Annotated in this window: 66 protein-coding genes, 3 tRNA genes, 2 rRNA genes and 1 pseudogene (2 of these 72 running past the window's edge); 56 read left to right on the top strand and 16 right to left on the bottom strand. The window is 33.7% G+C overall.

The window, feature by feature from the left end; all coding sequences use genetic code 11:
• The 3 genes from OOT12_RS05875 to OOT12_RS05865 all read right to left on the bottom strand — a co-directional run.
• A protein-coding gene (locus tag OOT12_RS05875) for a uroporphyrinogen-III synthase (RefSeq protein ID WP_064085243.1) crosses the window boundary here: on the bottom strand, positions 1-207 show its 5' end (the start). 501 nt of this gene lie to the left of the window's left edge; the window shows 207 of its 708 coding nt (coding positions 1-207); its start codon is at positions 205-207; the stop codon falls past the left edge of the window.
• Between the two features lie 233 nt (positions 208-440).
• Positions 441-1970, bottom strand: a complete 1530-nt coding sequence (locus tag OOT12_RS05870; protein ID WP_264374599.1) for an actin-bundling T4SS effector WalE1 family protein — start codon at positions 1968-1970, stop codon at positions 441-443.
• 198 nt (positions 1971-2168) lie between these two features.
• A complete protein-coding gene (locus OOT12_RS05865; RefSeq protein WP_264374600.1) occupies positions 2169-4136 on the bottom strand; it encodes a hypothetical protein in 1968 nt (655 codons plus the stop codon).
• 129 nt (positions 4137-4265) lie between these two features.
• On the opposite strand from OOT12_RS05865, the gene OOT12_RS05860 reads away from it, so the two are divergent.
• Positions 4266-5591, top strand: a complete 1326-nt coding sequence (locus tag OOT12_RS05860; RefSeq protein WP_264374601.1) for a phosphomannomutase/phosphoglucomutase — start codon at positions 4266-4268, stop codon at positions 5589-5591.
• 130 nt (positions 5592-5721) lie between these two features.
• On the opposite strand, the gene OOT12_RS05855 is transcribed toward OOT12_RS05860, so the two are convergent.
• Genes OOT12_RS05855 through OOT12_RS05845 form a run of 3 tightly spaced genes read right to left on the bottom strand, consistent with a single transcriptional unit; the run spans position 5722 to position 8365 of the window.
• A complete protein-coding gene (locus tag OOT12_RS05855; protein WP_264374602.1) occupies positions 5722-6309 on the bottom strand; it encodes a CvpA family protein in 588 nt (195 codons plus the stop codon).
• A gap of 57 nt (positions 6310-6366) precedes the next feature.
• Positions 6367-6963 (bottom strand): riboflavin synthase, encoded by a 597-nt coding sequence (locus tag OOT12_RS05850; protein ID WP_264374603.1) that lies wholly within the window; start codon positions 6961-6963, stop codon positions 6367-6369.
• Positions 6964-7003: 40 nt separating this feature from the next.
• Positions 7004-8365 (bottom strand): hypothetical protein, encoded by a 1362-nt coding sequence (locus OOT12_RS05845; RefSeq protein ID WP_264374604.1) that lies wholly within the window; start codon positions 8363-8365, stop codon positions 7004-7006.
• Between the two features lie 669 nt (positions 8366-9034).
• On the opposite strand from OOT12_RS05845, the gene pheS reads away from it, so the two are divergent.
• From pheS to ruvC, 13 genes are all read left to right on the top strand, one after another.
• The gene (gene pheS, locus OOT12_RS05840) at positions 9035-10078 is read left to right on the top strand and encodes a phenylalanine--tRNA ligase subunit alpha (RefSeq protein ID WP_264374605.1); all 1044 of its coding nucleotides are present in this window, start codon (positions 9035-9037) and stop codon (positions 10076-10078) included.
• On the top strand, positions 10079-11314 hold the full coding sequence (locus tag OOT12_RS05835) for an NTP transferase domain-containing protein (protein WP_264374606.1): 1236 nt from the start codon (positions 10079-10081) through the stop codon (positions 11312-11314). It begins immediately after the preceding gene.
• Positions 11315-11392: 78 nt separating this feature from the next.
• Positions 11393-11953: an outer membrane protein gene (locus OOT12_RS05830; RefSeq protein WP_264376502.1), complete on the top strand. Its 561-nt coding sequence runs from the start codon at positions 11393-11395 to the stop codon at positions 11951-11953.
• 235 nt (positions 11954-12188) lie between these two features.
• Positions 12189-12659, top strand: coding sequence for a P44/Msp2 family outer membrane protein (locus tag OOT12_RS05825; protein WP_264376501.1), 471 nt, complete (start codon positions 12189-12191; stop codon positions 12657-12659).
• 234 nt (positions 12660-12893) lie between these two features.
• Positions 12894-13367 carry a P44/Msp2 family outer membrane protein gene (locus tag OOT12_RS05820; protein ID WP_264376500.1) on the top strand — a complete coding sequence of 158 codons (474 nt, stop codon included), beginning with the start codon at positions 12894-12896 and terminating at the stop codon, positions 13365-13367.
• Positions 13368-13585: 218 nt separating this feature from the next.
• A complete protein-coding gene (gene rplU / locus OOT12_RS05815) occupies positions 13586-13888 on the top strand; it encodes a 50S ribosomal protein L21 (protein WP_015588327.1) in 303 nt (100 codons plus the stop codon).
• Positions 13889-13898: 10 nt separating this feature from the next.
• Complete coding sequence (gene rpmA / locus OOT12_RS05810; RefSeq protein WP_264374607.1) at positions 13899-14168, top strand: 50S ribosomal protein L27; 270 nt, start codon at positions 13899-13901, stop codon at positions 14166-14168.
• Between the two features lie 8 nt (positions 14169-14176).
• Positions 14177-14253 (top strand) — tRNA-Ile (locus OOT12_RS05805).
• Positions 14254-14292: 39 nt separating this feature from the next.
• Complete coding sequence (metK, locus tag OOT12_RS05800; RefSeq protein ID WP_264374608.1) at positions 14293-15459, top strand: methionine adenosyltransferase; 1167 nt, start codon at positions 14293-14295, stop codon at positions 15457-15459.
• Between the two features lie 109 nt (positions 15460-15568).
• A complete protein-coding gene (locus tag OOT12_RS05795; protein ID WP_264374609.1) occupies positions 15569-16234 on the top strand; it encodes a TenA family protein in 666 nt (221 codons plus the stop codon).
• A gap of 39 nt (positions 16235-16273) precedes the next feature.
• Complete coding sequence (locus tag OOT12_RS05790) at positions 16274-16933, top strand: TenA family protein (protein ID WP_264374610.1); 660 nt, start codon at positions 16274-16276, stop codon at positions 16931-16933.
• 47 nt (positions 16934-16980) lie between these two features.
• Entirely contained in the window at positions 16981-17808 is an 828-nt protein-coding gene (locus OOT12_RS05785) for a cytochrome c oxidase subunit 3 (RefSeq protein ID WP_264374611.1), read from the top strand.
• Positions 17809-18306 carry a crossover junction endodeoxyribonuclease RuvC gene (gene ruvC, locus OOT12_RS05780; protein WP_012481999.1) on the top strand — a complete coding sequence of 166 codons (498 nt, stop codon included), beginning with the start codon at positions 17809-17811 and terminating at the stop codon, positions 18304-18306.
• A 185-nt stretch (positions 18307-18491) separates the two neighbouring features.
• Here the strand turns inward: ruvC and OOT12_RS05775 are convergent, their stop codons facing one another.
• The 4 genes from OOT12_RS05775 to OOT12_RS05760 all read right to left on the bottom strand — a co-directional run bounded on the left by OOT12_RS05775 (position 18492) and on the right by OOT12_RS05760 (position 23295).
• On the bottom strand, positions 18492-19700 hold the full coding sequence (locus tag OOT12_RS05775) for an ankyrin repeat domain-containing protein (RefSeq protein ID WP_264685251.1): 1209 nt from the start codon (positions 19698-19700) through the stop codon (positions 18492-18494).
• Between the two features lie 166 nt (positions 19701-19866).
• Positions 19867-20334, bottom strand: a complete 468-nt coding sequence (gene ruvX, locus OOT12_RS05770; RefSeq protein ID WP_012482000.1) for a Holliday junction resolvase RuvX — start codon at positions 20332-20334, stop codon at positions 19867-19869.
• Between the two features lie 57 nt (positions 20335-20391).
• Entirely contained in the window at positions 20392-22176 is a 1785-nt protein-coding gene (locus tag OOT12_RS05765; RefSeq protein WP_264374613.1) for a ribonucleoside-diphosphate reductase subunit alpha, read from the bottom strand.
• A 48-nt stretch (positions 22177-22224) separates the two neighbouring features.
• The gene (locus OOT12_RS05760; RefSeq protein ID WP_264374614.1) at positions 22225-23295 is read right to left on the bottom strand and encodes a methyltransferase domain-containing protein; all 1071 of its coding nucleotides are present in this window, start codon (positions 23293-23295) and stop codon (positions 22225-22227) included.
• 331 nt (positions 23296-23626) lie between these two features.
• Here OOT12_RS05760 and OOT12_RS05755 point away from each other — a divergent pair.
• The 3 genes and pseudogenes from OOT12_RS05755 to OOT12_RS07395 all read left to right on the top strand — a co-directional run.
• Positions 23627-26391 (top strand): 23S ribosomal RNA (locus tag OOT12_RS05755).
• A gap of 67 nt (positions 26392-26458) precedes the next feature.
• Positions 26459-26565 (top strand): 5S ribosomal RNA (gene rrf, locus OOT12_RS05750).
• A 191-nt stretch (positions 26566-26756) separates the two neighbouring features.
• Positions 26757-27568: pseudogene (locus OOT12_RS07395) on the top strand (IS66 family transposase); the annotation flags it as partial.
• A gap of 32 nt (positions 27569-27600) precedes the next feature.
• Here OOT12_RS07395 and OOT12_RS05745 read toward each other — a convergent pair.
• From OOT12_RS05745 to rpmH, 3 genes are all read right to left on the bottom strand, one after another.
• Positions 27601-27810, bottom strand: coding sequence for a hypothetical protein (locus OOT12_RS05745; RefSeq protein WP_264374615.1), 210 nt, complete (start codon positions 27808-27810; stop codon positions 27601-27603).
• A 73-nt stretch (positions 27811-27883) separates the two neighbouring features.
• Positions 27884-28261: a ribonuclease P protein component gene (gene rnpA, locus OOT12_RS05740; protein WP_080589533.1), complete on the bottom strand. Its 378-nt coding sequence runs from the start codon at positions 28259-28261 to the stop codon at positions 27884-27886.
• Positions 28245-28379, bottom strand: coding sequence for a 50S ribosomal protein L34 (rpmH, locus tag OOT12_RS05735; RefSeq protein ID WP_010404613.1), 135 nt, complete (start codon positions 28377-28379; stop codon positions 28245-28247). Before rpmH ends, rnpA begins: the two co-directional genes overlap by 17 nt.
• Before the next feature lie 107 nt (positions 28380-28486).
• On the opposite strand from rpmH, the gene pstC reads away from it, so the two are divergent.
• The 3 genes from pstC to OOT12_RS05720 all read left to right on the top strand — a co-directional run bounded on the left by pstC (position 28487) and on the right by OOT12_RS05720 (position 31454).
• Positions 28487-29575, top strand: a complete 1089-nt coding sequence (pstC, locus tag OOT12_RS05730; RefSeq protein ID WP_264374616.1) for a phosphate ABC transporter permease subunit PstC — start codon at positions 28487-28489, stop codon at positions 29573-29575.
• A 95-nt stretch (positions 29576-29670) separates the two neighbouring features.
• Entirely contained in the window at positions 29671-31107 is a 1437-nt protein-coding gene (atpD, locus tag OOT12_RS05725; protein WP_264374808.1) for a F0F1 ATP synthase subunit beta, read from the top strand.
• 5 nt (positions 31108-31112) lie between these two features.
• Positions 31113-31454, top strand: a complete 342-nt coding sequence (locus OOT12_RS05720; RefSeq protein ID WP_012482002.1) for a F0F1 ATP synthase subunit epsilon — start codon at positions 31113-31115, stop codon at positions 31452-31454.
• Between the two features lie 41 nt (positions 31455-31495).
• Here OOT12_RS05720 and OOT12_RS05715 read toward each other — a convergent pair whose 3' ends face one another.
• The gene (locus tag OOT12_RS05715) at positions 31496-33985 is read right to left on the bottom strand and encodes a hypothetical protein (RefSeq protein ID WP_264374617.1); all 2490 of its coding nucleotides are present in this window, start codon (positions 33983-33985) and stop codon (positions 31496-31498) included.
• A gap of 404 nt (positions 33986-34389) precedes the next feature.
• On the opposite strand from OOT12_RS05715, the gene fsa reads away from it, so the two are divergent.
• A complete protein-coding gene (gene fsa / locus OOT12_RS05710) occupies positions 34390-35034 on the top strand; it encodes a fructose-6-phosphate aldolase (RefSeq protein WP_007302527.1) in 645 nt (214 codons plus the stop codon).
• A gap of 553 nt (positions 35035-35587) precedes the next feature.
• On the opposite strand, the gene OOT12_RS05705 is transcribed toward fsa, so the two are convergent.
• Positions 35588-36055 carry a hypothetical protein gene (locus tag OOT12_RS05705; RefSeq protein WP_010407187.1) on the bottom strand — a complete coding sequence of 156 codons (468 nt, stop codon included), beginning with the start codon at positions 36053-36055 and terminating at the stop codon, positions 35588-35590.
• A gap of 132 nt (positions 36056-36187) precedes the next feature.
• Complete coding sequence (locus OOT12_RS05700; protein ID WP_264374618.1) at positions 36188-36904, bottom strand: SDR family NAD(P)-dependent oxidoreductase; 717 nt, start codon at positions 36902-36904, stop codon at positions 36188-36190.
• 202 nt (positions 36905-37106) lie between these two features.
• On the opposite strand from OOT12_RS05700, the gene carA reads away from it, so the two are divergent.
• The 35 genes from carA to ribB form a co-directional block, all read left to right on the top strand.
• Positions 37107-38195 carry a glutamine-hydrolyzing carbamoyl-phosphate synthase small subunit gene (gene carA, locus OOT12_RS05695; RefSeq protein WP_010407192.1) on the top strand — a complete coding sequence of 363 codons (1089 nt, stop codon included), beginning with the start codon at positions 37107-37109 and terminating at the stop codon, positions 38193-38195.
• Positions 38196-38304: 109 nt separating this feature from the next.
• Positions 38305-38386: transfer RNA gene (locus OOT12_RS05690), tRNA-Tyr, on the top strand.
• A gap of 4 nt (positions 38387-38390) precedes the next feature.
• Positions 38391-38461 (top strand) — tRNA-Gly (locus OOT12_RS05685).
• Positions 38462-38538: 77 nt separating this feature from the next.
• Complete coding sequence (tuf, locus tag OOT12_RS05680; RefSeq protein WP_264374619.1) at positions 38539-39711, top strand: elongation factor Tu; 1173 nt, start codon at positions 38539-38541, stop codon at positions 39709-39711.
• A gap of 14 nt (positions 39712-39725) precedes the next feature.
• On the top strand, positions 39726-40046 hold the full coding sequence (rpsJ, locus tag OOT12_RS05675) for a 30S ribosomal protein S10 (protein WP_264374809.1): 321 nt from the start codon (positions 39726-39728) through the stop codon (positions 40044-40046).
• 9 nt (positions 40047-40055) lie between these two features.
• Positions 40056-40778: a 50S ribosomal protein L3 gene (gene rplC, locus OOT12_RS05670; protein ID WP_264376497.1), complete on the top strand. Its 723-nt coding sequence runs from the start codon at positions 40056-40058 to the stop codon at positions 40776-40778.
• Between the two features lie 2 nt (positions 40779-40780).
• Positions 40781-41395, top strand: coding sequence for a 50S ribosomal protein L4 (rplD, locus tag OOT12_RS05665; protein WP_264685250.1), 615 nt, complete (start codon positions 40781-40783; stop codon positions 41393-41395).
• Positions 41392-41679, top strand: a complete 288-nt coding sequence (locus OOT12_RS05660) for a 50S ribosomal protein L23 (RefSeq protein WP_264374622.1) — start codon at positions 41392-41394, stop codon at positions 41677-41679. Before rplD ends, OOT12_RS05660 begins: the two co-directional genes overlap by 4 nt.
• Before the next feature lies 1 nt (position 41680).
• Entirely contained in the window at positions 41681-42505 is an 825-nt protein-coding gene (rplB, locus tag OOT12_RS05655) for a 50S ribosomal protein L2 (RefSeq protein ID WP_264374623.1), read from the top strand.
• A gap of 3 nt (positions 42506-42508) precedes the next feature.
• A complete protein-coding gene (gene rpsS / locus OOT12_RS05650) occupies positions 42509-42793 on the top strand; it encodes a 30S ribosomal protein S19 (protein ID WP_264374624.1) in 285 nt (94 codons plus the stop codon).
• A 9-nt stretch (positions 42794-42802) separates the two neighbouring features.
• Positions 42803-43153 carry a 50S ribosomal protein L22 gene (gene rplV, locus OOT12_RS05645; RefSeq protein ID WP_264374625.1) on the top strand — a complete coding sequence of 117 codons (351 nt, stop codon included), beginning with the start codon at positions 42803-42805 and terminating at the stop codon, positions 43151-43153.
• Positions 43154-43192: 39 nt separating this feature from the next.
• Positions 43193-43813 (top strand): 30S ribosomal protein S3, encoded by a 621-nt coding sequence (gene rpsC / locus OOT12_RS05640; protein WP_264374626.1) that lies wholly within the window; start codon positions 43193-43195, stop codon positions 43811-43813.
• An 11-nt stretch (positions 43814-43824) separates the two neighbouring features.
• Positions 43825-44238 carry a 50S ribosomal protein L16 gene (rplP, locus tag OOT12_RS05635; RefSeq protein WP_006012233.1) on the top strand — a complete coding sequence of 138 codons (414 nt, stop codon included), beginning with the start codon at positions 43825-43827 and terminating at the stop codon, positions 44236-44238.
• An 11-nt stretch (positions 44239-44249) separates the two neighbouring features.
• A complete protein-coding gene (gene rpmC, locus OOT12_RS05630; RefSeq protein ID WP_264374627.1) occupies positions 44250-44453 on the top strand; it encodes a 50S ribosomal protein L29 in 204 nt (67 codons plus the stop codon).
• Positions 44446-44676, top strand: a complete 231-nt coding sequence (gene rpsQ, locus OOT12_RS05625; protein WP_264374628.1) for a 30S ribosomal protein S17 — start codon at positions 44446-44448, stop codon at positions 44674-44676. The genes rpmC and rpsQ overlap by 8 nt, the downstream gene beginning before the upstream one ends.
• Positions 44677-44694: 18 nt before the next feature.
• Positions 44695-45054: a 50S ribosomal protein L14 gene (gene rplN / locus OOT12_RS05620; RefSeq protein ID WP_007302542.1), complete on the top strand. Its 360-nt coding sequence runs from the start codon at positions 44695-44697 to the stop codon at positions 45052-45054.
• Complete coding sequence (rplX, locus tag OOT12_RS05615) at positions 45054-45371, top strand: 50S ribosomal protein L24 (RefSeq protein WP_010404700.1); 318 nt, start codon at positions 45054-45056, stop codon at positions 45369-45371. Before rplN ends, rplX begins: the two co-directional genes overlap by 1 nt.
• A gap of 6 nt (positions 45372-45377) precedes the next feature.
• Complete coding sequence (gene rplE, locus OOT12_RS05610; protein ID WP_264374629.1) at positions 45378-45914, top strand: 50S ribosomal protein L5; 537 nt, start codon at positions 45378-45380, stop codon at positions 45912-45914.
• A gap of 12 nt (positions 45915-45926) precedes the next feature.
• Positions 45927-46235 (top strand): 30S ribosomal protein S14, encoded by a 309-nt coding sequence (gene rpsN, locus OOT12_RS05605; protein WP_264374630.1) that lies wholly within the window; start codon positions 45927-45929, stop codon positions 46233-46235.
• A gap of 22 nt (positions 46236-46257) precedes the next feature.
• Entirely contained in the window at positions 46258-46653 is a 396-nt protein-coding gene (gene rpsH / locus OOT12_RS05600; RefSeq protein WP_264374631.1) for a 30S ribosomal protein S8, read from the top strand.
• A gap of 16 nt (positions 46654-46669) precedes the next feature.
• Complete coding sequence (gene rplF, locus OOT12_RS05595; protein ID WP_264374632.1) at positions 46670-47215, top strand: 50S ribosomal protein L6; 546 nt, start codon at positions 46670-46672, stop codon at positions 47213-47215.
• Between the two features lie 5 nt (positions 47216-47220).
• On the top strand, positions 47221-47592 hold the full coding sequence (rplR, locus tag OOT12_RS05590; RefSeq protein WP_264374633.1) for a 50S ribosomal protein L18: 372 nt from the start codon (positions 47221-47223) through the stop codon (positions 47590-47592).
• Between the two features lie 12 nt (positions 47593-47604).
• Positions 47605-48117 carry a 30S ribosomal protein S5 gene (rpsE, locus tag OOT12_RS05585; RefSeq protein ID WP_010404712.1) on the top strand — a complete coding sequence of 171 codons (513 nt, stop codon included), beginning with the start codon at positions 47605-47607 and terminating at the stop codon, positions 48115-48117.
• Between the two features lie 3 nt (positions 48118-48120).
• Positions 48121-48591 (top strand): 50S ribosomal protein L15, encoded by a 471-nt coding sequence (rplO, locus tag OOT12_RS05580; protein ID WP_006012263.1) that lies wholly within the window; start codon positions 48121-48123, stop codon positions 48589-48591.
• A gap of 3 nt (positions 48592-48594) precedes the next feature.
• Complete coding sequence (gene secY / locus OOT12_RS05575; RefSeq protein WP_010404717.1) at positions 48595-49923, top strand: preprotein translocase subunit SecY; 1329 nt, start codon at positions 48595-48597, stop codon at positions 49921-49923.
• Positions 49920-50561 carry an adenylate kinase family protein gene (locus tag OOT12_RS05570; protein ID WP_264374634.1) on the top strand — a complete coding sequence of 214 codons (642 nt, stop codon included), beginning with the start codon at positions 49920-49922 and terminating at the stop codon, positions 50559-50561. The genes secY and OOT12_RS05570 overlap by 4 nt, the downstream gene beginning before the upstream one ends.
• A gap of 59 nt (positions 50562-50620) precedes the next feature.
• Positions 50621-50989, top strand: coding sequence for a 30S ribosomal protein S13 (rpsM, locus tag OOT12_RS05565; RefSeq protein WP_010404723.1), 369 nt, complete (start codon positions 50621-50623; stop codon positions 50987-50989).
• A gap of 24 nt (positions 50990-51013) precedes the next feature.
• The gene (gene rpsK / locus OOT12_RS05560) at positions 51014-51400 is read left to right on the top strand and encodes a 30S ribosomal protein S11 (protein ID WP_264374635.1); all 387 of its coding nucleotides are present in this window, start codon (positions 51014-51016) and stop codon (positions 51398-51400) included.
• Positions 51401-51420: 20 nt separating this feature from the next.
• Positions 51421-52488 carry a DNA-directed RNA polymerase subunit alpha gene (locus OOT12_RS05555; protein ID WP_264375913.1) on the top strand — a complete coding sequence of 356 codons (1068 nt, stop codon included), beginning with the start codon at positions 51421-51423 and terminating at the stop codon, positions 52486-52488.
• 7 nt (positions 52489-52495) lie between these two features.
• Positions 52496-52924, top strand: coding sequence for a 50S ribosomal protein L17 (gene rplQ, locus OOT12_RS05550; protein ID WP_264374637.1), 429 nt, complete (start codon positions 52496-52498; stop codon positions 52922-52924).
• 11 nt (positions 52925-52935) lie between these two features.
• A complete protein-coding gene (locus OOT12_RS05545) occupies positions 52936-53289 on the top strand; it encodes a YraN family protein (protein ID WP_010404733.1) in 354 nt (117 codons plus the stop codon).
• Positions 53290-53327: 38 nt separating this feature from the next.
• Positions 53328-53876 (top strand): ATP synthase F1 subunit delta, encoded by a 549-nt coding sequence (gene atpH / locus OOT12_RS05540; RefSeq protein ID WP_064085599.1) that lies wholly within the window; start codon positions 53328-53330, stop codon positions 53874-53876.
• Complete coding sequence (atpA, locus tag OOT12_RS05535; RefSeq protein ID WP_007302558.1) at positions 53873-55414, top strand: F0F1 ATP synthase subunit alpha; 1542 nt, start codon at positions 53873-53875, stop codon at positions 55412-55414. Before atpH ends, atpA begins: the two co-directional genes overlap by 4 nt.
• Before the next feature lie 9 nt (positions 55415-55423).
• On the top strand, positions 55424-55918 hold the full coding sequence (greA, locus tag OOT12_RS05530) for a transcription elongation factor GreA (RefSeq protein WP_007302559.1): 495 nt from the start codon (positions 55424-55426) through the stop codon (positions 55916-55918).
• A 3-nt stretch (positions 55919-55921) separates the two neighbouring features.
• Positions 55922-56556, top strand: partial view of a 3,4-dihydroxy-2-butanone-4-phosphate synthase gene (gene ribB, locus OOT12_RS05525; RefSeq protein WP_007302560.1) — the 5' portion only. 10 nt of this gene lie beyond the right edge of the window; only the first 635 of its 645 coding nucleotides appear in the window; the start codon lies at positions 55922-55924; the stop codon falls past the right edge of the window.

Here is a 56556-nt window from a genome sequence, read left to right as displayed (position 1 = left end):
GTTATCCTCTTTGCATATTTGACTGAAAGCCTTTACACTGTTTTTACTTGTAGATATCACAACATCAAATTCGTGCGCGGATATATCAGGATTTAAGTACTTTATTGTGAATACTGGCTCTATAAAAACTTTGTATCCATATTTTTTTAGCGTGCTTCTTGTGCTCAACGAATCTAATAAAGGCCTTGTCAATAAAATAGACTTCATTCTGGTTTATTTCGCTAGCAGTAAAATGATATCCCTTATACACAAATTATTGAATAAAAATTTTATTTTTCAAGTTTCTTGCATAACCTAGAAAAAAGGCAAAAGAAACTCCATAATTGGCCCAGTGCTAGAAAACTGATCTTAAATAAGCGAATGTTTTTGATCAAATGAAAAAAAGATGTTACTCACTGAGTAACATCTTTTTTAAGAAGATAGATAGTTTTGTTTACTCTCTATATCTTCATTTTTGGAGCTTGATGCTCTACATCGACTTCAGCAGTTACTGTTGAAGAAGGTCCCACCAATTTGTCCAAAGAACCTGTCTTTCTTAAGTCAGCTTGGGTTTTTAACTTGCCATTTTTCTCAGTGAACATACCATGTTGCGGAGAAGAACTTGGTGAATTGAACCCACTATCAGAATTACGACGGTAACTGGCAAAGCTAGAAGTTGTAGCAGTACTGTCAGTGCTTAAAGAACCCGTTGAATTGCTTCTTGGCGGTTTCTCCGGAGCAACATAAAAACGGCTATTTCCTATCTCCGCAGATTGTATCTGATCCAACTCAGAATCTTGATATCTTATATAAGTAGCTTCCTTTGGCTTTTTGCCACCTTTTAGTGATGATGAAAACTTGCTCCAAAGTGAAGTAGGTGCTTTTACTTCCTTATGCTCATTAGGATTTAATAATTCTGCTTTGCTGCTAACAGTACTTATAGAACTCGTTGAACTACTACCTGATAAGCTATTTTCCAGTGAATTCATAGAACTTGCTTTATGCCTTTTTGCTGACTTATTAAGCCTTTCTAAAGTATTAAAACGAGTATGCTCTTCCTTGCATTCTTTAATAACTTCCTTAATCTCATCATGATGTTCAGAAAAAATTTCATATAGGCTGCTATTATCTTTAGCTAACAAATGTTGCAACTTCTTAGCATCTAATTTATTGATAAAATCTATTTGCTGCTTCAATCGGTTGATCAACTGGTCCTTTTTGGCACTGTGTTGACCATCAACAGAATAAGCTTTCTCTAATATTTTTTCCCCCAGCTTAGAAAATATTTTCCTAGTTAAAGCAGAGCTATTCACACCTTTGTCTTCAAAAACTTCCTTGACAAACATTTCCTTTACACTATTAAAACTTCTCGTTTTTTCTTTTGTTTTCAAAATAACAGTTTGATCTTCATTACCTATTGAATATGCGATGCCATCTAAACTAGACATGCTTGCACCACTATCACTCATCTTCCTTCCAAGGTTTTGAATGTTATCCCCCATTTTTCTTAATGTAGAGCTAGCTCTCTCTTGTGTTGCCTGTTTTACAGAACTTGCAGTTTCTTTTACCGAATTCTTGGCATATACAGCACCATCTTTGATTTTTCCGCCAATATGCTTCGCTCCTTCAACTGTTTTTTCTGCTGACCATTTGAGCCCTTTATATCCAGATTGAACTGCTTTTACAGCAACTTTCGCAGCGAAAAATAGAGTAAGACCAACTATAGCACTTGGTATAGCAAGTGTTGCACCAACTGCCAAAAATGGTAACACTGCTGCAAATAATCCACTTGCTGTACCTACTACAAGGGCCTTATCTCCTTGCTTCATCTTGGAGAATTCTGTATCTCCTTTTAACAGATCCATAATTCTGTCTTTCAGCTTCTTGGGATCGTGAATGATATCTGAATTTAATGAAGAATCTTGAATCATTTTAAGATCATCTTGCTTAGTTTCAACAAAATTTGAAGAGTTTTTTTCACTAGGTGACATTTTAAACCTCACTATTAATTAAACATACTAATATTGTATATATCTGATTCTTAAGTTAGGGTTAATTCATCTAACAATGTTCATTTGCACTCAAATGATTTTACTTGATGTGTTTTGTTGAAAGGACAGAAAATTAGTGATTGTTGCGGTATGACGTCTCGTTTAGATCAGCTATAGTTGAAGCAAAACTTATCCTTTTCAAGAAGTAGATTTTTCTGAAGCCTGAGCAGAGACTGCGCTTGGATCTGATAATTCTGTTCTGACATATTTGCGTTCTTTATCATATAAATCATGAAAATCATTCATTTGCACGTCAGTTTGAATTTCTATTTCTTTAGTCTTTTTTTGATCTGTTGAAGATGATGCATCAACTCCTGCATTTGTACCTTGGTCTTGTGTTTTAGGAACTGTAGTTTCGTGATCACTTGCCTCGATTCCTCTACTTTCATATTCAGCTTCAGTTGAAGTAGCTACTTTCGCATTTACTTCACTGAACTCATCCGCAAGTGATCTTCCAGATTTAAGTTGCCAAATTTCCCTTTCTAAATTTCCCTTTTCTTTTTGCAGTTGATTTAATTCTCTAGCTAATTGATTTACTTTATCAGTCAATTTTTCGTTTTCATTTTTTGCTTCCATCCATTGTTCTACAAACTGCTTTTCATGATTATCTTGTGAACCTTCTACCAATATTTTCTTTAGATTATTTTCCAAATTTGCATTCTTTTTTTCTAGTGCACTTAACTTAGCTTCACTTTGCTTAAATTTTTCCTGTAGTTCCTCATTTATTCTATTTGTTGACTGAATCTCACTTTCTTTATCTTTCAATTGATTAATTAAATCTGTTATTCTAGCATTTTTATCTTTTTGACTTTGTTCTAGTGTGCTTACCTTTCGTTCTAATTGCTTAATGTCTTGATCTTTTTCTTGCATTATTTTTTTCAATTCAGCTTCAAGTCTTTTAACTTTTCCTTCCAAAATTTGCTTTTCTTCACTTAGTGTTCTTATTCCTGTATCACCTTCCTTTTCTATATTTTGATTAAGTTCTTCTGATTTTTTGAGTTTCTCTGTAAGCTTCTTAATAGAAGCATCTTGTTCCTTGATTTTTTGATCTCTTTCAAGCATTGCTTCCTGTTGTTCGTTAATTTCATTTTTCAGGTAATCACGTTCCGAGATTAGATCATCACGCTGCTTTGCAAGTTTGTTAATTTCATTTATAGTCTCATCTACACCTTTTAATCCCTCTTGCTCATACTTTCTGTCATAATCTTTGTGCATTTTTTGTTGATCGTAACTGTCGTCAATGTATTCATCAGTGATTTCAGACTCTTCATCACCAATTTCGCTCTCAGTGAAAAAAGAACTTCTACGCGAATCAGGAGAAGAATATCCACTACTACTTGGTATAGGTGACTGTGGTGGATCTTTTGTAAATATTTCCTCTGCCAGCGTTTGCTGCTCGTTCACACTTTTGCCCATGTCAGTAAAAGCTTGATGCAGAGTTTTTCCGTTGATAAAAACTTCTTTATTCTGCTCAACTAATTTTAATACCTCTTCTGGGTCAGTTATTTCTCCAAATTTTGGTTCATCAATCACTCTTTTTATGCCCTTAGAATTTACTTCTACAGTCATGCTACAATCTATGCTATTGCCTTTAGAATCCTTAGCTTGCCAGTTAATGGTCATCTCACATGAGCTTGAACCAGTAAAATCATAGTGCCTTTCGCTGCCTTTTTTGGTTGCAGTTATTTGACTATCTTTCCCTAAAGATAGGTTATAAACCTTGCCTTCGTCGCTGGCTCTTAAAAGGGTGCTAATCTCTATTGGTTTTTCTTTATTTTCAAATCTAATTTTAAATTCATTATCTTGTGTTGTATATACTAAGAAATTTTCACTTGGTAGAGATTCTGCGAATTTTTTATGTGTTGCATTTATTGATTGCTCAAACTTTTGAAACTCCTCTTTCCACTTTGAACTTACCTGTTCTTTAATGTTCTCATCTTTGCGTAAAGGGCCAATAAAATACCAAATTAAGTTTTCTTCCTCTAATTTTTTTATAAAATCCTGAAAATTGTTGCAAGGTTCAATGAAACTTAAAATATCATTTTTCTTTTGCTCATCTACATCTAAACCTTGATTTTCAGCTATAAATAAGTTTTCTTTTAGCATAATTTCTATTTTTAGAGAACTATATTATAATATTAGCATATTTTCTTAAAAAATCAACTAATCTTATAGTTAAATAAACTTGAGTATTTGGCGGGAATGTTATATATTAACCACTCCAAGAAGTGCAGTATGGACAATACTATTATAAGAAAATACGATATTAGAGGTGTGGTAGGCAGAGACCTGCAGATCAGTGATGGGTATGAAATAGGTAGAAAATTTGGTCAAACTGCAGCTAACGTTTGTGTAGGCTATGACAGCAGGATAGATTCACCAAGCATAGAAAAAGAATTAATCAGAGGCTTGATTTTATCCGGTGCGAATGTTATACGCGTTGGGCTCTGTTCTTCACCTATGCTCTACGCTGCAACAATGCAGGCAGATCTTGGGATTATGATCACTGCTTCTCATAACCCCAGAGAATATAACGGCTTTAAATTTTTCAGTAGTAAAAAAGTTTACTCAGATCAAGAAATGAAGGAAATTATAGGCAGTACAATTAAAAACAGCACGAAAATTGGAAGCTTAATTAACACGAATACATATAGTGAATACATTCACATATTAAAAAATGCACTAAAAAATAATACTACACGCAAGCTAAAGATAGCCTGGGATTTTGGCAATAGTCCAACAATTGTAAGGTATATTGAAAAAGTTTTACCAAGTCATATACACATCATAACCAATAACTCTATAGATGGGACGTTTCCACTGCATGACCCAGATCCCATAGAAGAAAAAAATCTTGCTCAGTTAATCAGTATTGTCAAGAAAGATAAATGTGATCTTGGTATTGCACTTGATGGTGATGGTGATAGGGTACGCTTGATTGATAATAAAGGTAATGTTGTTTCCAATGATCACTTGTTTATGATTTTTTCACGTGAAGTATTGGCGGAATACCCAAAAAGCAAAGTTATTGCCAACGTAAAAATGAGTATGAAAGTGCATGATTTCGTTAGCAAATTAGGAGGACAAATAATTACCTGTGCCACTGGACACTCACTAGTTAAGAAAAAGATGGTAGAAGAAGGGGCCAAGTTTGCCGGTGAACTCAGTGGGCATTTTTTCTTTTCTGAGTTAGGTTTTGATGATGGACTATATTCTGCTATTAAAGCCATTGACATTTTACTTAAGAAAAACCAAAGCCTATCTGAGGCGATTGAAGATTTACCAAAGTTATATATCACTCATGAAGTGAAAATTGTGGTGAAGGATGAGAAAAAATTTCAAATAATTGAATCAATCAAGGAGACACTAAAGCAGCAAAACATTGTATTTTCAGAGCTTGATGGAATTAAGGTAACTGATGATAAAGGTTGGTGGCTTCTTAGAGTATCAAATACGCAAAACTGCATAACAGCAAGATGTGAAGGAAATACCTTAGAAAATTTTGAACTCACTAAAAAAGTTTTGTTTTATTACATTGATGCACTAAAATTATACATTTAAATTTTTTTGATGATTTACTTATTCGTCAATGTTTGCAGTTTTGTTTGATTAGTAATAGGAATTGGTAACCTATGTCGCACTGCTGTGGATAACAGCTGTCTAATCTAGTTTAGCTATAGAAAATGCACACTCACTTTTCTTTATTGTTTTGAGGTTTTTCTTGATCAACCATTTCCTCACCAATCTCTTTTATTTTTAGTATCAATGACTCTGGTACATACATGTTAATTACTTCTTCTGTTGTCACAAATAAAGCCTGATAAGAGTGTGAATTTATTATCCAATTGGGCAATATGTCTTCTGCGTCTATTTTAGACTCTCCCTCTTTTTTATCATATACTGTGTGGCAATATAAGTGCACAGCAAAAAATAGTACATAAGAAAGCAATATTCCTCTGAGTGCTCCGACAAAGATTCCAGTAACTCTATCCATTAATCCCAACCTTATAGGTGATAATATGTACATTAGCCAGTTATTCATTGTCATGAATGTAAGATTAAGTATGATAAATACAGAGATTGTAGAAAGTATGTTTTTTGTAACTTTAGAGTCAAAATACTTACTATAATTTATAATAAAAAAATCATAGTAACTAGCTGTCAAAAAGACTGATAAGAGCAAGAACATTAATGCACATAGCTCTTTTATAAAACCTCTAGTTATCGATATTATTACACACAAGACAATAATAAAGATAATTAGGCTATCGAAAAACATATTTTGTATCTATATGATTTTCAAGATATAATAGTTGTAAATAACAAAGTTGTAAAATTAATTGTGTTGATATTTTATCAGCTGGTCTAAGTACCGAGCAATCATATCAACTTCTAAATTTAGGTAATTACCTGTTTTGTTATATTGAAAAGTTGTATTTTTCCATGTGTAGGGAATAATGTTCACAGTGAATTCTTGGTTGATAACTAAATTGACCGTAAGGGAAACTCCATCTAGCGTTACAGAACCTTTTTTTGCAATAAATTTAATTAATTCTTGTGGGCATGATAGTCTGATTTCATGAGATTCTAAATTTTGATTGATTGTTAAAATTTCTGTTGTGTCATCCACATGACCCTGAACCAAGTGGCCGTCAATTCTGTCACTCAGTTTCATTGCTTGTTCTAGGTTTATTTTTTTCCCTGTTTTCCACGTATTTAAGTTAGAAACCTTCATGGTTTCTTGAGATACTTGAACTGTGAATACATTGCTCATTATGTTGACAACAGTTAAACACACTCCGGAGCAGGATATTGAATCTCCTTTGTTTATAGAGGATAAATTTTGTGTCTCAATATGGAAGATTTGATCAGAGTTAGGGTGGATAGTGATATCAGTTATAGTGCCAATATCTTTGATAATTCCTTTAAACATGCAATAAAATAAATAATTATATCACAAAAGATCTTATTTGTTAGGTGCGCAAAGGAAGATCTTTTTTACTTATCTGCTCAATAGATTCTACAGAATATTCAGAATATAGAAAGTAAGCCAGGTTCAAAACGCACAGTGTAATTAATATTGGTAACCCTATGTTTAATGTTAGACCGATACTTTCCCTTTTTTCTGTTGGCACCAATTCCTTTAAAATTGACACTTTTCCCAGCGGCAAGTGCCATAGGCAGAGTGCTGACATAGAAGCTGCTACCAAAAATAGACAAAAATAAGTCTCTTTCGAGGAAAATACAGTCTTTAATGGTGATTTTAGAGTAATATCGGTGAGTTTATTCATTTTCAGTAAAGGATCTACAACTTTGCTTGGTAAAATTTCATGAGAAACATTTTTAAGCTGTGGAGAAGGTTGGCCTGAAACTAATTTAATCAACTGCTCTTTTTTTCTATATACTTGCTTTTGTAAATATTCTTTACCTAAAAGTGAATTATTAGGGGGTTGTGGCCTTTTGAGTACCTCTAGCACTTCTGATATCTCATTCGGCTCTAATATTTCATGTAGTTGTTTATCTTGGAAATAAATAATATTAAACACTGAGTTGAAAATATTGTAAAATGCATCTGAATCTTGATTTTTATATTCACTTATTACTTCTACGAATATTTCATCAAGTTTTTTTCCCTTGTGCTCAGCCAAATTATCTATCATAGCTACTCTAGCATCAAGTTGAACTTGTTTTATGATTGATTGTTTTTCCTCTTCTGATAGTTCTTGAGCTTGCTTTTTTGACTTCTTTTTTCTGTTAGCCTTAAAATAATCTGTGTGCGAAGTAGTTTGACCTATATCCCGCTCTATTTCTTGAGGGACTAAATTTCTTGTGGCATCCTCATTTTTAGCTTTTTCTGCATGCTTTAGCTGTTCATTCAAAAATGCCTCGATTTGTTGCAAGCTATTGAGGTTGATGTTTTTAACTTCTGTTTGTAGCGTTATTGTTATGCCCTGCAGGAGGATTTGAATTGGAGCATTACTTATGAATTCTTCTACAGTTTTATTAGCTTTATGGTAGTTATTGTGTAATTCTTCACTTTCTTTTGGTACTTTTATATTGGCTGTGAAGTTTTTCTCCTGAGAAAGGCAGGCTTTAAAAAAGTAAATTAAATGTTTTATTTGAGGTCCTATTGTATTAGGGTTTACCTCTGTTAGCAGCTTGAGCTTAAATGAAAACTCTTGTGTATCACTTGTAATATTTTGTGAGCGAATGGTTCTAATCTCCAGTACTTCATTAGAAAATGCCTTACTTATTTTTTTAGATCTATCCTTAAAAAACTTAGGTAAATCCTCAATTTTGTATTTTTTCTTAGTTTCTATGTTACTACTATGCATGAGTAAATTTTTTAATGTAGAGTGAAATAAAAAACATAATTAGTCAATAAATTAATAATTATAGCGCCCTTGCATAACAGCGGCGCGTTGGATTCAATAAGAGCAGAAGAAGTTACTTTACAAACCTCATCAGTTTCCTTATCATGACAATAAGAGTATTTATCCTTGTTTTTAATCTCTGCAGATTTAATAACAAAATTCAGTAAAAAACTCAGGTATATATTGGCAGATTACATAAAATTATAGCGGCTGCATGTCTTTTTTATTTTTTCTACATTCAGCCAAAACGCGCTTTAAATAAGCGTTAGCACATTATTACAATGCCAATTTACATTATAAAACTCACTACTGGGGGATTCTTTTGCCTTTTTTTCGCCTGGTAAATTTTTTAATATTTTGGATTAGTTAGGAGTCCTATAGAGATGTCATTCCAGCACTTGATGCTGGAATCCATACTTTCTGCAATCTCATCGAAAACGTTGTACCACTTTCTATGCTAGTTTGCTTGTGAGTAACTTGGATCCCAGTGTCTGGGCACTGGGATGACACCACAGAGAGCACTGGAATGACAAGAAGGAGAGTGCTTGGATGACAACTTTTTATGCGAATAGTTTTATTGATGATATTAAAGATTTCACTATAATGAAAGTTTAAGCTAGCGTTTTTAAGGTGAACAAAGAGCTAATAAGTGAAATACCTTTACTTGAAGATAAGGCAGTTTCTGAGATTGAAAATGCTGCTTCTTTGCAGGATTTAGAAAAAGTTAGGTTGTCATACTTGGGGAGAAAGGGTGTAGTAAAAGCTTATTTCGATGACTTAAAGAATATAGATGATGCAGGAGAAAAACGCGACCTAGGTGCAGTGATTAATGTTTTACGCAATAAGATAGACCAGCTTATAACAAGCAAAGAAAATGAACTAAAAGATAAAGAAGTTAAGTTAAAACTGCAAAATGAAGCAGTTGATATCACACTGCCTGTCAGACCAGAAAGAATTGGCAAGATTCATCCACTGAGCAAAGTTATAAGTGAAGTAAAGCTCATTTTTGCACATATGGGCTTCAAAGCAGTTGATGGTCCTGATATTGAAGATGAATTTCACGTGTTTGATGCGCTAAATACTCCAAGTCATCATCCTGCGCGAGAGGAGCAAGATACCTTCTACTTAAAGAATAAAATAAACGATAAAAGAATGGTGCTGCGCACTCATACCTCATCTGTGCAGATTAGAACTATGGAAAAGACAAAAGCTTTTCCAATTAAAATAGTAGCTGCAGGCAGGGTATACAGAAATGACTTTGATGCAACTCACACTCCTATGTTTCATCAGATAGAAGGGCTTTATGTTAATGAAAATGTCAATATGGGCCAATTAAAATTTACTATTCATCGCTTCCTTAGTAAATTTTTCGGAGATAAAGGTCTAAAAATACGCTTTCGTAATAGTTTTTTTCCTTTTACTGAGCCTTCTGCAGAAGTGGACATAAGTTATAAAGGTAGTAAATGGATTGAAGTACTTGGATGTGGTATGGTGCATCCAAATGTCTTTAAAAATGTTGGAATAGACCATACTAAATACAGTGGCTTTGCATTTGGGATTGGTATAGAAAGGCTAGCAATGCTGAAATATCAAATTAGTGATCTAAGGAGCTTTTACGACAATAGAGTTAGTTGGCTCAACCATTATGGTTTTCATTTTTTGTCTTTAAGATAAGTGACAAATAAATCTTATACATTTGTTGTACTTGCTGCTGGGCATGGTAAACGAATGAATTCAAGCTTGCCTAAGGTTCTGCACAAAATAGGTAATTTCTCCATGCTTGAGCATGTCATTTACAATGCAAAGCAGCTGAATCCTGAAAAAATAGTTATTGTAGTCGATTTGCCTTTAACTCAAAGGCTGGAATGCTTTAAGGATATAAAATTAATTACACAAGAGTCAACGCTCGGTACAGGGGATGCAGTCAAAATTGCAATGAGAAACCTGAAAGAATTGTCAGATATAGTTGTTGTGCAGTATGGGGATACTCCACTAATAAAAAGCAGCACAATAACTAAAATGATAAGCTGCTTAGGAGAGAGCAATGCTTTAGTTTGTCTTGGGTTTAAAACTAATAATAAAGGATACGGTAGACTAATTATTGAGAACGGCTCCCTAAGAGAAATCGTAGAAGCACAAAATGGTAGAAATAATGATGAGGAATTTCTTGCTAATGCCGGAATAATGGTTGCACGTGAAAAGAATCTACGTGAATTGGTGGAGAAAATAGAGTGTAATAACCAAGCTCATGAATATTACTTGACCGATATCGTTGCCATTGCAGTAAAGAGTAATTTAAATGTCGGCTATATTACTGCTGACGAAGAGGAGGCAACTGGTATAAATAATAGGAATGACCTTGTAAAAGCTGAGTTTTACTTTCAAGAAGAAAAAAGAAAGTTTTTCACTAACTCTGGAGTAACGCTTGTTGCTCCAGAAACTGTTTTCTTCTCTCTTGATACGCAAATTGGTATGGATTCGATTGTTTACCCATACGTTTTTTTTGGTCCTGGAGTAAAAATAGGATCTGGTGTTAGGGTTGGTCCATTTGCCAAATGTGAAAATACAACAATAGGTGATGGTGCAATCATAGGTAATTTTGTTGAAACAAAAGCAAGTGATATAGGTATAAATACTAAGATAAAGCATTTAAGTTATATAGGAAATACTCAGGTAGGGCAGGGGAGTAACATAGGTGCAGGTACCGTTATTTGTAATTATGATGGGAAAAAGAAACATAAAACAAATATTGGAAGCAATTGTTTTATTGGTGCCAATAGTTCATTAATTGCACCGCTTAATGTTCATGATGACTCTCTAGTTGCAGCAGGTAGCGTTATAGTAGAGGATGTGCCAGAGAAAAGTCTTGCAATTGCAAGAGAAAGGCAAATAACTAAGAAAATAAAATAACTCTAATTTTTATTACGCGAATTATGTTATTTTTAACATATGCATTAGTATACATGTATATCAATATACATGTTAAAAATGAAAAAGTTGCTTATTTTGGTGGTCTGTTGTTTCCTGTCAGTACCGTCTTCTGGAGTTGATTGGATTAAAGATAGAATCTATACTTCTTTGTCATATAGCCGGCTTGGTGTTAATTATGATGTTGGTTTTCACTATACAAATAGCACTAAAATTTCAGTTGGCTATGTAATCAAACCTATTATTAATTCTGTAATCAAACCTACTCTTGATGAAGAATTTGGAGGAGTTATGGGGCTTATGGCAAAGCTTCATTATCATCATAAATTTGAAGGTACGGATATTACTCCTTATATTACTGCTGGTGTTGGTACTGTTATAGTTCGTACAATGAAGGCTAAACCTAAAATAAGTAGAGCTGATAATGTAGGTGGAAACATAAGTACCCTATTGGCAGAGGTTTTCAAAACTATAGTCAATGATAAATTTTTTTCTTATCAAATAGGTGCTGGTATTAATCTTCCACTTTCTGAAAGAACAAGTGTTTTTGCTGGCTACAAATTGCAAAGGTTTCATAAAATTTTCCATGGAATTGAGCTAGGAATGAGCTTTAATTTGTAAACTCTGATTGAATATTTTTAGTAAAGGCTAGTGGGAAATTATATTGAAGCGAAAGTAAGTGATGTAGACTCAAATGATGATTGCAGCAGATAGTGAAAGATATGCCAATTTGCAATTGCAAGAGAAAGACAAATAACAAAAAAAATAAAATAATTCCAATTTTTTACTTGCAATTTATACTATTTTTAATATTTATATGCTTGTATATGCATATATTAATCTTTGGAGGATAAAAATGAAAAAGTTACTTACTTTGTTGGCTTGCTGTTCTTTGTCAGCACCGTCTTTTGGAGTTGATTGGGTTAAAGATAGAACCTACACCTCTTCGTCGTATGGCATGCTTGGTATTAATTATGATCTTGGCTATCACTGTACAGATAGCATTAAAATTTCATTTGGTCCTGCAGTTAAACTTGTTATGAGTGAAGGGATTTTAGACGCGGGACTTATGGCAAAGCTTCATTATCATCATAAATTTGAAAATACAGATATTACTCCTTATGTTACTTTTGGTGTAGGAGGAGTTGCTAAAATTCCTCTTTCAGAAAATCAAGGGCCAGACGTAGAAGAATTTTTTTCTTATCAAATAGGTTCTGGTATTAATCTTCCACTTTCTGAGAGAACAAGTGTTTTTGCTGGCTACAAGCTGCAGAAGTTTCATGAACTTTCGCATGGGGTTGAATTTGGAATGAGTTTTAATTTGTAAGCTCCGATTGAATGTTTTTAGTGAAGTCTGGTTTGAATTTTTGTTGAAAAAAAGCAAGTGATATAGGCTAAAATGATGATTGCGGTAGGTAACAAAATGTGACAAAGAGAAGTTTGGCAATTGCAAAAGAAAGGCAAGTAGCTAAGAAAGTGATTCCGATTTTATTATGTAAGTTATGTAATTTTTAACTTTTCTGTGAGTATATATGCGTATATTCATGGTTAGAGGGTAAAAATGAAAAAATTACTTACTTTAGTAGTCTGCTGTTCTCTGTCAGCACCGTCTTTTGGAGTTGATTGGATTAGAGATAGAATCTATACTTCGTCGTCATATGGCAATCTTGGTGTTAATTATGATCTTGGTTATCACTATACAGATAGTGTTAAAATTTCGGTTGGTTCTGTAGTTAAACCTATTCTCACTATTCTCAATAGTCAGTATAACCTTGCTGGACTAGAGTTGGGACTTATGGCAAAGCTTCATTATCATCATCAATTTGAAAGTACGGATATTACTCCTTATATTACTTTTGGCACAGGAGGCATTATTGCAATGTCTCAAAAACAAGAAGGATTTTTTTCCTACCAGATAGGTTCTGGTATTAATCTTCCACTTTCTGAGAGAACGAATGTTTTTGCTGGCTACAAACTTCACAAGTTCAGTGAGTTTTCTCATGGGTTTGAACTTGGAATGAGTTTTAATTTGTAAGCTCCGATTGAATGTTTTTAGTGAAAGCTTGAGTTTTTGTTAACGTCGTAAAGTTTTCATGAGACTAAGAGAATTTGAGAGTAGTCAAGTTTTAAAACTTGACTACTCTCCACGAGGAAAAGCAGATAAAGGTAGAAGTATTTCATGTTTTTATTTATATTGACAGTATGTGTAACATCATTTACGATTAGTGTTAATAACAATAATTGATATTTGTCATGTTTGCAGTAATCGAAACTGGTGGAAAGCAGTATTTAGTAAAAAAAGGCAGCATAATTAAAGTAGAAAGATTACAAGCTGAAGAAAAAGAGGAAGTGGAAATCAATAAAGTGATTTGTGTTTCAAGTAATGGCTTATCTTGTTCATCTAATGCTGTTGTTAAAGCTGAAGTACTGGAGCAGTGTAGAGATAAAAAAATTATAATCTTTAAGAAAAAGAGAAGAAAAAATTACCGTAGGAAAAATGGTCATAGGCAGTATATTACTGTTCTTCGTATCAATGAAATTAGTCTTCAAAAGTAAGAGGTAAGATATGGCAACTAAAAAATCAGGTGGTAGTTCCTGTAATGGTAGAGATTCGGCAGGGCGTCGGCTCGGGATAAAGAAGAATGGTGGGGTTATTCCAGGTAACATAATTGTACGTCAAAGAGGTACAAAATTTCATCCTGGAAAGAATGTTGGTATGGGTAAAGATCATACGATTTTTGCTAAAACGAAAGGCTGGGTGAGTTTTAGAAAATCAGCAAATAAAAAGACGTTTATTGATGTTGTGCCTACAGATGATATGCAAGCCTTGGCTTGAATAGATACGGGTCTGTAGCTCAGGTGGTTAGAGCGCACGCCTGATAAGCGTGAGGTCGGAGGTTCAACTCTTCCCAGACCCACCATTTAAATTTGCAATAGTTTTGATATTGTGTAACTAAACGATGGTTTTACATAAGAATTCAGTAACCAGTGAATCAGTAGCAGCCGGTCATCCAGATAAAGTAGCAGACCAGATTTCAGATGCAATACTTGACGAATACCTTTTTAATGACTCTTCCTCTCGTACTGCAATAGAGACTTTAGTTACTAAAGATAATGTTATTATAGCTGGGGAAGTATTTGGGCCGAACATTGAAAATAGCAAGATTGAAAGTATTGTACGGAATACAATAAAAGATATTGGTTATGAGCATGATGGTTTCCACTGGGAAACAGTGAAAGTAAATATATTACTACATGAACAATCAAATGACATTGCAATAGGTGTGGATCAAGGTGCTGGGGATCAGGGCATAATGTATGGCTATGCAACAATAGAGACAGAAAGCCTCATGCCAGCACCCATTTTTTATGCACACTCGATTCTGAGAAATATCATGAGTATGGTCAAAGAGGTAAAGCTTGGTCCGGATGCAAAATCGCAAATCACTTTGGCGTATGAGAATAACCTTCCAGTGCGTGCTGAAAGTATTGTTGTTTCAATACAGCATCTTGAGGATCTGAGTCAATCGAAAGTGAAGGAAATAATTTATCCTTACATAGCTTCATCTTTACCTGAAGGGTGGATGTGCCCTAAAGAAAATCTCTTAGTCAATCCAACAGGTAGATTTGTTATTGGTGGACCAGTTGGTGATTGTGGATTAACCGGACGAAAAGTTATGGTTGATACTTATGGAGGCTATATTCCACACGGTGGAGGAGCGTTTTCTGGAAAAGATGCAACAAAAGTTGATAGATCCGCAGCTTATATGGCGAGATACCTTGCTAAAAATATTGTCTTTGCAGGTTTAGCTGAACGTTGTCTTGTGCAGCTTTCTTATGCAATTGGTGTCTCAAAACCTACTTCATTTTACATTGATACATTTGGCACGAATACAATAGATGAAGAGAGGATTAAAGGGTTTATTGAAGGTAACATAGATTTATCAACTAAAGGCATAATCAGACATTTATCACTTAATCGTCCTATATATAAACGTACAGCCTGCTATGGGCATTTTGGTAAAAAGTTAGAAAGTGATGGTGGATTTTCTTGGGAAGGTGTGGACTTATCTACTGATTTTTGTAAAGAATTTAATATAGAAGAAGAAAAGAGAGAATTTCTTTAAACTATTAAACTCTTTTATTTCTAGCTTGATACTTATATAATAACTTATTATAAATTGTAAGTAACTCTTTAGTAACTATACTAGTTTTAATATTTATGAGGCTTGCAAGATGTCCGACAAACCAAAAGAAGAATTTTATGATATTGCTATAAAAGAATCATCTGGTCTTATTGAAAAAATAAAAGGACATCCTTTCAATGTTGAGTTGATGAATAATACGCTAGATTATGAAAAGTTCAAATTTTATCTTCAGCAGGATTTTTTATATTTAGTGGACTGTACTCGTGCTTTATTGATTATTGCAGCTAAAGTTCATGACATTGAAATAATGAGCAGCTTAATAAATGTGGCAAGAGGAACATTTGATGTTCGGAGGCAATATAAAGAACATTTTGGAGATTGTGATTTATCTGATAATCACAAAAAATCAAGATCCTGTTCTGCCTTTACTGACTTTTTCATGCGCGCTGCATATCACAGTTCTGTTGCTGAAGCTTTATCAGCATCTTACCCTTGCTTTAACATATACCAAATCATTCTACATAATATGATGAGTGAGCTAACACTCGATGAGGTTAAAAATAGCAAGTACGAAGGATGGGTCAATATTTACAATAGCAAAGCAATGAATGCTGCAATTGATGAGTTTACTAATGTTACGAATAAATTTTATAAGAAAGCTGGAGATTGTGAAAAAAGAAGGATGCATGAGTTTTTTAAGAGAGGTCTAGAGCTAGAAATAATGTTTTGGGATGAGATGTATTCTCTAGCATAGTCTGTAGTATTAACACTAAATTATATTCTAGTTTATGTGATGTTCAGTGGTATAATTAAGAGCTATTATGGGTCAAATCTTTTAAAGGATATTATTGAGCATCCTTTCAATGTTGAATTAGCAAATAATACTTTAAATATAGAAAACTTCAAATTTTATATACAACAAGATGCATTCTTTTTAGCTGATTATGTTCGTACTGTTTTAATGATTGCATCAAAAATGGAGAGTTGTAACAACATTGTTCCATTTATTGAGGTGGCTAAAGGGGTAGTAGAGATTATGAAAGTGTTATACAACCACTACTTTGCTGTGTATTCCATAAATCGTGGAGAAAAGTCGCTTGAGTGTTTCAATTTTACTAACTTTCTTTTGTCTACTTCATATAGTAACGTTTATGAAGCTGTAACAGTTCTCTACTCTTGCCATTTTATATATAAAGTTGTTGTTAATAGTATGAGAAATAAAATTAAAAAAAATAATAGGTATAAGGATTGGCTTGATTTTTTTGGCAGTAGCTTGATGGAATCTGGATGTGTTGCTTTGGAAGGTATTGTTGACGAGTATTGTAACAAAGTAAGGGAAAGTGAAAGGACCAGAATGCTTGAATTATTTAAAATAACTGCACAATTTGAGTTAGACTTTTGGAACAGCGCATATAATTTTTCAAGATTTAATCAATTTCCTAAGAAATATTGACAATTTTAAGCTAATTTGTATGCTTAATACGTATTTTTGAAGATGATATGAAAAGTAAAGAACATGATTTTCATTTAGTGGACCCAAGTCCCTGGCCAATTGCTATATCAGCAGCAATTCTTGTTCTTGCACTTGGATTAGTTGGTACACTCCATAAACAAATTTCTGGAATATTTGGTTTAGTTTTGGGAATCTCTGCGGTATCAGGAGTGCTGTTTTATTGGTGGAGAGATGTAATAAGAGAAGCAATTTATGATAAATGCCATACTGCCATTGTAAAACATGGACTCAAGCTTGCAATGTACTTATTTATCCTCTCGGAAGTTGTGTTTTTTATAGCGTTCTTTTGTTCATTCTTTAAAGCCTGGCTTGATCCGGTTTTTTTATTTGAAGCGTTTTCTCCTACAAAAAAAGTTGAATGGCCCCCTGAAGGGATTTTACCACCGGATCCGTGGTCGTTACCATTTATGAATACACTAATATTATTGCTTTCTGGTACAACAATTACTTCAGCACATCATTTTTTACTTGAAAATGATAAAAAAAGCATGATTAAAATGCTGTCTATAACTATATTGCTTGGGATGTTCTTTATAATAGTGCAAGCAATCGAATATCATGAAGCAAGTTTTTCTTTGCGAGAAACAGGAGAAAAACTTATTTATACATCTAACTTTTACATGATTACTGGGTTTCATTGTGTGCATGTTATAATAGGAATAATATTTTTGTCAGTATGCTTATTTAGAGCTCGAAAAGGTCAATTTACACCTCAAGATCACTTATGCTTTGAGTTTGCTTCTTGGTATTGGCACTTTGTCGATCTAGTATGGATATTTTTATTTCTGTTTATTTATTGGTTAAGCCTTTATTAAGTGATTAAAATAATAGGCCTAGATCCAGGGATGAGTAAGACTGGTTGGGCCATTATTAGACTGGAAGAAAAGAATAATATTAAATTTTTGGGTGGCGGTACCATATCAACTGATGGTAAATTGGGTGTAGGTGAACGTCTACATATAATTTTTGAACAATTAAAGAAAGTAATTTTCCTATACTCTCCAAATGAAGCTGCTGTGGAAAAAATTTTTATTAATAAGAATCCAAAATCTTCGCTAACTTTAGGATATGCAAGAGCAATTGCAATTTTAATATTACGAATGACGGATTTACCCATGAATGAATATGATGCAAACTATATAAAAAAGAGCATTACTGGAAATGGTCATGCTGATAAGGGTCAGATTATATTTATGGTCAAGCAAATAGTTAAAAGCTCAAATATAAAATGTCACCATACTGCTGATGCTCTTGCTACAGCAATTTGTCATGCTTATACGAAAAATTTTTGTTTTATGGGAATTGGTAGTTAATTCAAATTTTAAACTTGTAAGGCGTGGATTTTTGAAATCTTGCATCTAATTATAAATACATATCAGTTATCAGATTTAGAATATAGCAGAAATTGCTGCAGCAATAATATAACTATCTTCTATCTATAATGAAGACAAGTAGTGAATCACTATTTGCGATTCACTTTTTATCTGTTTAAGCTTTACTATCTTTCTACGGAGTTTTTAGCTTCAATTTGTAAACTATTTATTTTTGTTGCTAAAGGTTTACCTATTGTGCTGGAATTTGTGGATGACTGTTCTTTCTCTCGTGACCTATTTTTGGACAGTATCTTTCTTATTTCTTGAATATTGCTCTCTCTTTCTTCTCGAGTCGGTAATGTTGCAGTATAAGACTGATCTTCACGCAGCTTTATATAAGAATGCTCTTTACCACCAAATTTATAATTTCCAGTCATATTTTGTATAATTATCTGGACCTTTTCATAACTATAACTAAGCAGATCATTAGGCTTGTTTCCGTAATAATCAACAGCGTTTAAATCAGCTCCTTTATCCAATAATTTTTGTATTAGCTCGGAAGAGTCGCCCCTCAGGCATGCTATATGTAAAGGTGTCATACCGTTACCGAGATGAATACAATTTATATCAAGATCTTCTCTTTCTAGTAATTTATTTATAATGTTTTTTTGTTGTAATGAGGGTTGAGGGCCTTTATGTTCAGTGTTGGCATGATTGTAGCCTTTGGCTATAGAAAGAAGAATAGGATTATTTCCATATCGTAGGTTATACTTATTAATGTTTTTGGTTTGATTAATGAGATATCCAATTCTTTTGCTGTTTGAATTTGATATATCCATCATAAGCTGAGTATTGTCACTTATAGCAGCTGTAATACTACCACCAGTAAAGCGAGGCATATCATATTTTTCTGGAGATAACAATTTAATATGGTTATTATCGAACTGAAAGCGACATATTACTAATCCAAGATCTCCGCCAGTTCTCTGAAATTTTTGATAACTTTGAGGAGATTCAAACTCTCTAACAAGCTTAAGTTGCCCTTCCTCCTGTAAATAGCAAATCTCTGTGTACTTGCTAAGTTTTAGTTTATTCTGTGCAAGATATTTGAGGGTACGGGCCACAAGTTTCCCATTCTCTTCACAATAGTATATTCTGTACACATAGTACATTCCCTTGCTTACTAATTCACACGTATCATAGTAATCTTGGTAACTTTCTCTAACAATCTGATCAATTTTTTCTTTATGTGCACCAAATTCATGATTTTGCAACGAAAGATGTTTATACAATATTTCTTTAAACTTCTTTTCATCTAGCTTTGATGACGGTTCTGTAAAGTATTTTAATGAAGGTTGAGTATTTTTTATGAGCTGTTTCACGGTTTCATTCATAGTTATCTTCTCATTTACATGCTTAAATTATACCAATATTTTTAATATTGTCAATAATTAGATTAATTATCTCATTTATAATTATAATAACTTAATATATCTCTCTCTTGTTTAATAGTTAGTGTTGTGAATTAAGCTAAAAAAATGACAGAAACGGAACCAATAGCTATTTAATTGCATTTATCTTATCCAATGTTCGTTGCAGAATAATACATGCAGCAATTTTATCATCTATTTTTTTTGATTTTGTGATTGATATTCCAGTAATTTTTAGTGCGTGAGTTGCAAGAGATGTTGATAGACTTTCGTCTTGTAGGTATATGTGTACTTTGCATTTTTTTATTATTTTATTTGCAAACTGGATTATTACTTTGCACCATTCGGTCTCTTGTTCATCTATTGTGAATGGTAGTCCTATTACCATTGATCCAGCTTCATTTTCTTTAAGCACTCTATTTAGATAACCTAAATCTTTGCTCATATTTCTTCTATAATATATACTATGAGCTGTAGCTATAAGCTGTGTTTTATCACTAAATGCTATGCCTATTTGTTTTTCTCCCATATCAAGGCACATTATACGTTTATCTCTTGGAATAGACTTTAGAAATTCATCTGGATTTCTATGTAGCATCTATGAAAACATAACTTTTGTACAATTGTATTTTTGTGACAGTAAGTTATGTACAGTCTACTGGCATGATAGACATTCATCATAATTAATATCTGTTTTTTGTTGCAATATTTCACTTTTTTTGAATATGTCATGTGAGACCTTGTCAGCTCTCTGCATTGATTGTGATCTGCAATAATACAAGCTTTTTAATCCTTTTTTCCAAGCAAGCATATGTATTTTGTGTAAGTAACGTTTATGCACATTGGCAGGTAAGAACAGATTTACTGATTGAGATTGACAAATATAAGGAGTTCTATCACTTGCATGTTCTATGATCCATTGTTGATCAAGTTCGTATGCTGTTTTAAATGTCAGTTTTTCATGCTTGCTAAGAAAATCTAAATGCTGAACAGAACCCTCATTTGTTGAAATTGAGGACCATGTTTCATCATTGTCTTGATTTTTTTCTGCTAGTAGTTTTTGCAAGAATTTATTTCGTACTACAAATGAACCTGTAAGTGTCTTCTGTATAAATACGTTTGCTGCATACGGCTCTATTCCAGGAGAAGTGTTGCCTGCGATAATCGAAATTGAGGCAGTTGGAGCAATAGCGAGCTTATGTGTAAACCTTTCCATTAGATCGATTTCTTTAGCGTCAAGACATGGCCCTTTTTCTTCTGCTAATTTTTTAGAAACTACATCCGCTTGCTCGCGCAAATGCTTAAATACTTTTTTATTCCATTGTTGGGCTGTTACTGATTCAAAAGGAACCATTTTACTTTGTAAAAATGAATGAAAGCCCATCACACCAAGACCGATACTACGCTCTCTTATTGCGGAATATTTTGCTCGCTGTATTTCATTTGGTGCGTGGTTTATGAAATCCTCTAATACATTATCAAGAAAACGCATTATATCTTCTATGAAAAGCTCATTATCTTTCCATTCTTCGTAGTATTCAAGATTTACGGATGATAAACAACATACAGCAGTGCGTGACTTTTTCAGGTGATCGTAACCTGTAGTTAAAGTTATTTCACTGCATAGGTTTGACATTTTGATGTCTAAGTTGAGCTTTTTGTAAGATTCTGGCTTATTGTTATTTGTTGCATCAAGGAAAATAATGTAAGGTTCTCCAGTTTCAACTCTTGCTGTTAATATTTTAATCCATATATCCCGTGCTTTTACTGTTGAAATAACTTTATTGTTATGAGGGCTTATTAAATCCCATTCTTGATCATCTTCAACAGCTTGCATAAACTTATCTGTTACTATTACAGCATGATGTATATTTAATGCTTTGCGATTTGGGTCACCACCAGTTGGCTTACGTAAATCTAGAAACTCTTCTATTTCTGGATGCCATACAGGAAGATAAACTGCTGAGCTTCCTCTTCTTAAGGATCCTTGGCTGATTGCAAGCGTCAGAGCGTTTTGTACTACGATAAATGGCACAATTCCTGATGTTTTACCGCTACCTTTGACACTTTCACCAATTGAACGTAAATTTCCCCAATAACTACCTATTCCACCACCACGTGCAGCGAGCCAAACATTTTCATTCCATAGATCAACTATTCCCTTCAAGCTATCTTCAGTTTCATTAAGAAAGCAGGAAATAGGCAATCCTCTTTTGGTACCGCCGTTACTAAGTATTGGTGTTGAAGGCATGAACCACAAGTTGCTCATATAATCATAAAGACGTTGTGCATGTTTTCTATCATCAGAATAGTAATTAGCAATACGTATAAAGAGATCTTGATAACTTTCATTTTCTATTAAATACCTATCCAATAGAACTGCTTTTCCAAAATCGGTTAATTTACTATCTTTTGCGTAATTAATAGTAATGTAATTCATAAGGCTCCTTTTATGATAATATAGAAATTTATTTGAGCGATTTCTCGATTAAGTTGTTGAATTTGTTTGTGGATGTTGTAATGCAAATAAGATACCATCAACCTGACTGCCATATATTTTACAGTAACTCATTTGACTTATTTGCATATTTGTTTCTTTTGCAACATGCTGAATATAATCTTCTGAATGACGAAAATAATCTCCTTTGTTTACAAAGTCAATACCTTTACCTTCCTTTCTTCTTACTAAACATACAATAACCCCTTTTTTGTTTGTCAATCCTTTTGCTAGTTCCAATTCTGCTAGAAAATCATGTAGATAGTGTAGCACTTCAGCAAAGATAATTACATCATACTGCTGGTTCTTCTCTTGTTTAAGAAACTCTTTCATTTCTGTATGTATTAACTCATCGTAAACAGGTTTACCTTTTATAAGGCATCCTCTTGCAATATTGAGCATTCTATTTGAGATGTCAACTCCTGTTATGCGACTTCTAATATTACTTATTTTTAGGAAGTGACCACATATTCCAGTACCGCAACCAAGGTCGAGTATATTCAGTTTAGAAGTGGAGTTGTTAAAGACTTTTGTAATTATCATGTGTACGAGTTCATGCCCTCTGTATTGTTTGGCAATTAGCCAATGCTCAACAAAATATTCACCTGTGTAATCAAAATATTGTTTTATGAGATTTTCAGGCAATTCTACGATATCTGATGTGTTTGTTATTTTTTTTAAGTAGTAAGAAGCTTCTTTGTGACTACTATCTAATTTTAGCGTCTTTGTTAAATAATTATAAGCTCTATTAGTATTTCCTACTGCAAAATGACATCTTCCAATATTATACCAGATTATAGGTAAATTGGGGTAGAATATGCTAATTAACCAAAATCTTAACTTTGCATCTGATATATTACCTTTATAGAAGTGATATAACCCGATTTCAATGTTGGTATTTAACAGGTTTTTAGATTTTTCAAGAAACACTACAATTTCTTTATGGAGAGTATTGTATCTATCCATAATGAAATTTTTTACTTTTTTAATATTTAATAAGCCAGTGAGCTTAGATATACAATTTAAAGCAAAGTTTTTTATAAAAGATAGATTACTTTTCATACATTAGAAATACTCCAAATGTTCATTTTCATTTTTAGGTAACTAATTTTAACACATTTTATCTTACAAAATATCTTTTTCATTAATTTTTCTGTACATATCAATATGTCGAATATTTCTCAGATTGTACTGTTTAAGATTGCTGGTATATTGTTGTTGATAATAATAGGTAAATGTTTTGTGTAAAAAGGCGTTGACATATGATTTATCAGATTGTAACATATAAAAGATTAGTTTTTAGATGTTTGAAAAGTTTTATGGTAGAGATTATTTAATCTCAATTCAATTGTAAGTTAATATTTAACTCTGCATATTCTACATATAGTCAGATAAATAAATTATTAAGAGCACTTGATGGATGCCTTGGCGTTAAGAGGCGATGAAGGACGTGGCAGGCTGCGATAAGCTGTGGGAAATTGTCAACAAATTTTGATCCGCAGATTTCCGAATGGGGAAACCCAACTAGCTTAGCTAGTTATTATATACTAAGTATATAAAGCAAACTTGGTGAACTGAAATATCTAAGTAGCCAAAGGAAAAGAAATCAACCGAGATTCTGTTAGTAGTGACGAGCGAAAGCGGAAAAGGCTAGTGATTTAAAAATAAGAATTAGAATACTCTGGAAATGGTAACCATAGAAGGTGATAGTCCTGTATAAATAGAAAGTTTTTAAATCCTTGAGTAGGGCGGGGCACGTGAAATCCTGTTTGAATATGGGGGGACCATCCTCCAAGCCTAAATACTCCTTAACGACCGATAGTGAACAAGTACCGTGAGGGAAAGGTGAAAAGAACCCCGGGAGGGGAGTGAAATAGAATCTGAAATCAAGTGCTTACAAACAGTTGGAGCTCTATATCAATTTATTGATATTTAGAGTGACAGCGTACCTTTTGCATAATGGGTCAGCGAGTTAATCTATGAAGCAAGCTTAAGCCGGTAGGTGTAGGCGTAGCGAAAGCAAGTCTGAATAGGGCGTTTAGTTTTATGGATTAGACCCGAAACCAAGTGATCTAGTCATGACCAGATTGAAGGTATGGTAAAACATACTGAAGGATCGAACCAGTTAATGTTGCAACATTATTGGATGAGTTGTGATTAGGGGTGAAAGGCCAATCAAACTTGGAAATAGCTGGTTCTCCGCGAAATCTATTTAGGTAGAGCGTTGTATGTATGTTGTTGGGGGTAGAGCACTGGATAGACTAGGGGGATTCATCATCTTACCAAATCTAACCAAACTCCGAATACCAACAATTAATTATACAGCAGACACACTACGGGTGCTAAGTCCGTGGTGGAAAGGGAAACAGCCCAGATCACTATCTAAGGTCCCAAAATTACAGCTAAGTGGGGAAGGAAGTGGAAAAACCATTACAGCTAGGAGGTTGGCTTGGAAGCAGCCATCCTTTAAAGAAAGCGTAACAGCTCACTTGTCTAAATAAGTTTTTCTGCATCGAAAATGTACCGGGGCTAAAGCTGTATACCGAAGATGTGGGTGCTTATTAATTTCGATTAATAGGCGCGGTAGCGGAGCGTTCCGTAAGTCTGTGAAGGCGGTTTGTGAAAACTGCTGGAGATATCGGAAGTGAGAATGCTGACATAAGTAGCGTAAAAGAGTGTGAAAAACACTCTCACCAAAAATCTAAGGGTTCCTACGTTAAGTTAATCTGCGTAGGGTTAGTCGGTTCCTAAGGCGAGTCCGTAAAGGAGTAGTCGATGGCAATTAGGTTAATATTCCTAAACCTCTTAAGTGTGACGGGTTTTGTATTTGTATAGGTCTTATTGGATTGATCTATGCTTAAAAGAAGCTCCAGGAAATAGCACTTATATTTATGAGGCCGTACCGTAAACCGACACTGGTGGATGAGTAGAGTATACTAAGGTGTTGAAAGAATGATGTTGAAGGAACTCGGCAAATTATACCTGTAACTTCGGAAGAAGGGTAACCTGCTTTTAGGCAACTATGAGTAGGTGGCACAAAATAGGGAGTAGCGACTGTTTACTAAAAACACAGGACTCTGCAAACACGTAAGTGGAAGTATAGGGTCTGACGCCTGCCCGGTGCTGGAAGGTTAATAGGAGGGGTGCAAGCTCTGAATTGAAGCCCCAGTAAACGGCGGCCGTAACACTGACGGTCCTAAGGTAGCGAAATTCCTTGTCGGGTAAGTTCCGACCCGCACGAATGGCGTAACGATTTCTCCACTGTCTCCAACATCACTTCAGCGAAATTGAATTCCCCGTGCAGATGCGGGGTACCCGCGGTTAGACGAAGAGACCCCGTGCACCTTTACTATAGCTTTACATTGCTATTAAAAGTGTGATGTGCAGGATAGGTGGGAGACTTTGAAGTTATGGCGCTAGCTATAATGGAGTCAACCTTGAGATACCACCCTTTACACTTTTGATATCTAACTATGTTTCATTATCTGGAACTAGGACATTGTATGGTGGGTAGTTTGACTGGGGCGGTCGCCTCCTAAAAAGTAACGGAGGCGTGCGAAGGTAAGCTAGAGCTGGTCTGAAATCAGCTTGATAGTACAATGGCATAAGCTTGCCTGACTGCGAGGCTGACAAGCCAAGCAGAGACGAAAGTCGGTCATAGTGATCCGGTGATTCTGTATGGAAGGGTCATCGCTCAACGGATAAAAGGTACGCCGGGGATAACAGGCTGATGGTGTTCGAGAGTTCATATCGACGACACCGTTTGGCACCTCGATGTCGACTCATCACATCCTGGGGCTGGAGAAGGTCCCAAGGGTTCGGCTGTTCGCCGATTAAAGTGTTACGTGAGTTGGGTTTAGAACGTCGTGAGACAGTTCGGTTTCTATCTGCCGTGGGTGAAGGAAATTTGAGAAGATCTGACTCTAGTACGAGAGGACCGAGATGGATATACCTCTGGTGTACCAGCTGTTATGCCAATAGCATCGCTGGGTAGCTATGTATAGATGGGATAATTGCTGAAAGCATATAAGCAAGAAACCCTCTTCAAAAAGATTTCCCAATTAAGGCCGTGGAAGACTACCACGTTGATAGGCTAGGTGTGGAAGCATGGTAACATGTGAAGCTAACTAGTACTAATAGCCTGATTGATTTATTTCCTTTCTATATGTGCATATGCAGTGTTAAATATTAAATTGAAATTTGTTAAGTCAGAAATTTTTATTGACTTGGTGACTATAGCAAAAATGAACCACCCGATCTCATTTCGAACTCGGAAGTGAAACTTTTTAGCGCCGATGATACTTAAAAAGGGAAAGTAGGTCGTTGCCAAGCTTATAAAAATTTCTTTTTATCTATATCTGTTCAGTAGAGCGATGAAACAAGGTAAACATAGAGTAGCTGTGAGGTAATATAACTAATCTTTTAGAACTTTGCGAAAACTTTAAAATAAAAGTAGAAAATTTAAAAGTAGAATTTGTCACCTATTTGCAAATGAGGAGGAGAGATAGTAACATTTAACAAATCATCAAACAATTGATCTTCCGAAAATCAAACTTTATATAATTGAATATTAATTAAGTTGTTGGAGATGAGGAGAAAGAAGAAGTAGCAAACTACCAAAAAGCAGATACATTTGGTCCAATAGTTAGGTGATAATTGTAGCACTCAGTGGATTTTATAAAAATTCAAAACGTGAAAATTATAAGTGATGCTTTTAATGTGAATTGAAAGCGTATCAAATAGTGAATATAGAATTCCCTCAAAATGCAAAAAGGTGTATGAGCAAATCGAATAAGAAAAGTGAGGTTTTGCGCATCAACGTGTTATAATAAAGGTAAACTTGGTTAGTGCTGAAGCAATACTGCAAGTTTTAAAGGGAAAGAAGATTTAAAAGACAGTGTATGTTGCAATCGTAATAGTCGCTGACAGGTACTTTGAAACATAGCTGGACTATTGAAGTTAAAATTCTGGGCTGTTACTTAAAAAACGCATCCACTGAATTATTTATGCTAAAAAAAAGCTTTATTAAAAAATGAAACAGAAGTGTAAGAAAGTTGCAAAACGTATAAGGTATTACTTGAAGCTACCTATCTGAAGCAACTGGAGCTTTTCAAGTTGCGAAAAATATTTTAAAATCTGAAAGAATGGTGTGAAATTTTTTAAGTAAACCAGAAAGTATTCCACTATCGCGCTGAACAGCAAATTAGGCATTATATCATTTACTGTAAAAGCTCATATTTTACGTAATCAGAGCTAGGAATTTGAAAGGATAATTTCATTATACTTAACATGGAAACAAAGAGAACTATACAATCCCCTGCCTATCGTTTCTTGAACCACTCCCTTGAACGGGTACTTTTACTTTTATCAAACTATTCTCTTATTGTAATAAGTTGCTTCTATATTTAAATTTAGCAACTTCCCTCTAGGATTATCCTTATTTTGTTCTAAGTATTGGCTTTGTTCAAATGCCATTCCCCATTGTGTACGATAGCTAGACTTTCTATATTCATAAAAACTCTCTTCAGCATTATTTGTATCGAGCTTTTTATCTTCTTTTCTTATACTCTCTACCATCAAGCACCCACATCTATTAATTTATTTTAAAAAGTTTACTTATCTTATCATAAAAAATATATCTGTAAATACTTTAGTGAAAATTTCTTCTTATTTTATCTTTCTTTAAGCAAATATTGAGGTCTTTTTGTAAATTTTTATAGCCTGCTTGCATAATGTTTTTATGGGTTAGTATTATGTAATAGTATCCTACATTACTTATATTAGAAATGCTAACTTTAGCTAGCATTCGTAATTGCCTTTTTATTTTATTTCTTTTTGCTGCTTTTCCGACTTTTTTACTGATAGCCAGACCTACTCTAATAACATGAATATACTTTTCAGGTTCTCTTTCTTTTATAGCATATAGTGATATATATACCCCTCGATAAAAAAGACTGTCAGGTGCTAATCTGTTTTTAAAAGCAAAGGAAAACTCTTTTTTTTTATGCTTACTATGCGCATAATTTATTACACCCTAATGAGCGACGCTTATTAAGAATTTTTCTTCCAGCTTTTGTTGACATACGTGAACGAAATCCATGTTTGTGCTTTTTTTTTAAATTTTTTGGTTGAAATGTTCTTTTCATTGTTTTTATATTAATATAACTATTTATTTTAAATTATTTTTCTCTATTGTCAAATAATGGTCAACTTCTATGGCATTCTTATTGAATAAAATTTGATATATGGAAAAATGAATTTAATTATAGGCGTACCTGTTTTACTAATCCTTTTATTTTGTTTGAGTAAGTTTCAAGCAGTAAGTAAAGTTAAGTCTTATATATATTTGAGTTGTATGTGGATGCTACCTTGTTTGTTAGCATTCTATGATGGTTATTTTATAACTTCTATTTCTATAGCGTTACTTTTTTTTATGCTGATTTTTATCTTTAAAGTTAAAAGAAATAAGATGGTAAAATTTTTGTTATTTATGGCTTTAGCAATATCACTTTTTATCACTTTATTTATAATGCTATCTATTTTTATTCAGTCCATTTCTTTTTTTAATAAAGTAGCTATTTCAGAATTCTTATTTTGCTTAAAATGGAAGCATAATGTAGCTATTATTGGCGAAGGAGAGGTGGGATGTTTTGGTATAGCGCCACTTTTAGTGGGGACATTACTTATAACTATTGTAGCAATGTTAGTTGCGGTGCCGCTTGGTTTATTTTCTGCAATATATATTAGTGAGTATGCGAGTGAAAAAGTGCGTTATGTTATTAATACAGCCTTACAGGTTTTGTCTGCTATTCCTACTGTTGTATATGGATACTTCTCAGTTGTATTTTTGTCTTTTTTTATAAAGCAGGTAGCAAATTTTTTTAATTTAAGTATACACTCAGAAAGTGCTTTGATTGCTGGTTTATCGATTGGAATAATGATTCTTCCTTTTATTATTTCTTTGCTTGAAGATGCTATAAGATCTGTTCCAAAAAGTTTGCGTTATGGTTTTATGGCGCTTGGTGCAACTCCAGCCGAAACTATATGGCATATAACAATACCTTATGCAATGCCTACAATTTTAAGTGCAATTTTATTATCAATTTCAAGAGTGATAGGTGAAACAATGATTGTACTAATGGCTGTGGGAATCAATGCAAATTTGACCTTTAATCCTCTCAATTCAGTTACTACTATCACTGTACAAATTGCTACATTACTTACCGGAGATCAGGATTTCAATAGTGTGCAAACTCTTGCTGCTTATGCGCTTAGTTTGGTGCTGTTTGTTATTACTTGGCTATTAAATGCATTTGCACTATTTATAATGAAACGTAACTAGTAAGTGTTTTAATATTGCAAAATTTCTGTTAATAATATAGGATTTATTTTCTTTAGAAGTTCTTTTATAGAATTTAGTGTTAGGTGATGAAAGAGATGAGTACAGGTAAAGTAGTTAAAATAACTCAAGCAGTTGTTGATTTAAAATTTGAAGACGGGTTGCCTAAGATATTTAATGCTTTAAAAAGCAAACTAAAATGTAAGGGCAAGGAGCTAGTTTTAGAGGTTTCACAACATATAGGTGACAATGTAGTTCGTTGTATTGCTATGGATAGCACAGATGGTATGTCAAGAGGTGATGAGTTTGTTGATACAGGTGCACCAATATCAGTTCCGGTTGGACGCTCAACTTTAGGAAGGATTTTTAATGTTGTAGGAGAGCTTATAGATGAGTGTGGTCCGCTAAAAGGAAAGTATAATTTAGAACCTATACATAGATCACCTCCAAGTTTTACTGAGCAGAAGATACAGGAAGAAGTTTTAGTTACAGGAATAAAGGTTATAGATCTTCTTGCTCCTTATCTTAAAGGAGGAAAAATTGGCTTATTTGGTGGAGCTGGTGTTGGTAAAACAGTTCTGATAATGGAGCTGATTAACAACATAGCAAAAGCTCATAAAGGATTTTCTGTGTTTGCTGGAGTAGGAGAGAGAACGCGTGAAGGTAATGATCTTTATAACGAGATGATTACTTCGAATGTAATAGATATAAATGAGCACGAAAAATCTCAAGCCGTTTTGGTTTATGGTCAAATGAATGAACCTCCTGGAGCAAGGGCTAGGGTTGCTTTAACAGCACTAACTATGGCGGAGTATTTTCGTGATCATGAAAATCAAGATGTTCTATTTTTTGTAGATAATATCTTCCGTTTTACTCAAGCTGGCTCTGAAATTTCTGCTTTGCTTGGAAGAATACCGTCGGCTGTTGGTTATCAGCCAACTCTTGCGACTGATATGGGCGCTATGCAAGAGAGAATAGCCTCAACTACTGCTGGTTCTATTACTTCTGTACAGGCTATATATGTTCCTGCAGACGATTTGACCGATCCAGCTCCAGCAACTACATTCTCTCATCTTGATGCAACCACAGTGTTGTCAAGGCAGATAGCTGAAATGGGTATATATCCTGCTGTTGATCCACTTGACTCAACTTCTCAGTCTTTATCTGCTGAAATCATTGGTGAAGAGCATTATAATGTGGCTTCTGAAGTGAAACGTATATTGCAAACTTATAAGTCGCTGCAAGATATTATCGCAATACTTGGTATGGATGAACTATCTGATGAAGATAAAATTATTGTTGATAGAGCTCGTAAAATTCAGAAGTTTCTTTCTCAACCTTTTCATGTTGCGGAGGTATTTACTGGCATGTCTGGCAAATTTGTTTCACTTTCTGATACTATTTCTAGTTTTAAAGGAATTATTGAAGGTAAATATGATCACCTGCCAGAAGCTGCTTTTTATATGGTGGGAAGTATAAGTGAAGCAATAGAAAAGGCTGAATCAATAAAAGCTGAAGTTGGAGCCGGACATTAAAGATTATGAACACTTTTAAGGTGCAATTTTTTTCTCCTGATAATCGAATTTCATTCGATGAAGTGGTTTCGCTTTCAGTGAATGGGCTTGAAGGAGAGCTAGTGATTTTAGCTTACCATTCTCCTTACTTAATTTATTTATTGCCTGGTATAATTACTGCTCAAATGAGTAACCAGACAAAGGAAAAAGTTGTAATTGATAATGGTATATTAGAGGTTGCAAATAATAATTGTAGCATTATAACGAATCAAATTCAGGTTTTTGATCATTTGACTCATGATGAGGAATCATTAAAAGATAAGAGAGTTGGTATATATTTAAGTTATCTTGATGTCAAATCTCTTTAGGGGCTACTTGAATAAAGAAGCCGCTGGTCTCATGTGCATCTTTAAACATTTCCACGCTGACTTTGGCTACACACCTTTGAGGGACTGCTGATTAAGTCTAGAAGTGAATTACAGTGATCGCTATGAAATGCGCTATCAAGGCTTAAAGACCTAGATTTTTTTTCTGAATCATCAATTTCCTCTGTAAGCTGGTAAAACATTTTTGAATTATTATCAAAAACTTCCTTTTTATTAACAAGTACTTGATCAATTACTGGACTTAACAGTTCTACTTGGCTATTTAAGTATTGCACTGTACCGTTTAGCTCTTTTCTTTCTCCAGTTATTCTTTCAATTTCCAGAGCTTTATTTCCAATTATTTCTGTCAAGTGCTCATTACATTCTTCCAATTCTTTAATCTTTGTCAGTAATTGATTCTCTTTTGTTTCTTCTCTCTTCTGCGACAACTGTTGCTTATACTTCTTAATTTGCTCATCTTTAAGCTCTACCTCGTTCTTTAACCCTTCATATTCCTGCTTTAGCTGATCTACCTCTTGTTTATAAGATTCCAGATTTGTGTTGTACTTATCATCTAAGCGTAGAATTGTAAATTTTAAATTCTGTATATCTTTCCAATTTTCATTTAATATATCTTCTGCTTCCTCTTCCGCTTTTTTAAACTGTTTCAATTTATCTTCCAGTTTTTCATTTTTTGCATTAGCAATTGTTAACTTTTTCTCTAGATCTTTCTTTCCTTCATGTGCACTTTCAAGTTCTTGTATTTTCTCTTGCAGCTCTGTTGATATATTTTCTAGCTTCTCATCTTTTTGTGTTAGTCCAATTTGCAATTTTACGTTTTTTTGCTTTTCTTCTTCAAGTTTATTCTGTAAATCACTATTGCACTTTTCTAATTCTTCAATTTCTTGCTTAGCCTCCATGAGTTCCTGTTCTGATTTTTTTTGCTTTATTATGCAATTACTTAACAGCTGGTCTAATTCCTCTTGCAATTTTCTTACCTCACTTGTCAACTCTTCTTTTTCTACATTAGCAACTTCCAGCCTCTTCTTTAGATCTTCTTTTTCTTCTTCATACACTCTCTCAAGTTTTTGCGCTCTTTCTTGCAGCTCTGTTGACATATTTGCTAGTTTTTCATTTTTTTGTGTCAGTTCAGCTTGCAATTTTGCATTTTTTTGCTTTTCCTCTCCAAGTTCATTCTGTAAATCACTATTATGCTTTTCAAATTCTTGCTCAGCCTTGTCGAGCCTATATTTTAAATTCGTTAAGCGCTCATTCTCTTCGATCATTATACGTTCTGCTTGCTCGCTCTCTATCTGCAATGTATCTTCCAGTTTCTTATTTTTTACATTGGCAACTTCCAGCTTTTTCTTCAGGTCTTTCTTTTCTTCATATGCACCTTCAAGTTCTTGCGCTCTTTCTTGCAGCTCTGTTGACATATTTGCTAGTTTTTTATCTTTTTGTGTCAGTTCAGCTTGCAATTTTGCATTTTTTTGCTTTTCTTCTCCAAGTTCATTCTGTAAGTCACTATTGTGCTTTTCTAACTCTTCAAGTTCTTGTTCAGCCTTGTCGAACCTATATCGTAATTCGTTCCTCTGCTCATTTAATTCTCTAATTTCTTGCTCAGCTTTTGTAAGCTTTTGATCTAGTTGTTGTGAATTAACTTCTATTTGAGTTGCAATCTGCTGTGGATTAACCTCTGATACATTGTTGCTAGTGAAAGAGAGAATAGGATTGTTTTTAGCATCATTTTCAAGATCTTTCAGCTTTTCGTCTTGATTGATTACGATATGTTCGTTATTTTGCAGATTACTAACAGCCGGTGCAATGTTAGCATTTTTGTTCTTTTTCAATAATGCTTTTACAGCATCATGTAGAGAGAGGCCTTGAATATATAATTCCTCATTTTGTCTTATTAATTCCCAAAACTCCTCAGGTGGCGATTCAAAATCTTGACCATTAAATTGCAGTACTTCAGTTATACCAGAATTACTTACATTCATAACCATAGTACAGGTAAAAGTTTTCCCATCCTTGTCCTGCACAGGCCAAGTGCTTGTCATTTCATAATATGCACCCTCTTTAAATTCATAATGTCTTTCCTTACCTTTTCGGTAAGCGTATATGTCATGCTTTTTATCGCAATAGATATTCAATGTGCTAATATCCCTTTCTTGCTGTAAGATATCACTAATTCTTATTGGCTCACTTCTATTGTAATTAATAAGATTAATGTTTAACACTTTATCAGAATTGTTAGTTTCTACATAAAAAGCTCGAAGGTCTATGTCTTTGTCTCTAAAATACTTACTTACAGCTTTTTTTGCCTGATTTGCTAATTCTATAAAGTTTTTTTTAAAGCTCTTGTTGAAAGATAGATCTATATATGCTTGCTTAAAATTTTCATCATTTGTTAAATCCATGAGCAAGTCATAAACCTCCCATTTTTCCTGACAATGTTCTTCTAAAACAGTAATGCTATTTTTTCTTTTCAGCTCTGCTAATATGTTTTTCAATGTCGGGAAATTTGTTGACATAATATACCCCTTATTACTATTGTTCTGATAATATATTTACTTTAGGAGTGATTAACTCCTTTTATATTAACCTTTTTAGTTGAATTTAATTGCGAGCGTTAAACTCGAACTTAGTCATTTTGTTTATTGTTTCTCACTACCTATTTGTGTTACTATACTAATAGTAGCACTAAGTTTTAGGCTATGCAAGAATTTCTATTGAACGTAAAGCTAGTAAACTTCAGAAATTGGTTATGCTAATTTTGTTAATAAAATGCAACCAATTAAGGAAAGCGCTATACTGTTTCTCAGTGCAATATTTTCTTTCCTAACGGACTGAAAATTGAGTTAAAAATCCGATTTTATTTAATACTTTTCAAAGATGACAATATTTTGTAAAAATAGGTTTTTAATAGGACAATAATATGGAAATTTTTCTTGATAGTGTTGATTTGAATGAAATTAAGGAGCTAAAAGAGTTCATTGATGGTATAACAACAAATCCTTCTTTAATAGCAAAATCTGGACATAAAGATAAGTACGAAGATTTAGTAAGCGAAATATGTTCTATTATAAAAGGACCTGTTAGTGTTGAAGTTGTTGCAGATAGCCATGAAGATATGGTTAAGGAAGGCCTTAAGTTAGCGAAAATCGCTAGTAATATCGTAGTAAAGTTACCCCTTACACATGAAGGATTAATTTCTTGTAAAAAGTTGTGGACAGAACATAAAATACCTGCTAATATCACATTATGTTTTTCTCCTGGACAAGCACTGTTTGCCGCTAAGGCCGGTGCTTGTTTTATTTCTCCCTTTGTTGGTCGCCTTGATGATATAAGCTATGATGGCTTATCGCTAATAGAAGATATATGCACTATATATTCTAATTATAATTTTAAGACAAAAGTTCTTGTTGCATCAGTAAGAAGTCCAGCACATGTAATAGAAGCTGCACGGCTTGGTGCTCATTCAATTACTGTGCCAGCAAAAATACTTAGACAGTTAATTAATCATCCACTTACTGATCAAGGGCTCGCAATATTTGAAAAAGACTGGGGCGTAAAACAATAAATGACATTGCTAAAAAAGACATAAAAACACAATAATTTATATAAAAAGGACATAGGTACCATCTGTCCTTTAAAGACATGTAGGTCAATGATATGCGTAATTCAGTGTTTTAAACATGATAGTCCTCCACTAATAAAAAAGATTGAGAAAAATGTATACAGCTACGACCGAAGTATAGCTAAAATATATTTTAACTGAAGATTATAGATTAATTGAATTGAAAAGTCTGCAGACGAAGATAGATTCCGAGCTCTAGAACACCTTCACTGTGCATGATAACAAAACTATTAGAGTTTGTCAAGTAATTTTTTATCGTAATTTTACGAACGTGTCATTCCAGTTTTACGTACACAGCTGTACGAATATTGCAATACGGCATATAATAAACAATGTCATTCCAGTGCTTGACACTGGAATCTAGTTAAATTTATGACTATAAAAGTAATGTTAAAATGCAATGCTTCTAGTGATGATGGATCCCAGTGTCAAGCACTGGGATGACAAGAGAAGAAGCACTGGTTAGCCATGCATCTAAAAATTTATAAACAAAAGATTACACTTCACAACTTTGTGATGGAATAAGTTTTTCAATGCTGTTGACGCAAAACTCAGTTGTATTATTAGCTATTTCATCGAATTTATCATTTATATCCTTACCTATTTTTTCATCTTTAATATATTCATACAGAGCTAAAATAGCTATAGTTGAACATATTGCGATGAAACCAACTTTTGCTGTAATAAGTAATGATATCCCACCTGCAAGTATGGACACTGCTCCAATAGCTAGGTTTATAATTTTATTTTGTGTTGATTGATTCTCTTTATCCTCTAAAACGTTTGATATTGCTTTTGAGGCAATTTTTATTGCTATTGCTGTAGTTGAGATTATAACAAACATCATAGCTATTTTTGCTAAGAGAAAAATTGATGGTAGCATTATTACAAGAAACAGTGAAGCACCTCCTATAAATAACCATTTCTCATTTATTTTTTTAGACTGATCTGTATTATTAGGCATTGCAACCCTCCACTTTCATTAACAGTTTATTCATATAATATGAAACATGCGATAGTCAAGATGTTTTTGTGTGGAGAAGCTTGCGATTGAGTTTTGAAGAGCTTTAGCTTTACAAGATGGTAGATTTGGTGATTATCGTAAGATTCTTGCAGTCATTTTAGTGGGAAGAATTTGTAAAATATTAAAAAATAACCGCCAGAAAATTGGAAACGCTATAACTTTCTTTCCTTTAAATATACTTTTTAAAATATATGCTGCAGCTTTTTCTGGCTCCCATATGAAGGGAAGTGGTTTATTAGACTTAAACATATCTGTTTTTACTGGCCCTGGCATTATGGTGATAAACTTTGTGCTACTGTTAGCATATTGGATTTTTAGTGATTGAAAACAACTTTTTAGTGCTGCTTTGCTGGCACAGTATGCAGAAGCATGTGGTGTTGCATGCATAGCAACAAGAGAAGATATAACCGCAAAAGTTGCCAAGGAATTATGATGAATCCATTCTTCAATCCAGTTGATAACGCCAAAATAATTGGTTTCAAATGTTTTTCTATGAATGTTGGTATGAAACTTATCTTCTATTTCGCCACATCCTGCATTAAGAAAAAAGAGATTTGGTATAATATTTTGCTTTTTTAAAAAATCAGACGAGTTTTTAATATTTTCACTTTTGCTTACATCACATGTTATAGGTAAAAAATTACTACCTAATTCTTCTTTTAATTTTTCCAGTTTTTCAGTGCGCCTTGCAATGCCAACCACAAACCATCCATCTTTAATGAGCAACCGTGCTAGACTTTCTCCAATGCCAGATGATGCTCCTGTAATGAGACAAGTTTTTCTATCCATGTGAATTTACATAACGTGAAGTATGAATGTAATGACTATTGCCTATTCACACAAGTTAAGTTTGCTATAATTTTGCTAAATAATAAAAAAAGAAAGCTACTTATAATTTTGAATTTTATATAAACTTAAAGGGAAGTTTAGTATTTGCTTACTTGTAATTTAAAATTCTTATATAATATTTTAAATGAGTTGAGAGAATTAAATGCAGGATGCAGCTTTAGTTTTACAAGATGGCAAGTGCTTTTTGGGAAAATCGGTAGGTAAAAGAGGCAAATGTATAGGTGAAGTTTGTTTTACCACTGGTATGACAGGTTATCAGCATACTATAACAGATCCTTCTTTTGCTGATCAAATAATAGCGTTCACTTTTCCTCATATTGGTAATGTTGGAATAAATCACAAAGATAATGAAGGAGAAAAAGTTTTTGCAAGTGGTGTGGTTATGCGTGAACTTTCTCCTATGTCTCACTCTTCTTCATATATTAGTTTAAATGATTGGTTGGAGAAAAATAATGTAGTTGGGATATCGGGAATTGATACTAGAGCTTTGACGAGATATTTGAGAAAACATGGATCTCAAAATGGAATGATATGTCCGTCAAGTGAGGCACATATATTAGATGAATTGAAGAAATACAAATCTGTAAATGGAATAGAAATAACTAAGAAAGTCAGTTTAAGTAATAACTTTCAAAGCGCTCTTAATGCAAAATATAGGATTGTAATTGTTGATTTCGGTATAAAAAATAGTATAATCTCACGCTTAGTAGAACTTGATTGTACGGTTGAATTAGTCAAACCAGATACAGGTTTTGCTCACAAAATATTAAGCATGAATCCAGATGGTATAGTGCTTTCAAATGGCCCTGGTGATCCACAAGAGATAGGAGAGAGTGTAATTTCAGAAATAGAAATTATTGTGAAATCTAAAATACCAGTTTTTGGCATATGCCTGGGCCATCAATTACTTGCAGTTACTTTGGGAGCAAAGACTGTCAAGATGGATATTGGTCATCGAGGGAGTAATCATCCAGTTTATGATCTGGAGAGTAAAAAAGTTGAGATAACTAGCCAAAATCATGGTTTTGTTGTTGATTCAGCTTCTCTTCCAAGTAACGTTGAAGTTACTCATATTTCTCTATTTGATAATAGTGTAGAGGGGATAATGATGAAGGATTACCCAGTCTTTTCTACTCAATATCATCCAGAAGAAGCGCCAGGTACACATGATTCACATTACTTATTTGGGCGTTTTATTGACAATATTTTGTTATATAAAAGTAAAATCTAACTGAAATCAGTTAGATTAGCTTTTATTACTTGATCTTTTGGATTTGGATGTTTAATATTAGGAATAATAAAACTTAAGTTAAGGTAGTGTTCTCTTAACAGATTTTTGTGGAGGAGTGACCGAGTGGTTAAAGGTAACAGACTGTAAATCTGTCCGCATTGCGTACGTAGGTTCGAATCCTACCTCCTCCATTGTGCGGGTATAGCTCAATGGTAGAGCTCTAGCCTTCCAAGCTAGTGACGTGGGTTCGATTCCCACTACCCGCTCTTTTTTTGTTGTATTTATATAAAATCAACATATTATTTATTGATGTATTTGTATTTTAGGTAGAAGAGTTAAAATTATGACAGCGATAGTAGAAGCATTTGGAAAGCCGCATGTAAACGTGGGAACGATAGGACATGTGGATCATGGGAAGACAACGTTAACAGCGGCGATAACAAAGCATTATGGTAATTTTGTAGCATATGATCAAATAGATAAAGCGCCAGAAGAAAGAAAGAGAGGTATAACAATAGCAACAGCGCATGTTGAATATCAAACAGAAAAGAGACACTATGCACACGTTGATTGCCCTGGACATGCTGATTATGTAAAGAATATGATAGTAGGTGCAGCACAGATGGATGCAGCGATATTGGTAGTCTCAGGGGTTGATGGGCCGATGCCACAAACGAGAGAGCATATATTGCTGGCAAAACAGGTGGGTGTTGGATATATCGTGGTATATATAAATAAAGCTGATGTTGCTGATGCTGATATGATAGATTTGGTGGAAATGGAAGTGAGAGAGTTGCTGAGTAAGTATAAATTTCCAGGTGATGAAGTGCCTGTGATAGTTGGGTCTGCGTTAAAAGCATTAGAGGATGATAGTAGTGAGTATGGAAAGAAATCAATAGATAAATTGATGGAGAAGTTAGATGAGTATGTGGTAGCACCTGAAAGGCCTATAGATTTGCCGTTTTTATTGCCAATAGAAGATGTATTTTCAATATCGGGCCGAGGAACGGTAGTAACAGGAAGAATAGAGAAGGGGGAGATAAAGACAGGGGATGAGATAGAGATAATAGGTCTGAAAGCGACGCAAAAGACGATATGTACTGGTGTTGAGATGTTTAAGAAGTTGCTAGATAAGGGAAGTGCAGGACTCAATGTAGGAATACTACTAAGAGGAACAAAGAGAGAAGAAGTGGAGAGAGGGCAAGTATTGGCAAAACCAGGGACAATAACCCCGCATAAGAAATTTAATGCGGAGGTGTATATATTGAAGAAAGAAGAAGGAGGAAGGCATACACCATTTTTTGGAAATTATCAGCCACAGTTTTATTTAAGGACAACGGATGTAACTGGGAGCATAAAATTGCTAGATGGAAAGGAGATGGTAATGCCAGGGGACAATGTAAGTATAGAAGTGGAGTTGAAAGTACCAATAGCAATGGATAAAGGATTACGTTTTGCGATAAGAGAAGGTGGTAGAACTGTTGGTTCTGGCGTTGTTTCGGAAATTTTAGAATGAGTATAATAACTAAGATGAAGCAAGATATATATATTAAAATCAAAGCTTTCGATTGTTCCTTGCTGGAAAAGTGTATTCGCGAGTTTATTGATCAATTAAAGCAGTTTAATGCAGATTTATCTGGTCCGATTGCGTTGCCAAGAAAAGATTCTAAATTTATTGTTAATAGATCTCCTCACGTTGATAAAAAATCTCGTGAACAGTTTGAAATGAGAATTTCTAAGCGTTTAATTGTCTTGCATGATCTTACTCCTACTATGATGCAGGTGCTTACAGGTTTGTCTTTTTCTGCTGGTGTAGAAGTGGATTTAAAAGTCAAGAAAGTGAAGGTTTAGGAGCGGGAAATGAAGAGAATAAATTTGCTGAGGAGACTTGGTTTGTTAATGACGAATATTGGTCATACTGCTATATATTCTGATAATAGTCGCATGGCTGTAACCTTATTGCATCTCAGCGAAACTTATATTATCGATATAAAAGGACAAGATGAATGTGGCTACAATTCAGTCATTTTAGGCACGGGGGATTTAAAAAAAATAGCAAAACCTCAGTTGGAATATTTAAAGAAAAAGGGTATAAATAGTAAATGTAAATTATACGAAAGTAGATTAACTGATCTATTCGGAATAGAATGTGGTAAAAAGGTGGGGGTTAATCATTTTGTAGTTGGTCAATATCTTGACATTACGGGTTATTCTTTAGGTAAAGGGTTTGCTGGTGTGATGAAGCGGCATAACTTCAGTGGGCTTAGGGCATCTCATGGCGTTTCTATTGCTCATAGATCACAAGGTTCTACTGGTCAATGTCAAGATCCTGGTAGAGTATTCAAGGGGAAGAAAATGGCTGGTCATTTAGGTAATAGCAGAGTAACTGTACAGAATATGAAAATATTATCCATTGATTATGAAAATAGCATAATTGCTGTAAAGGGTAATAATGTTCCTGGGTTTAAAAACTCTTATGTTTTTGTGAGAGATGCAGTTAAAAAGCCTTTACATAAAGATGTTCCTTTTCCAGCAGGTCTGCTGTTGAATATGAGTGATGATGCTAATAATTTGGTGAGTTAGTTATGGAATGTGAATTAGTTGATCTATCTAATAATAATGTAGGTAGTGTTGAGCTTAATCCCTTGATATTTTCTGCCAAGCAAAAATTGAGTATTTTGCATGATATAGTGAGATGGCAATTAGCAAAGAGAAGAGTTGGTGCTCATAAAACAAAGGGTATCAGTAATGTTTCTGGTACAACAGCTAAGCCGTATGGTCAAAAACGTACCGGTAGGGCTAGACAGGGGAGCTTGCGATCTCCTCAGTTTAGAGGTGGTGGAATTATTTTTGGTCCTGTTGTGAGGAGTCATGCTTATTCTCTTAATAAAAAACTACGTAAATTTGGTTTGAAAATTGCTTTATCTCTAAAATATTTAAATAATCAAGTTATTGTTCTTGATAGTTTAAATGTTGATGTGAAGAAAACATCTAAAATGTGTGAATATATTAAAAATTTTAAATTTTCTTCTTTTTTAATAGTTGGTGATTATGGAGATGATTTGTTACGTGCTGCTAAAAATTTGCATTATGTAGATTTAATCAAACCTATTGGGTTAAATGTTTTTGATATATTGAATCATGAATGCGTGATGTTAACAAAAGACACTTTAAAGCATCTTGAAGGTAGATTGTTATGATTAAATATAATAATATAATAAAATCTCCTGTAATCACAGAAAAGGCTTCTCTTTTAAGAGAGAAGTTTAATAAATACTCTTTGTATGTTTTTGTAAATGTAAATAAGCGTCAAATAAAATCGGCAATAGAGTCTTTATTTAATGTCAGAACTTCTTCTATAAATGTTATTAGAGTTAAACCTAAATGTAGACGTTTCAGGGGTGTGATTGGTTGTAAAAAACAGAGAAAAAAGGTTTATTTTTCTTTGATAGATGGTCAAAAATTAGATATAATGAGCGTTTAATATGGGTATGAAATTTTTTAATCCTGTTACTCCGTCTTCTCGTGGGACTATATTAATAAGTAAAATTGGTTTATCAAAAGATAAGCCGGAGAAGTCTCTTGTATTTGGTAAGAAATCCAGTGGTGGAAGAAATAATCATGGTAGAATTACAACTCGTCACAGGGGTGGTGGTCACAAGAAGAAGTATAGAGTTATAGATTTTAAACGTAACAGAAGTGATCAAGGTATAGTTGAGAAAATAGAGTATGATCCAAATAGAAGTGGGTTTTTAGCATTAATATCATATAAGGAAGATGATATTAAATCTTATATATTAGCTCCTCAAGGTATGAAGCCTGGTGATGTTGTGACAGCTGGAGATGATGCTGATATTCTGCCAGGTAATTGTTTGTTGTTGAAATATATACCTGTTGGTTCTTTTGTTCATAACGTTGAATTGAAGCCAGGTGGTGGTGCTGTAATTGCTAGAGCTGCGGGTTGTTGTGCGCAAATTGTTGGTCGTGATGGTCAATATGTTTTATTGCGGCTTAGATCTGGTCAAGTTAGGTTGATTTTATCTTCTTGTAAAGCTACTATTGGTGTAGTGTCTAATCTTGATCATAAGAATAGAAAGCTGGGTAAGGCTGGGAGAAGTAGGTGGCTTGGAATTAGACCTGCTGTGCGTGGAGTTGCAATGAATCCGATTGATCACCCTCATGGAGGTGGAGAGGGAAAAACTTCTGGCGGTCGTCATCCTGTTACTCCTTGGGGTGTTGCAACAAAAGGAAAGAAAACTAGGAAAAAAAATAAATCTAGTGATAAGTATATAAAAAAATTGAAAGGTTAATTTATGAGTAGATCTGTATGGAAACCACCTTTTTTACATTCATCTGTACTAAGATTAGTTCAGAGGGCTTCAAAAGAGGGTTCTATTAATAAGGTGATAAAAATTCATTCCAGGGCTTCTGTAATTCTTCCTAATTGTTTGGGTTTAAAGTTTGCTGTTTATAATGGTAAAGATTACATTCCTGTTAGTGTTGATAATCAGAATATGATAGGTCATAAATTTGGTGAATTTTCACCTACTCGTAAATTTACTGGGCACGGTGGTGATAAAAAGGCAACAAGAAGATAGGTAATTGATATGAAAAATAGGGATATAATAGTTGAGGCTGGTTCTAGGGTTTTAAGATCGACTCCTCGCAAATTGAATTTGGTTGCTGATTTAGTACGTAATAAAAAAGTTTCTTTTGCTAATGTACAATTAAGATTTTGTGAAAAAAAAGCTGCTAGTTTTATAATGAAGGTGTTGAATTCTGCAATTGCTAATGCTCAAAATAATTATGGATTGAACATTGATAATTTATATATAAAGGAAATTTTAATAGGTAAGTCCCTTACTTTGCGTAGAGTATATCCAAAAGCTATGGGTAGGGCTAATAGAATGAGTAAATTTTATAGTAATATTACTATAAAATTGAAAGAAATTGTATGATTTATAGAAATGGAAAGTTAATAGGGAAAGTGTAAAAATATGGGACAGAAGGTTAATCCTAAAGTATTTAGATTACGAGTAAATAGTAATACCTGGGATTCTGTTTGGTTTGCTACAGACGATTATAAACAGAAATTGCATCACGATCTATTTATTCGCAGTTATATAAATGAATCCTTTAAGCATGCTGGTATTTCTAAAGTAATTGTAGAGCGTAAAGTTAATTTAGTGTCTGTAATAATACATTCTTCTAAGCCTGGAGTTATAATAGGTAAGAAAGGTTTAGATGTTGAGAAGATAAAGCAAAAAATAGCTAAAAAAGTAGAAAGTAGTGTCGAAGTGAATGTAGTAGGAGTTAAAAAGTCTGAAATAGATGCAGTTTTAATATCAAGGAGTATTACACATCAGCTAGAAAAAAGGATTTCATGTAGAAGAGCGATGAAAAAAGCTATTCAAAATTGTTTGAAGATGGGTGCTGAGGGTATTAAAGTAAGTTGCTCTGGGCGTCTTGGCGGAGCTGAAATAGCTCGTACTGAATGGTACAAAGAAGGTCGTTTGCCTTTACACACTTTGCGTGCTAATATAGATTATGCTTTTTGTGAAGCGAAGACTATATGTGGTATTATAGGAGTTAAAGTTTGGGTTTATGTTGGTAGTTAAGGTATATTGAAATGTTTGTTCCCAAAAAGAGTAAATATAAAAAGGTATTTAAGGGGAGAATCAAGGGTAATGCTAAGGGTGGTAGCACGCTGTCTTTTGGAGATTATGGATTAAAAGCTATGGAAGTAGGTAAGGTTCAGTCTAAGCATATTGAAACTGCAAGGCGCGTAATATCTAGAACGTTAAAACGCTCTGGTAAAGTGTGGATAAGAATTTTTCCTGATACCCCGGTTAGTAAAAAGCCGGCAGATGTACGTATGGGTAAAGGGAAAGGTAGTGTTGAATTTTGGGTGTTTAAAGCTAAGCCTGGCAGGGTTTTGTTTGAAATTAGCAGTGATGTTCCCATGCATTTAGCAAGGTTGGCACTTGAAAAGGCGACTGCCAAGCTTCCTATGAAGTGTAAATTTATATCTAATCATAATTGAATGGAGTTGCAATGGATATAGTTGAAATTGAATCAAAATCTTCAAAAGAATTGCATGAAGTTCTTGTGAGTTTTAGGAAAGAATTTGTTAATTTGGCTTTTCAAAAAAAGCTGGGCCAGTGCAACAATTTTTCGCGTTTTAGCTTAATAAGAAAGAGCATAGCTCGTAGTCTAACTGTATTAAATAGAAGAAAGAGAGAGGGGAAAAATGCCTAAGAAGGTTTTTTGTGGTGTCGTAACTAATGCTGAGTCTGATAAGACTGTAAAGGTTTCGGTGTTACAAGTGTATAAGGATAGGCTGTATAAAAAAGTTATTAAAAAATACAAGAAGTATACAGCACATGATGAGAATAATAGTTGCAAAAAGGGAGATAGGGTTTTAATAAAGGAACATAAGCCTATTTCTGTTACTAAAAAATGGGTTGTTATCAATAGCTAAAAAGGAATAGGTATTTATATGATTCAAAAAAATACATTGTTAGAAGTAGCTGATAATTCTGGTGCGCGTGCAGTGCTTTGTATTGGCTTGTTAGGTGGTAGGAAATCTGCATCTGTAGGTGATACGATTATTATATCTACTAAGTCCATTAACCCAAAAGGTAAAGTTGAAAAAGGAAAAGTGTATAAAGCAGTTGTTGTTAGAGTAAAAAATAGTGTTAAGAAATCTGATGGTTCTGTAATTCGTTTTTCTAGCAATGCTGTGGTTTTAATTAATGATCAAGGTGAACCACTTGGCACTCGGGTGTTTGGTCCAGTAAAAAAGTTATTATCTGGTTCTTTTATGAAAATAATGTCATTAGCTGATGAGGTTTTATAATGAGTGCTAAAATAAAAAGTGGTGATGATATTATAGTTTTAACTGGTAAAGATAAGAGAAAAATTGGTAAGGTAATCAAAGTTATAATACGTGATGCTAAAAAGAAAGTAGTTGTTTCTGGCGTAAATGTGTGTAAGAGACATACTAAACCAAGAGCTGGTAGTGGTGGTGGTATATTGAATAAAGAGTTAGCTATTGATGTATCCAATGTTGCAATATTGGATCCTAAGTGTAAAACTCCAACTAAAGTAGGATTTAAGATTATAGATGGTAGAAAAGTGCGTTTTGCAAAAGTTTCTGGAGAAGTGATAGATTAGGTTGATATGTTTAAACAATTGTATAAAGATAATATAGTAAAATCCTTAAAGGATAAGTTTAATTACGGCAATGTAATGCAAGTGCCTAAACTTGTCAAGGTGTGTATCAATATGGGCGTTGGAGATGCTGCTACGGACAATAAAGCGATAAATGAGCCATTTGATAATCTACATTTGATTGCTGGGCAAAAGCCTGTGTTAACCTTTGCGAAAAAATCTATTTCTGGTTTCAAAATTAGAAAAGGTGCAACTGTAGGTTGTAAAGTGACTTTGCGTAGAAATAAAATGTATGAATTCTTAGAAAGATTAATATATATTGCTTTGCCAAGGGAAAAAGATTTTAGAGGGTTTAGTGTGAAGCAATTTGATGGTCATGGTAATTTTTCCCTTGGTATCAAGGAGCATATATCATTTTTAGAAATAGACTATGATAAAATAAGTAAAATTAGAGGTATGGATATTAATATTATAACAAGTGCAGTTAGTGATAAGGAAGCAAAGGAATTATTACTGGCTCTTAAATTCCCTTTTTTTGATAATTGAGAGAAAATATATATGGCAAAAAAATCCATGATACAGAAGAATCTTCGTAGAATAAAGTTATGCGATCAGTATAGTAAGAGAAGGGAAGAATTAAAATCTATAATGAATAATAAGGATTTATCTATTGCAAAAAGGTTTGCAGCTCAAAGTAAGCTGATTAAAAAATTGCCTAGAGATTCTTCTAAAATCAGAATTAGGAATAGATGCGCTTTAACTGGTAGGCCGAGAGGAGTATATAGAAAATTTGGTTTATGTAGGATTGTTTTACGTGATTTGTGTTCTTTTGGACAAGTTCCAGGGGTTACAAAATCTAGTTGGTAAATGTGATATAAGGAGTGTAATAGTGTCGTTATCTGATGGTATTGGTGATTTTTTAACAAGAATACGTAATGCTCAATTGGCAATGCATAGGGAAACAAGAGTCCTATTCTCTAAAGTGAATTCTTCTATATTGAAGATCTTAAAAGAGGAAGGGTATATTCTTAATTATGAAAAGCAAGAGAGAGGTAGTATCCCTTCGCTTGTTGTGCAGTTGAAGTATTATGATAAATCACCTGTGATTAATGATATAGCTAGGGTATCAAAGCCCGGTTGTCGTTATTATTCTAAGTGTAAGGACATTTCTAAAGCATATAATGGTCTTGGAATTTTTATTATATCTACACCGAAAGGAGTGATGACCGATTATAATGCACGTAGATTAAAAGTTGGTGGAGAAGTTTTGTGTCGTGTATTTTAAATGATAGGAGAAATGTATGTCTCGTATAGGTGCCGCACCTATCAATATTCCTGCTGATCTTTCAGTTGAATATAATGATGGTAGGGTATTAATAAGAAGTGTTAGGGCAGAAAAAGAGCTGAACTTGTGTAGTGGCATTCTGTGTCAGATAGTTGATAATCAATTGTTACTTTCTGTTGATCAAGGCAGGGATGATTATGATAAAATAAAATCTATATGGGGCACTTATAGAAGTAATATTAATAACATGATTAACGGTATGGTTAATGATTTTTCTGTTGATCTTGAGATTAATGGTGTGGGGTATAAAGCAGAATGTGATGATAAGTATTTGACTTTATATCTTGGTTATAGTCATAATATTAAGTATAAAGTGCCTAAAGACGTTGAGATTAAGTGTATAAAGCCAACTCATTTAGTGATTCGCGGTATGGATAAGCAAAAAGTCTATATGGTGGCTTCTGATATATGCAAAATTAGAAAATATGATCCTTATAAAGGTAAGGGTATTGTAATAAAAGGCAAATTTATGCTGCGTAAGATTGTAAATAAAAAGAAGTAATTAAAATGAAAAGATTGTATAATTTTTTAAGTAGCTATGAAAAAAGGAAACTTCGTAATAGAGCGAAGCTCGATAAGAGCTCTGGACGTTTACGTATATCCGTATTTAAGTCTAATAAACATTTTTACGTTCAGTTGATTAACGATGCAAAAGGAATAACCCTAGCTTCTGCTTCTACTTTGGATGATAAAATTAGGAATGTATGTAAAGGTAGGGTCAATGCTGAAACTATAAAACAGGTTTCTTCTTTAGTGATTGAGCGTCTGCCTAGTACAAAATTGCAGCAGCGGTTCGTCTTTGATCGGGGAGCATATAAGTATACAGGATTGATTTCTCAATTTGCTGAGGCTTTAAGAAGCTCTGGATTTAAATTTTAGAAGGTTTTAAATATGGCTGTAAAGAATTTACAAAATAATAATGATTTATCAGAACTTTTGGTTTCAGTGCGAAGGGTAACAACGGTTACTAAAGGTGGTAGAAGATTTTCATTTTCAACTTTGGTTGTTGTTGGTGATGGTAAGGGTAGGGTAGGATGTGGAATAGGTAAACACGCAGAGGTTGCTGAAGCAAGAGTGAAAGCTGTAAATGCTGCAAAGAAGTCGATGATTAGGGTGTACTTACGTGAAGGTAGAACTTTACATCATGATATTAAAGCTAAATTTTGTTCTGGTGAGATAGTTTTAAGAGCTGCAAGAACTGGAACAGGTATTATTGCTGGTGGAGCAATGAGGTCGGTTTTTGAGGTATTAGGTATAAAGGATGTGGTAGCTAAGTCTACTAGATCAAATGATCCCCATAATATTATATGTGCAGTATTTAAGGCTTTTGATGTTATGTTATCTCCTCGCCAAGTGGCAGGTAAGAGGGGTAAAAAGATTAGTGAGATAGTTGGAAATAGGTAAAGTATGAATGATGCTGTAAAATTAAATTCTGTGTTTACCAAATTATCTAAGAAAAAGAAGCCTAAATTATTAGGTAGAGGTATTGGTTGTGGTAAAGGTAAAACATCCGGTAGGGGTCATAAAGGGCAAAAAGCGAGAAGTGGCGTTTCTATAAATGGTTTTGAAGGTGGACAGCAGTCTATATATACTCGTTTACCTAAAAGAGGTTTTAAGCCTATACGCAAAAACTTATACTCTATATTTAATGTTGGTGATGTACAGTGCTTAATGGAAGCTAAAAAAATAGTCAAGGATTCTATCATAGATAAGGAGCTACTGCATAAATTAGGTTTTATCAGATCTGTTAAAAGTAAAATCAAACTTCTTAATAAGGGTAAATTAAGCGAAAAATTTGTGTTTCATGTTGATTTTGCATCAGAAGCTGCAAAAAGATCTGTAGCTTCAGTTGGTGGTAGTGTAGAAATACTATCGTAAATCATGAGCAGTAAATTTGCATTTAATAGTTTGGATTCTACGTTGTTATATAAAAGTGATTTACTAAAGCGTATATTTTTTACGCTAATGGCTTTAGTTTGTTATCGTTTAGGCACTTATGTTCCTATTCCTGGAGTTAATCTTGATATAATCAATGATATATTTCCAAAAGAGAGTTCTGGTGTTTTTGGAGTATTTAATTTATTTTCTGGTGGCGCTTTAGCTAGAATGACGATCTTGGCGTTAAACGTTATGCCATACATAGTTGCATCCATAGTTATGCAATTATTATCTTCTGCCGTTAAAGGAATCAATGAAATTAAAAATGAAGGAGAGTTAGGACGTCGAAAGATGAACTCTTATATACGCTATATGACTATAGTGTTTTGTATCTTTCAATCAATTACGATCTTAATAGGGTTAGAAAGAATGAATAGGGAAGGGGTATTAGTTGTAGTTGAACCTGGTATTATGTTTCGTACTATAGGTGTCTTTAGCCTTTTAGGTGGAACTATATTTTTAATATGGCTTGGTGAGCGGATCAGTGTGAGCGGTATAGGCAATGGTATCTCATTAATCATTTTTACTGGCATAACATCTGAATTACATAATGCTTTATCATCTCTGCTAACATTAAATAAAAATGGTAGTATGTCGTTTTTCATTACCCTTTTTGTTATAGCATTGTTTTTTTTACTGCTCCTTTTAGTCATTTTTACAGAATCTTCTTATAGAAAGGTAATTGTTCAATATCCCAAAAAACAGTTTAAAAAATTACATAATGATGATTTTACTTACATTCCATTGAAGATCAATTTATCTGGTGTAATACCAACTATTTTTGCTAACGCAATTCTATTAACGCCTATTTCAATTGCAAATTTCTATAAAGGTCATGCCATTGCTGATTTTATTTTAAACTACTTTATGGCAAATAAAGTGATGTACATTATAACTTACTTAATACTCATAGTACTTTTTAATTTTTTCTATACCAATTTTATATTTAATCCAGAGGAAAATGCTGATTTTCTTAGGAAAAATGGTGGTTTTATTCCTGGTAGAGGCCCTGGAAAACATACTTCTGATTATCTTCAAGATATAGTTTTTAAATTAACATTTATTGGGTCTGCGTATTTGGTGGTAATATGTACTATACCTGAAATTATGAGGTATCATTATGATATACCATTTATTTTTGGTGGGACGAGCTTGCTGATTATAGTTAACGTTATTACTGATACTATTATGCAAGTACAATCTTATGTTTTTTCAAATAGGTACGATAGTTGGATAAAGAAATATGAGTCTAAAACAAGGAGACTAAAGTGATTATTACAATTTTTGGTCCTCCTGGCTCTGGTAAGGGTACTCAGTCCAGTTTGTTAATAGCAAAGTATAATTTTAAATTAGTTTCAGTAGGAGATTTATTAAGGAATATTATATCTAGTGGGAGTAAATTAGGTAAAGGAATAAAGGATACTGTTGAATCTGGTAATTTAATTCAAGATGAAGTTATATGTAAATTATTGTGTGACCAGCTTGCATTAATAGATGGTGATTTTTTGTTAGATGGTTTTCCAAGAAATTTAAATCAAGCTCATTTTTTAACTCAAGTTTTGCAAAAAAGATGCAATAGGGATGTTGATCTTGTAATTGAGTTGCAGCTTGACGATAATATTGCAATTGATAGATTAAAAGATCGTCTTACTTGTTTGGATTGTAAAAGTATATATAGTATATCTTCTTTTAAGAATACTACTTGTGCTAAATGTAAAAGTACGAGATTGGAGAAGAGAATTGATGATGCTAATATGCTTGCAATTAATAAGAGGATAAGAGAATATCATTCTCAGATAAAGGGTTTGCGCGAGTATTATAAGGGCAAGTTGTTAACAATTAACGCTAATTTGAGTGTTGATAGAGTAATGCAAGAGATTGAAAGTAAAATTTCTTGTAATTTGATTTGACTATAAGTTGTTTTATGGTATAAATTAAGAGTTATTATTAATAAAGTATCGAGGTATCAGTGGCACGTATTGCAGGCATAAATGTTCCGGTGAAGAAGTGTATTCCTTTTGCATTAACTTATATACATGGTATAGGTATTACTACTGCGAATATAATTTGTCGTAGCTGTAAAATTGATGAGCGTAAGCGTGTTTCAGAATTACAAGATGAAGATATAGAGAAAATTAGTAGTTTTATTAGGCAAAAATATGTCATAGAGGGTGAGCTCAGAAAAAAAGTGGCTATGGATATAAAATCTTTAATAGAAATCGGTTGCTATAGAGGATTAAGGCATAGAAAAGGTTTGCCTGTGAGGGGACAAAGAACCCATACTAATGCTAAAACTCGTAAAGGCAGATCTAAATTGCCTATTGCTGGAAAAAAATAAAATTTGTTATTATCGTGAGTTTTTATGAAAAAAGTTAAAACGGTTGGTAAGAATACAAAAAGGTTTATTACTGGTATTGTCCATATTCGTGCAACTTTTAATAATACTTTTGTAAATGTGACTGATGTTTGTGGTAATACGCTTTACCAGACTTCTGTTGGTGCATGTGGTTTTTCTGGTTCGAGAAAATCCACACCTTATGCTGCAGGTAAGGTTGCCGATTCTGCTGCGAAGAAAGTAACAGAGAGATTTGGTATGAAGGTTGTTTCTGTAATAATTCGTGGTCCTGGTTTTGGTGCAGAAGCTGCAGTTAAAGCACTTAGGAATTGTGGATTGACTGTCACTTCAATTGCAGATAAAACGGCGATACCTCATAATGGGTGTAGACTAAGGAAAAAAAGAAGAGTATAGGATATTTGGAAGGTTTTTGTATGTATTATAGTGATAATGTCTCTTTCTGTGGAAATTTAGATAGATTAACTAAGCCTAATGCGATTAAGGTAATATCAGGTGATTCAAGTAAAAAAGGTGATATAGTTCTAGAACCTTTGGAAAGTGGTTTTGCTTTAACGTTGGGTCATGCATTAAGGCGTGTAATGTTGTCTTCTCTTCGCGGTAGTGCTGTTTATGGAATAAAAATTGAAGGCGTGAATCATGAATTTACTTCGATCCAAGGAGTTAGGGAAGACATAACTGATATAGCATTAAATATGGGCATGTTGAGATGTAAGCTAAATAACACGTCTAATAAGTGCTTAAATTTGAGCGCTAAAGGGCCTTGTCAAGTATTAGCTGGAATGATAGAAACTGATGACCAATGCTCTATTGTTAATAAAGATTTGGTGATATGTACACTAGGTCAAGATGTGGAGCTTAACATTACTATATATGTTGCTAGCGGAAAAGGTTATCTTCCTGTAAATAAATATAAAGAAAATGAATTTTTAAAGCTTATGAATGAACAAGATTTAATTGGTTTCATTCCAGTTAATGCTTTATATAGTCCTGTCGAGAGGGTTTCGTATAGAGTAGAGAATAGTCGTGTTGGTCAAGTTACTGATAAAGATAAGCTAATATTGTCAATTGAAACTGATGGTACAATCTCTCCAAGTCAAGCTGTTGACTATGCTGCAAGAATATTACAGGAGCAATTTCAGCCTTTTATTAGTTCTGATATGAGTTATAAAAAATCGCAGGTCTCTTTGTCTAGTGGTGCTAAAGATTTGGGCTATGATCCTGTTCTATTGCGTAAAGTAGATGAAATGGAATTATCTGTTAGATCTCATAACTGTCTGAAAAATGAAAATATCACTTATATAGGTGATCTTGTGCAAAAGACGGAAGTTGAAATGTTAAGAACTGCTAATTTTGGCCGAAAGTCTTTGAATGAAATCAAGGCAATTTTAAATAATTCAGGTTTGTCTTTGGGTATGAATATACCAAATTGGCCGCCTAAGGATATAGATGAACTGGCTAAACAACATACTGATGAGGATTAGGTAGTATATGAAACATGGAATAAAGAAAAATAAACTGTCTCGTTATACCGAGCATAGGTTATCAATGTTAAAGAATCTATCTATCTCGTTAATTAATCATGAGCAGATTGTAACTACTTTACCAAAGGCTAAAGCACTTCGTCCATATGTGGAAAAGTTTATTACAATTGCTAAGAATAACGATTCTTTACATGGTAGAAGGCTTTTGCTTTCACGTCTTCATAATAGTAAGTTAGTAGTTGATAAATTATTAAGCGTTCTAGCTAATCGTTATCAAGACCGTAAAGGTGGATATTCTAGAATAATAAAATTTGGTACTCGAAAGGGTGATTGCGCTCCAATGGCAGTGATAGAGCTAGTTGATAGAGATATTTCAGCAAAAGGTGAGATTTATAGTAAAAATAAAAAAGGAAGCAAAGTAGTTACACAAAGCTAATTATTCTTTTTATGGTAAGTAGGTTACGCTATTTTGTAGGTTACTTTGGAGAATTGTTAGTTTCGATATATTTAAAGCTGAAATTCTATAATGTTATAAAACGTCGCTTCCGTTGTAAGTTGGGTGAAATTGACTTAATTGTATCTAAAAAAAGGGAGCTGATTTTTATAGAAGTTAAAACAAGTTTATTTGGAAAAGAAGTACCGATATCTCATTTTCAGTGTCAGTCTATTATAAATTCTTCTAAATATTTCTTAAGTAAAAATCTTGATTTTTTAGATTATTCAGTCAGATATGATTTATGTTTTCTTTCCTTAAGGAGAAGACCTATTTATATAAAAAATGCTTGGATTGAACAATGGTAGCTAAAATAATTTAGATTTACTAGAACAGGTAATTGAATATGAAAAACAATAATTTAGTTTCATCTTATGCTAGAGCACTGTTTCATGTCTCAGGAAGCAGATTAGGTATTATAAGAAAAGAAGTAGAATTTTTGTTAGCTTTTTTTAAAGATCAAGATGTTTTTGTGTATCTATCTCATCCTATGGTTTCTCTTTTGCACAAAAAAGAAGCGATACTTTCTATAAAGGAGAACTTGAGTGAAAACTTAGTCAAATTTATTATGGTTACACTTGCAAACAAGCGCTCCCGTTTATTAATCCTTATATTAGAAAAATTCTTAAATCTTGTAAGGGAAAGTGAAAATGAATTGGAAATTACTATAAAATCAGCAGAGATTTTAAAGAAACCTGATATAAAAATAATTACTGAATCTTTGAACTTTCTTGGTAAAATAATAAAAGTCAGTCATGTGGTTGATCCTTCTATACTAGGTGGCTTTGTAGTTAGGTATGGTTTTAACTTGATTGATGCTTCGCTTAAGAGTTATTTGGATAGATTGGTTGATTTGAGTAAAATGGAAATGTTGAAAATAAGGAATTGTATATGAAGAATAGCATAAATGCCTCTGAAGTAGTAAACATAATAAAAGAGAAGGTTGAGACATTTGATAATCCTATAAAACGAGAAAATATAGGTGAAGTAATTTCAGTAACGGATGGTATCACATTGGTCTATGGGCTGGAAAAAGCAAAGTTTGGTGAAAAGGTATCTTTTGCAAGCGGTGTAGAAGGAATAGTTCTTGATTTAGATCATGATACAGCTGGAATAGTTGTGCTTGGCAATGACCGTGATGTAAAAGAAGGGGACGTTGTAAAATGTAGTGGTGATGTTGTACAGGTGCCTGTAGGTCATGAATTATTAGGGAGAGTTGTAAATGCATTAGGCGATCCTATAGACGATGGCGGAGAAATTAGAGCCAAGAACAAAATGTATATAGAATCTAAAGCGCCAGGTATTATTGACCGTAAATCTGTGCATGAACCTCTGCAGACAGGAATTAAAATTATAGATTTGTTGATTCCTATAGGTAGAGGGCAACGTGAATTAATTATTGGCGATAGACAAATTGGTAAAACCACTATTGCGATTGATACTATTATCAATCAGAAGAAGATTAATGATGAGGTAAACGAAAATCAAAAAATTTACTGTGTTTATGTTGCTATTGGACAAAAAATTTCGACAGTAGCAAAAGTGGTGAATAAGCTAAAAGAAAGTGGAGCATTAGAGTATACAACCGTAGTTGTGGCTAGCGCATCTGACTGCGCGCCTATGCAATTTTTAGCACCTTATACCGGTTGCACTATTGGAGAATTTTTCCGTGATAATGGAATGCATTGCTTGGTGGTATATGATGATTTATCTAAGCATGCTGTGGCATATAGGCAGATGTCCTTATTGCTCAGACGTCCTCCTGGTCGTGAAGCTTATCCTGGAGATATATTCTATGTACACTCTCGCTTGCTTGAAAGAGCTGCCAAAATGTCTGATGAAAAAGGACAGGGATCTTTGACTGCTTTGCCGATTATTGAGACTCAGGCTGGCGATGTATCTGCATATGTTCCAACTAATGTGATTTCAATTACCGATGGACAAATTTTTCTTGAGTCTGAATTGTTTCACAAAGGATTTCGCCCTGCAGTGAATATAGGTTTATCGGTTTCTCGGGTTGGCTCTGCTGCACAATTGAAATCTGTGAAAAAAGTTGCTGGTTCTATAAAGCTGAGTTTGGCCCAATATAGAGAACTGGAAGACTTTGCTAAATTTGGTTCTGATCTTGATGCTACTGTTCAATTGTCCTTAAACAAAGGTAAATACCTTATTGAATTATTAAAGCAAAAACAGTATTCACCTATGCAAATAGAAGAGCAAGTATTGCTTATGTATATCTTTTCTAATCTGTATGGTCAATTAAATAAGGTACAGGTGAGCAACATCAATAGGTTCGAGTGTGATCTTATCAATTATTTTCAAACTGTTCACCCTGGAGTTTTAAAAAAGTTGTCAGGTGACATGAATGATGATATAAAAGATGATATTCTTGGTATTGTGAGTGATTTTGTCACTCAATTTAATTGCGTTTAGGCGGTGATTATGACTTCATCCATTGTTAACAAGTTTCCTATTACAAGGGAAGGTTTTGAGAGTATGCAAGTCGAACTTGAGAAATTAAAGGAAGAAAAACCTTCTATCATACAGGCTATTTCTGATGCTCGTGATCAAGGCGATTTATCTGAAAATGCAGAATATCATGCAGCACGGGAAAGATTAAGTTTTATTGAAGGCCGCATAATTGAGGTAGAGAGTAAACTTTCACATGCAGAAGTGATAGAAGTAAAAAATTTGTCTGGTGATACAGTAATGTTTGGTGCAACTGTTACGGTAAGCATGCTCGGTGATGATAACAGTGAAATAGAATATGTTTATAAGATTGTAGGTGGGTATGAAGCTGATGCTTCAAAGCAGTTGATCTCTACGGATTCACCACTCGGTAGTGCTTTAATTGGCAAAAAAGTTGGTGAGTATGTGGAAGTGATAGTGCCAAATGGAGAGAAATTGTATAAAATAGTTAAGATTGAGTTTAAGTAAATCATGGTACAAGTAACTTATCCTTCAATTAGTCTACCCGGTATTTCTTCTGTGGAAGATGTATTGAGGGATGCTAGTTCTGGTAAATTATTCATTTTAGTTGACGATGAAAACAGAGAGAATGAAGGTGATCTGATTGTATTAGCTGAGAAATTAGAGCCAGAACATGTGGCTTTTATGGTTAGATACGGTACAGGGATTGTTTGTTTAGCAATGACTAAAGTTCACATGAAAAGGTTAGGCCTTAGTTTCATGGAAAAAAAAAATGTTGGTGAAAATCATACTGCTTTTACTACATCAATTGATGCACGTTATGGTATTACTACGGGTGTTTCAGCTGAGGATAGAACAAAAACTATACATGTTGCTATTGATAAAAATAGAACTCAGGATGACATTATAACTCCCGGTCATATTTTTCCTGTGATTGCACATGAGGGTGGAGTAGAGCAACGTGCTGGTCATACTGAAGCAAGTGTTGAGATAGCTAAGTTAGTGGGATGTAATCATTCTGCAGTTATTTGTGAATTAGTGAATGATGATGGCTCTATGATGCGCTTACCCCAGTTGCTTGAATTTGCTGAACAACATAATATTAAGTTAACTACCATTGATAAACTTATCAGTTACGTTCAAAA

Origin of the sequence: Wolbachia endosymbiont (group B) of Parapoynx stratiotata, from assembly GCF_947250635.1 — a bacterium.
Classification (GTDB): domain Bacteria; phylum Pseudomonadota; class Alphaproteobacteria; order Rickettsiales; family Anaplasmataceae; genus Wolbachia.
Note: the sequence above shows the minus strand (reverse complement) of the source record. Positions and strands in the feature narration are given on the sequence as shown.

Coding starts and splice junctions, on each gene's coding strand:
- OOT12_RS05870 (WP_264374599.1), bottom strand. CDS start 1,970: ATGTCACCTAGTGAAAAAAACTCTTCAAATTTTGTTGAAACTAAGCAA.
- OOT12_RS05865 (WP_264374600.1), bottom strand. CDS start 4,136: ATGCTAAAAGAAAACTTATTTATAGCTGAAAATCAAGGTTTAGATGTA.
- OOT12_RS05860 (WP_264374601.1), top strand. CDS start 4,266: ATGGACAATACTATTATAAGAAAATACGATATTAGAGGTGTGGTAGGC.
- OOT12_RS05855 (WP_264374602.1), bottom strand. CDS start 6,309: ATGTTTTTCGATAGCCTAATTATCTTTATTATTGTCTTGTGTGTAATA.
- OOT12_RS05850 (WP_264374603.1), bottom strand. CDS start 6,963: ATGTTTAAAGGAATTATCAAAGATATTGGCACTATAACTGATATCACT.
- OOT12_RS05845 (WP_264374604.1), bottom strand. CDS start 8,365: ATGCATAGTAGTAACATAGAAACTAAGAAAAAATACAAAATTGAGGAT.
- OOT12_RS05830 (WP_264376502.1), top strand. CDS start 11,393: ATGAAAAAGTTGCTTATTTTGGTGGTCTGTTGTTTCCTGTCAGTACCG.
- OOT12_RS05825 (WP_264376501.1), top strand. CDS start 12,189: ATGAAAAAGTTACTTACTTTGTTGGCTTGCTGTTCTTTGTCAGCACCG.
- OOT12_RS05820 (WP_264376500.1), top strand. CDS start 12,894: ATGAAAAAATTACTTACTTTAGTAGTCTGCTGTTCTCTGTCAGCACCG.
- rplU (WP_015588327.1), top strand. CDS start 13,586: ATGTTTGCAGTAATCGAAACTGGTGGAAAGCAGTATTTAGTAAAAAAA.
- rpmA (WP_264374607.1), top strand. CDS start 13,899: ATGGCAACTAAAAAATCAGGTGGTAGTTCCTGTAATGGTAGAGATTCG.
- metK (WP_264374608.1), top strand. CDS start 14,293: ATGGTTTTACATAAGAATTCAGTAACCAGTGAATCAGTAGCAGCCGGT.
- OOT12_RS05795 (WP_264374609.1), top strand. CDS start 15,569: ATGTCCGACAAACCAAAAGAAGAATTTTATGATATTGCTATAAAAGAA.
- OOT12_RS05790 (WP_264374610.1), top strand. CDS start 16,274: ATGTTCAGTGGTATAATTAAGAGCTATTATGGGTCAAATCTTTTAAAG.
- OOT12_RS05785 (WP_264374611.1), top strand. CDS start 16,981: ATGAAAAGTAAAGAACATGATTTTCATTTAGTGGACCCAAGTCCCTGG.
- OOT12_RS05775 (WP_264685251.1), bottom strand. CDS start 19,700: ATGAATGAAACCGTGAAACAGCTCATAAAAAATACTCAACCTTCATTA.
- ruvX (WP_012482000.1), bottom strand. CDS start 20,334: ATGCTACATAGAAATCCAGATGAATTTCTAAAGTCTATTCCAAGAGAT.
- OOT12_RS05765 (WP_264374613.1), bottom strand. CDS start 22,176: ATGAATTACATTACTATTAATTACGCAAAAGATAGTAAATTAACCGAT.
- OOT12_RS05760 (WP_264374614.1), bottom strand. CDS start 23,295: ATGAAAAGTAATCTATCTTTTATAAAAAACTTTGCTTTAAATTGTATA.
- OOT12_RS05745 (WP_264374615.1), bottom strand. CDS start 27,810: ATGGTAGAGAGTATAAGAAAAGAAGATAAAAAGCTCGATACAAATAAT.
- rpmH (WP_010404613.1), bottom strand. CDS start 28,379: ATGAAAAGAACATTTCAACCAAAAAATTTAAAAAAAAAGCACAAACAT.
- pstC (WP_264374616.1), top strand. CDS start 28,487: ATGAATTTAATTATAGGCGTACCTGTTTTACTAATCCTTTTATTTTGT.
- atpD (WP_264374808.1), top strand. CDS start 29,671: ATGAGTACAGGTAAAGTAGTTAAAATAACTCAAGCAGTTGTTGATTTA.
- OOT12_RS05720 (WP_012482002.1), top strand. CDS start 31,113: ATGAACACTTTTAAGGTGCAATTTTTTTCTCCTGATAATCGAATTTCA.
- OOT12_RS05715 (WP_264374617.1), bottom strand. CDS start 33,985: ATGTCAACAAATTTCCCGACATTGAAAAACATATTAGCAGAGCTGAAA.
- fsa (WP_007302527.1), top strand. CDS start 34,390: ATGGAAATTTTTCTTGATAGTGTTGATTTGAATGAAATTAAGGAGCTA.
- OOT12_RS05705 (WP_010407187.1), bottom strand. CDS start 36,055: ATGCCTAATAATACAGATCAGTCTAAAAAAATAAATGAGAAATGGTTA.
- OOT12_RS05700 (WP_264374618.1), bottom strand. CDS start 36,904: ATGGATAGAAAAACTTGTCTCATTACAGGAGCATCATCTGGCATTGGA.
- carA (WP_010407192.1), top strand. CDS start 37,107: ATGCAGGATGCAGCTTTAGTTTTACAAGATGGCAAGTGCTTTTTGGGA.
- tuf (WP_264374619.1), top strand. CDS start 38,539: ATGACAGCGATAGTAGAAGCATTTGGAAAGCCGCATGTAAACGTGGGA.
- rpsJ (WP_264374809.1), top strand. CDS start 39,726: ATGAAGCAAGATATATATATTAAAATCAAAGCTTTCGATTGTTCCTTG.
- rplC (WP_264376497.1), top strand. CDS start 40,056: ATGAAGAGAATAAATTTGCTGAGGAGACTTGGTTTGTTAATGACGAAT.
- rplD (WP_264685250.1), top strand. CDS start 40,781: ATGGAATGTGAATTAGTTGATCTATCTAATAATAATGTAGGTAGTGTT.
- OOT12_RS05660 (WP_264374622.1), top strand. CDS start 41,392: ATGATTAAATATAATAATATAATAAAATCTCCTGTAATCACAGAAAAG.
- rplB (WP_264374623.1), top strand. CDS start 41,681: ATGGGTATGAAATTTTTTAATCCTGTTACTCCGTCTTCTCGTGGGACT.
- rpsS (WP_264374624.1), top strand. CDS start 42,509: ATGAGTAGATCTGTATGGAAACCACCTTTTTTACATTCATCTGTACTA.
- rplV (WP_264374625.1), top strand. CDS start 42,803: ATGAAAAATAGGGATATAATAGTTGAGGCTGGTTCTAGGGTTTTAAGA.
- rpsC (WP_264374626.1), top strand. CDS start 43,193: ATGGGACAGAAGGTTAATCCTAAAGTATTTAGATTACGAGTAAATAGT.
- rplP (WP_006012233.1), top strand. CDS start 43,825: ATGTTTGTTCCCAAAAAGAGTAAATATAAAAAGGTATTTAAGGGGAGA.
- rpmC (WP_264374627.1), top strand. CDS start 44,250: ATGGATATAGTTGAAATTGAATCAAAATCTTCAAAAGAATTGCATGAA.
- rpsQ (WP_264374628.1), top strand. CDS start 44,446: ATGCCTAAGAAGGTTTTTTGTGGTGTCGTAACTAATGCTGAGTCTGAT.
- rplN (WP_007302542.1), top strand. CDS start 44,695: ATGATTCAAAAAAATACATTGTTAGAAGTAGCTGATAATTCTGGTGCG.
- rplX (WP_010404700.1), top strand. CDS start 45,054: ATGAGTGCTAAAATAAAAAGTGGTGATGATATTATAGTTTTAACTGGT.
- rplE (WP_264374629.1), top strand. CDS start 45,378: ATGTTTAAACAATTGTATAAAGATAATATAGTAAAATCCTTAAAGGAT.
- rpsN (WP_264374630.1), top strand. CDS start 45,927: ATGGCAAAAAAATCCATGATACAGAAGAATCTTCGTAGAATAAAGTTA.
- rplF (WP_264374632.1), top strand. CDS start 46,670: ATGTCTCGTATAGGTGCCGCACCTATCAATATTCCTGCTGATCTTTCA.
- rplR (WP_264374633.1), top strand. CDS start 47,221: ATGAAAAGATTGTATAATTTTTTAAGTAGCTATGAAAAAAGGAAACTT.
- rpsE (WP_010404712.1), top strand. CDS start 47,605: ATGGCTGTAAAGAATTTACAAAATAATAATGATTTATCAGAACTTTTG.
- rplO (WP_006012263.1), top strand. CDS start 48,121: ATGAATGATGCTGTAAAATTAAATTCTGTGTTTACCAAATTATCTAAG.
- secY (WP_010404717.1), top strand. CDS start 48,595: ATGAGCAGTAAATTTGCATTTAATAGTTTGGATTCTACGTTGTTATAT.
- rpsK (WP_264374635.1), top strand. CDS start 51,014: ATGAAAAAAGTTAAAACGGTTGGTAAGAATACAAAAAGGTTTATTACT.
- OOT12_RS05555 (WP_264375913.1), top strand. CDS start 51,421: ATGTATTATAGTGATAATGTCTCTTTCTGTGGAAATTTAGATAGATTA.
- rplQ (WP_264374637.1), top strand. CDS start 52,496: ATGAAACATGGAATAAAGAAAAATAAACTGTCTCGTTATACCGAGCAT.
- OOT12_RS05545 (WP_010404733.1), top strand. CDS start 52,936: ATGGTAAGTAGGTTACGCTATTTTGTAGGTTACTTTGGAGAATTGTTA.
- atpH (WP_064085599.1), top strand. CDS start 53,328: ATGAAAAACAATAATTTAGTTTCATCTTATGCTAGAGCACTGTTTCAT.
- atpA (WP_007302558.1), top strand. CDS start 53,873: ATGAAGAATAGCATAAATGCCTCTGAAGTAGTAAACATAATAAAAGAG.
- greA (WP_007302559.1), top strand. CDS start 55,424: ATGACTTCATCCATTGTTAACAAGTTTCCTATTACAAGGGAAGGTTTT.